Genomic DNA, 56,987 nt, shown 5'->3' on the forward strand with positions numbered 1-56,987 from the left:
GTTCTACGGCCCCTACTTCTGCCAGGTCCAGGACAAGGCGTTCTACGAGTACGCCGAGCGGATCCCGGACGGCCCGACCGTCCGGCGCTTCCAGTCCCTCGCCCGCGAGCTGGGCATCGTCCTGGTACTGCCCATGTACGAGGAGGAGCAGCCCGGCGTCCTGTACAACACCGCCGCCGTGATCGACGCGGACGGCTCCTACCTGGGCAAGTACCGCAAGACCCACATCCCGCAGGTGCAGGGGTTCTGGGAGAAGTTCTACTTCCGGCCCGGCAACAGCGGCTGGCCCGTCTTCGACACCGCCGCCGGCCGGATCGGGGTCTACATCTGCTACGACCGCCACTTCCCGGAGGGCTGGCGGGCGCTCGGCCTCGCCGGAGCCGAGATCGTCTTCAACCCGTCGGCCACCTCGCGCGGCCTGTCCCGCTACCTCTGGCAGCTGGAGCAGCCCGCCGCTGCCGTCGCCAACGAGTACTTCGTCGGCGCGATCAACCGGGTCGGCGTGGAGGACCTCGGCGACAACGACTTCTACGGCACCACGTACTTCGTGGACCCGGAGGCCCAGTTCGTCGGCGAGCCGGCGAGCGACAAGGAGACCGAACTCGTCGTCCGCGACCTGGACCTGGCCACACTCCGCGAGGTCCGCGACCGCTGGCAGTTCTACCGCGACCGGGCGCCGGGGGCGTACACGCCGCTGACCGCGCCCTGACCGCGGCGACCGCACCGCCCACCCTGGGAGGAGAGGGATCATGAGCAGCCGTACCGTCATCCGCGGTGGTCTCGTCATCACGGCGTCCGACGAGATCCACGCCGACGTGCTGATCGAGGACGGCCGCATCGCCGCCCTCGCCGCCTCCGGCACCCCCGCCGCCGAGGCGTTCACCGCCGACCGGGTCATCGACGCCGCCGGGAAGTACGTCATCCCGGGCGGCGTCGACGCCCACACCCACATGGAGCTGCCGTTCGGCGGCACCTTCGCCTCCGACACCTTCGAGACCGGTACCCGGGCCGCCGCCTGGGGCGGTACGACGACCATCGTCGACTTCGCGGTGCAGAGCGTCGGCCACACCCTGCGCGAGGGCCTGGACGCCTGGCACGCCAAGGCCGAGGGCAACTGCGCCATCGACTACGCCTTCCACATGATCGTCTCCGATGTGAACCAGGAGACGCTCAAGGAACTCGACCTCTTGGTCGAGGAAGGAGTGACCAGCTTCAAGCAGTTCATGGCCTACCCCGGGGTCTTCTACTCCGACGACGGCCAGATCCTGCGCGCCATGCAGCGCTCCGCCGAGAACGGCGGCCTGATCATGATGCACGCCGAGAACGGCATCGCCATCGACGTGCTGGTCGAGCAGGCGCTCGCCCGGGGCGAGACCGACCCGCGCTACCACGGCGAGGTCCGCAAGGCCCTGCTGGAGGCCGAGGCCACCCACCGCGCCATCAAGCTCGCCCAGGTCGCCGGCGCCCCGCTGTACGTCGTGCACGTCTCCGCGCAGCAGGCCGTCGCGGAGCTGGCGCGCGCCCGCGACGAGGGACTGAACGTCTTCGGCGAGACCTGTCCCCAGTATCTGTTCCTGTCCACCGACAACCTCGCGGAGCCCGGCTTCGAGGGCGCCAAGTACGTGTGCAGCACACCCCTGCGCCCCAGGGAGCACCAGGCGGCGCTCTGGAAGGGCCTGCGCACCAACGACCTTCAGGTGGTCTCCACCGACCACTGCCCCTTCTGCTTCACCGGCCAGAAGGAACTGGGCCGCGGCGACTTCTCCAAGATCCCCAACGGTCTGCCGGGCGTCGAGAACCGTATGGACCTGCTCCACCAGGCCGTCGTCGACGGGCACATCTCGCGCCGCCGCTGGATCGAGATCGCCTGCGCGGCCCCGGCCCGGATGTTCGGCATGTACCCGAAGAAGGGCACCATCGCCCCCGGTGCCGACGCGGACGTCGTCATCTACGACCCGCACGCCGAGCAGGTGATGTCCGCCGGGACCCACCACATGAACGTCGACTACTCGGCGTACGAGGGCAAGCGGGTCACCGGCCGCGTCGAGACGGTCCTGTCGCGCGGCGAACCCGTCATCGAACGGCGGGAGTACACCGGACGCGCCGGGCACGGCGTCTACACCCCGCGCTCCACCTGTCAGTACCTCAACTAGGAGTGGTGCCGATGGACTTCGGACTCGTCCTGCAGACCGACCCGCCCGCCTCCCGCGTCGTCAGCCTCATGAAGCGGGCCGAGCGCAACGGCTTCACCTACGGCTGGACCTTCGACTCCGCCGTGCTCTGGCAGGAGCCGTTCGTCATCTACAGCCAGATCCTCGAACACACCCGGAACCTGACGGTCGGCCCGATGGTCACCAACCCGGGCACCCGTACCTGGGAGGTCACCGCCTCCACCTTCGCCACCCTCAACGACATGTTCGGCAACCGCACCGTCTGCGGCATCGGCCGCGGCGACTCCGCGATGCGCGTCGCCGGCCGCAAGCCCAACACCCTCGCCCGCATAAGCGAGTCCATGAAGGTCATCCGCGCGCTGGCCCGGGGCGAGGAGGCCGACCTCGGCGGTACGGTGCTCCGGTTCCCCTGGATCAAGCCGGGCGCCGAACTCCCCGTGTGGATGGCCGCGTACGGCCCCAAGGCGCTGAAGATGACCGGCGAGGAGGCCGACGGGTTCATCCTCCAGCTGTCCGACCCGTATCTGACCGAGTACATGGTCAAGGCCGTCAAGGACGCGGCGGCCGCCGCCGGACGGGACCCCTCCGAGGTGACCATCTGCGTCGCCGCCCCGGCGTACGTCACCGCGGACGACTCGCCCGAGGCCCTCGCCCACGCCCGCGACCAGTGCCGCTGGTTCGGCGGCATGGTCGGCAACCACGTGGCCGACCTGGTCGCCAAGTACGGCGAGCACTCCGGCCGGATCCCCGACGAACTCACCGACTACATCAAGGCCCGCCAGGGCTACGACTACGCCCACCACGGGCGCAGCGGCAACCCCGACACCGAGTTCGTGCCCGACGAGATCGTCGACCGGTTCTGCGTCATCGGTCCGGCCGCCGCGCACATCGAGAAGCTGAACGCGCTGCGCGACCTGGGCGTCGACCAGTTCGCCCTGTACGACATGCACGACGCCCAGGAAGCCACCATCGACGCCTACGGCACGACGGTGATCCCGGCCGTCAACGGCTGACCGCACTCCGTCCCCCGCTCACCCCCCACCTCCTGGTCACCCCTCCCCGCCGTCCCGGGGAGGGGCCGGTGCCCGCACGGCCTTTCCCGTCCCGCCCTTCTTCGATTGGCCTGCCCATGACCGACACCGCTCCCACGGCCATACCGCCGACCGCTCAAGTCACCCTGCCCGACGGCCGGGTGGAGATCGCCCCCGGTTCACCGCAGCCCAGCGGCCCCTACGCCAACGCGGACCTGCTCCCCGTCCCCACGGCACAGCGCACCTGGACGATGTACAACTTCTCCGCGCTGTGGGTGGGCATGGCCCACAACACGGCCTCCTGGACCCTGGCGTCCGGGCTGATCGCGGTGGGCATGGACTGGAAGCAGGCGGTGTTCACCATCGCCCTCGCCAATCTGGTCGTGCTGGCGCCGATGCTGCTGACCGGACACGCCGGTCCCAAGTACGGCATCCCCTTCCCGGTCTTCGCCCGCGCGTCCTTCGGGGTGCGCGGCGCCAATCTCCCCGCCGTGGTCCGGGCGTTGGTGGCGTGCGGCTGGTTCGGCATCCAGACCTGGATCGGCGGCGAGGCGATCTACTTCCTCGCCGGGAAACTGATCGGCGGCAGCTGGGCAAACGCCTCGCACATCGGCGGCTACGCCTGGACCATGTGGCTGTCGTTCGCGGTCTTCTGGGGCATCCAGGTCGCGATCATCCACCGGGGCATGGAGACCATCCGCCGGTTCGAGAACTGGGCCGCGCCCTTCGTCCTCGTCGGCGCCTTCGTGATGCTCGGGTGGATGAGCGGCAAGGCCGGCGGTGTCGGCCCGCTCTTCGACCAGCCCTCCACGCTGGGCTGGGGCGCCGACTTCTGGAAGCTGTTCTGGCCCTCCCTCATGGGCATGATCGGCTTCTGGTCCACGCTGTCCCTGAACATCCCCGACTTCACCCGCTACGGCAGGAGCCAGCGTGCGCAGACCTGGGGGCAGGCGCTCGGTCTTCCCACCACCATGACGCTCTTCGCGTTCCTCTCCGTGCTGGTCACCTCCGGCTCGCAGGCGGTGTACGGCAAGCCGGTCTGGGACCCCGTACAGCTGGCGGCGAAGACGGACAACGTGGTCGGCCTGCTCTACGCCCTGGTCACGGTGCTGGTGGCCACGCTCTCGGTGAACATCGCCGCCAACCTGGTCTCCCCGGCCTTCGACTTCTCCAACGTGGCGCCCAGGAAGGTGAGTTTCCGCGCCGGTGCGCTGATCACCGCGGTCCTCGCCGTGCTGATCTTCCCGTGGAAGCTGTACTCCGACCCGCAGGGCTACATCTTCACCTGGCTCGGCCTGGTCGGCGGACTGCTCGGCACGGTCGCGGGCATCCTGATCGCCGACTACTGGCTGCTGCGCCGCACCCGCCTCGACCTCGCCGACCTCTACCGCGCGGGCGGCCGCTACTGGTACGACGGCGGCTGGAACTGGCGGGCGGTCGCGGCCTTCCTCGCGGGCGGTGTCCTCGCGGTCGGCGGCGCCGGCCTCAAGCCCCTGATCGACGGCCGCCCGATCCCCGCGCTGGCCCCGCTCGCCGACTACGGCTGGGCGGTGGGACTGGGCACCTCCCTGGTGCTCTACACGGCCCTGACCCTGGCCACGGGCCGGGACCGGCGAACCGGCTGACCCCGCCCTCACCCCGCGGGAGCGGCGCCCGGGCAGTCGTCCACCGCGGCCAGGCCCTCGGCCCTGTCGAGCCGCACCGTGATGTCACCGGCGTCCGTCCTGACCAGAAGGCGGCCCTCCCCGGTCCGTACGGGCTTGCCGCACACGACCCCCGAGGGGGTGCGGACCAGGATCCGGGGGCCGTCCCTCTCGGGGCCGTACCAGGTCAGCGCCACCCCCGTGACCAGCAGCGCACCGCAGGCGAGGGTGAGCGCCACACCGAGGGCGAGCGCCCGTGCCGTGCGCCGGGTCTCCCGGTGGTCGCCCAGGTGCAGCGCCGTGGCCGTGGCGGGCACGCCGGTGGGCAGCCGGACGGCGGTGGGTGCGCCGTGCGCCGCCCGGAGCAGCGACAGCGCGCCGAGGGTGCCGCACACCAGACAGAGCAGCAGCGCGAGGCCCACCAGGGCGCCGTACGGAGCGGCCAGCTTCCCGACATCCGTGCGGCCCTTGATCAGGCCGAAGCCGAGCAGCCCGGCGAAGAGGGCCGCGAGTCCGTTGCGCCAGGCGAGCGCCGCCTCCCGGGCCCGGGTCAGCTCGCCGGCGCGCAACTCCCGGGTCAGCCGGGCCGCCTGACGGTCGGCCGGGGACCCGGGCGGACCCGGGCGGACCTGCCAGCGCGCGGTCACGCCCGCTCCACGAGCACGTTCCAGTAGGCGCCGCAGCCCGACTCCCCGGGCGGGCGCCCGGGGTGCCCGGCCTCGCACGCGCACAGCACCGGCACCCGGGCCGGCCGGGGCCCGCGGCGCGGGGAGCGGAAGACCCGGTCCGTGTGCGTGTACAGGAACGCGCAGCCGCACCGGGGACACCGGCCGTACAGGACGACGGCACCGGTGTCCGCGGCCTCGATCCGCAGGCCCGCCGTGTAGCGCGCCGCGTAGTCGTCGTGCGTCGTCTCCAGGTACGGCGCGGGAGCGCCGGGCACCGGTCCGGAGTCCGTCACCGCGCCCCTCCTTCCGGTCCGGGTGCGGCCGGCCGCACCGGGCTGTCCAGCATGCCCGCCTCGGCGTGCCCGTGCCATGCCCGATCGGGCGGAATCCGGCCGGGAGCCGGGCGTTGTCCGGCAGGATGCCGCAGAGGTGCGCCGGACCCGGCTGCCGGACCGCGGGAACGGGCACCATGAGCGGCGGAGGGGATGACGCATGAGTGATGCCGGGATGGCGCCCGCGGCCGGCCGGGCCGCCGCCGCACTCGCCCGCACGGACGGGTTCGCCGTACCCGTCGAACCGGAGAAGTACGAGGGGGTGCGCGGCGCGGAGCTGGACGCGCTGACCGACGAACTGGAGCTGATATCCGGCGAGTTGCGGGGCGTGGGCGAAGGCGGCGCCACCGCGGCGGCGGTGGCGGCGCGGCTCGGCCGGTGCCGCGCGGTGCGGTTCGTCCTGGCGGGCGACCCCGCCGACCGGGAGCGGGCGCTGACCCTGCTGGCGGAGTCCCGTACGTCTCCGCTGCTCGGCGAAGCGGACCGGGAGGCCGCGCGCAAGGATCTGGTGGCCCTCGTCGGGTCACGGCTGGTGCGGCTCCAGCACGAGTTCCCGGCAGACCCCTCGGGCCGGTGGAGCCTGGACCGGCTCATGTCCGCGGTCTCGGTCGGGACCCCCCTCGCCCAGGGGGGTTCGGGCACGGTGGAGGACACCGCGCTGCTCGTCCGGCTGCTGCTCGAACGCGCAGACCCGCGGATGACGCCCGAAGTCCGGGACCGCATGGTGATGCTCGGCGAGATGAGCGACGCGCTGCTGGCCGGTGACACCGACACGCTCCTGCGCGGGGGACGGCGGTTCGTGGACACCGCGTCGGCCGAGCCGACGCCGGCACCGGTGGCCAACTTGATGACGTTCCTGTTCGGCATGGCGGAGTCCCTCGCCGCGCGCCCGTCGCAGCCCGAGGAGACCGCCGAGGCGCCGGCCGACGACGTCGACTCGGACGCCGCGGTCCGGGAGACCCTCGCCCAGTACGTCGCCCTGGCCGAGGTGATGTCTCCCGGGACCCTGGTGCCGCAGGACGTGTCCGCGCTGCTGGCCGAACTGACCGGGGAGCGGCTCGCGGACGGGGAGGGCCGCACGCCCCTGTCGTCCAGGATGGTCGCCGCCCTCGTGCACGTCGCCCTCGCCACCCGCACCGGTGACATGCAGGGGTTCCGGGAGGCGCTCCGGCTGATGCACGAGGCGTGGGCCGCCGGGGAACTCGACAGCCGCACCCACGGAGAGTGGCTGCGGGTCGTCGTCCCCGGCCTGCTCCTCGGTGCCGCCCTCACCGGCGGCAGCCTGCAGGACGAGGACATGGCCCGGGACCTGTTCGAGGCACAGCACTGGGACGGCGACCCGGCCGCCGCCACCCTGCGGCTCTGCGGTGAGATCGTCCGGCTCCACGTACGGCTGACGGCCGCCCTGGACCGGGGCGACGCCGGGGCGGTCGAGGACGTCGTCGACGCCCTGTGCGAACTGGAACTGGACGAGGCCTACGACGGCGCCGAGGAGTGGGTCGGCGCCCTGAGCCGCTTCGTCCTCGGCACCGCCTACCTGGGCCTGGTCGTGCTCGTGCCGTCGGCGGACGACCGGACCGCACAGCTGCGATCGGCCGTGCACCACCTCCAGCGGGCCGTGGAGACATCGGTCGACATGCCCGTCATGCGCAGCCTCCTCGACATCACGTGGGCCCCGCTGCTCACCCTGACGGCCATCGCCGAGTCGGACCCGACCCGTATCGCCGAGGGGGTCCGGCGGGCCCGGGCCGCACTGGAGAACCCCGGATTCACCTCCGACTTCCGGCCCAGGGCGCGGTCCGGGATCGCCGTCGCCCTGGACACCCTGTACGTGTTCACCGGGGACGCCGGGGCGTTGGACGAGGCGATCGCCGAGCTGACGCGGGCGCTGGCCGAACTGCCCGACGGCGGGCCGGGCGGCGCGGGTCTCACCTGGGACCTGGCCGCGCTGCGCGCCAAACGCGCCACCCTCCGGTCGGGCGCGGAGGGCGCGGTCGACGCGGGGGACGCGGTGAGCGCGAAAGGTGGGGCGGACGCGCCGGGCGCGGTGGACGCGGCGGGCCAGGCAGGTGGTGCGGGTGCGTCGGCGGCCTCCGGCGGTGACGACGATCTGCGGGCGGCCGTCGGGCTCGCCCGCGCCTCGCTGCGGCTCTCGGCCGATGACGTCCTGCTCCAGCAGGGCGTCGGCCACGGCCTGCGCATCGCGCGCGCGTCGGCCGACCGGGGCCGCAGGGCGGCCTTCTGGGCGCTCGGCGCCGGACTCACCGAGGAGGCGATCGGCTGTCTGGAGGCGGGCCGTTCCCTGGTGCTGGGCGCCGCGGCCGTCTCCGCGGGCGTGGCCGACCGGCTCGCGGCGCTGGGCGAGAACGCACTGGCCGAACGCTGGCGCGGCGCCGCCGACCCCGACCGCGAGTGGGGCGCGGACCGCTCCCCGCTGGAACTCTCCGCCCGCCCCGGCACCCTCGGCGGCCCGCGGGACCGCTCCCTGCTCGACGTGCTCACCGCCGCGGGCACCGGCGCTCCCGACCTGCCCGGCGATCTGCGGCGCCGCTCGCTCGACGTCCTGCGGGCACAGGGCGGGGCGGCCGACACGCATCCGGTGCTCGCCTCCGTGGACGACCTGCGCGCCGGGCTGCGCGCGTCGGGGGCGGACGCGCTGCTGTACCTGGTCCCCGGCGTCGACGACCCGGACGGCGCCGTGCTGGTCGTCACCGGCGAGGGGCCGGTCACGGTGCTGCCGCTGCCCGGCCTCGCACCCGGCGGCCGTGCCCCCGTCGCGGAGTACCTGGCGGCCGGCGCGGACCGGCAGCGCCTTGAGGCCGCGGACGAGGGCGGCGTCAACGAGCGCGAGCGGAACCGCGCCGAGCGGCGCTGGCTGCGCGCCCTCGACGGGATGTGCGCGTGGGCCGGCGAGGTGCTCGGCCCCGCGCTGCACCACCTGGACCTGTGGGACCGCGCCCTCGCCGAGGCCGGCCTGCCGTACGCTCTCGCCGACGCGGCCGGGGGCGGCGCGGGGAGCGTCCCGGCCGGCGCCGGCCGCCCCGACGCCGTACGGCTCGTGCTCGTGCCCTGCGGTGAACTCGGGGTCGTGCCCTGGCAGGCGGCCGTTCTGGAGCCGCCCGCCGGTCATGGCGTACCGCGGTCCGTACGGGCCTGCGAGGTCGCCGTCCTCACGCATGCCGCCTCCGGCCGGGAGTTCCTGCGCGCCGCCGGCCGCCGGCGCATGGCACCGGCCGAGCGGCCGGCCCTGGTGTTCCACGCGGCGGACGACCTGGAGTGGGCCGAGGAGGAGATCGAGACGCTGGCCGCCGTCCACTACCGGGGGGCCGTGGTCCACCGGCCCGACGAGGACCCGGCCACCCCGGAGCGGGTCCTGGCCCTGCTCGGCGGCCGGGCCGTCGAGCCGGTCTCCCTGGTGCACCTCGCCTGTCACGGGCTCGCAGGGCCCGACCCCACCCGCTCGGCCCTCTGGCTGGCCGCGCCGGACGAGGCCGGCGGGCCGTCCGGCACCGGCGGCCGGCTCACGCTGAGCGCCCTGCTGGGCACGCCCGTCGAGAGCGAGGCCCTGGGCCAGGCCGGGCCCCTGGTCGTGTGCGGCGGCTGCGAGACGGACCTCACCACCCGCGACCACGACGAGGCCCTGACCCTCACCTCGGTCCTGGTGCACCGGCTGGCCGCCGACGCCATCGGCTCCCGGTGGAAGGTCGACGACATGCGGTCCGAGCTGCTCATGCTCGTGCTGCACGACGCCCTGGCCCGGGGCCTCGCCCCGCCGGACGCGCTGCGCGCCGCCCAGCGCTGGATGCTCGCCCCGCCCGACCTGCGCCCGCCCGTCGCCGCGCTGCGGCGCGTCTCGGCCGCCTGGCGGCTCGCCGAGGACCTCCACGACCGCCCCGACACCTGGGCGGCCTTCGTCCACCACGGCAACCCGGCAGCGGCGGCACCCGCCCGGCGGCAGGAAGGAGAGCGCGGATGACGTCGGAGGAGCTGCTGCGACTCCTGGAGAGTCACTGGACCACCGTCATCACCGGTCTCGACGAGGACGACCTCGGCCGCATGGCCGGCGCACTACGGGAGATCCGCGAGGAGACCGCCGCCGGGAACCCGACGGCCGTCGCCCGTGCCGTACGCAGGCTGAAGCGCACGCTGTCCGCGCTGCCGCCCGGCCATCCGGTGACCGAGGCCCTCGGCGGCCACCGCTACGCCGGCGCCCCGGGCGAACTGCCCCGCCTCACCACGGTCGACGCGGTGATCGACGTCCTCGGCACCCCGCCGCCCGACCCCGCCGACCTGCTCAGGAGGGCCCGCGAACGGCTCCTCGCCGCACCCGCGCTGACCGAGGCCGAGCACACCGCGCTGACCGGGGCCGAGCACACCGCGCTGACCGGGGACGAGCACACTTCGCGCAGCGGAGCCGGCCCCGGCGGACCTCAGGCGGGCGGGCGGACCGCGTCCGGCGGAACCGGGCGCACCGCGCTCCCGTCCGACGGCCTGATCCGGCTGCGCGACCCGGAGCGCGGCATCCGCTACCCGCGCTTCCAGTTCAGGCCCGGCACGGCCGAACCCCTGCCCGTCGTCCGCCGGATCAACGTCCTGCTCCGCGCGGACCGCGACCCCTGGGGTGCCGCCGACTGGTGGCTCGGCGGCAACCGGTGGCTGGGCGGCGTCCCCGCCGACCTGCTCGGGGTCCTCCCGGACGAGGCGCTGGAACGGGCCGCCGCCGAGCTGGCGGGGGCGTTCTGATGGCCGGCCAGCTGCCGCCGAAGGGGGTGGCCATGAAGCCGCGGCGCCATGTCCTCCCGGCGGGCACCGTGCTGTGGCGGTGCCACGAGGAGCAGTACGCGGCCGGCGAGTTCAATCCGAACGTGGCCCACGAGATCTTCAAGGGCAGCCGCTTCGACCCCACCGAGAAGGACCCCTACCCCTACCTGTACGCCGCCCTCGACCCGGTCACCGCGCTCTGTGAGGTCCTGCTGAGGTCCGTCGAGTTCGGTGACGACGGAGTGCGCCAGATCCCCTGGGCGGAGGCGTCCCGGTACGTCCTCTCGTCGGTCCGCACCACGGCGCCCGTCTCCCTGGTGGACCTCACGACCGCCGAGGGCCTCGCCGCCGTCTGGCAGGACGACTGGCTGATCGACACCGAGGAGTACGCGGGCACCCGGTACTGGGTGCGGGTGATCCGGGAACGCTGCGCCGACGCGCAGGGTCTGTGGTGGACGTCCAAGCGGTGCAGGCCGCGCAAGGCGCTCCAGCTGTTCCAGGACCGCTGCCCGGACGCGCCGGTCGACCCCCGTCCGCTGGAGTGCCTGCGGCTGGCGTCGGAGGACGACGTGCGCAAGGTCAACCGGCTGCTGGCACCGCTCCACGCGGTCGTCTCCGCGCCGGTGGACTGCCCGGAGGAGTGAGCGAACAGGACGAGCCGGGGAGCCGGACGAGCCGGGGGGCCGGACGAGTGGGGGGAGCCAGGGAGTCGTACGAGTGGGGGAGCCGGCGGGGCGGTGGGGAGGTGTCGCCGCCTGGACCCTGCTGGGACCCCCGCCGGGACATGCGAGCGCCCCGGCCCCTGGGAGAGGGGCCGGGGCGGTGCCGGTCCGGCGTCGCGCGGGCCCCTACGCGGTCCGCGCGGCGGCCGGCAGCACGGGCCACTTGCTGGACAGGCGCATCACCGACTCGGTGACGGCGGGGTCCTTCGACGCCTCCATCACCCCGCCGAGATACTCCTGCGCCGCGGCCTCGTACAGCTGGCGGGTCGCGGCGATCCGCGCGTCGGTGGCCTCCCTGCGGTCCTGCTGCCGGGCCTCGGCGGTGCTCTGCGCGGCCCGCGCCCGCTCGGTGGCGGCGAGGTTCTCCTCGCGGCGCCGCTGCAACTCCGCACGCCGTTCGAGCGCCGTGCGGTAGGAGTCGAGGAACGGGTGCTCACGGAACAGGCCGAGCAGGAAGCCGACACCGCCGGAGAGCAGCAGCAGCGCGGTGAACATCCAGGTGACCGTCTGGGTCGTCAGATGCAGCCGGTCGACCAGGGTCGAGGTGTCGGCGGACGAGCCGCCGAGCCCCCGGAAGCCGGTGGCGCCCCCGGAGCCGGCCGCCGGAGTGTCGTGCTGCATCACGAACCGGGCGCGCAGCGTGCCGAGCAGCCAGGTCAGGCCGCCCCACACGCCGAGCAGCGACAGGGCCGGGAGCCATCCGCCGCGCGGCGAGCCGGTCGCCGAGCGCCACCGCAGCATGTTCCCCGCCAGGTGCGGCAGGATCAGCATGATCACGGCGGAGGAGACGGCGAGCGTGCCGGACATGAGGTCCCCGCCCGTGCTGCCGACCCCGTGGAAGGGCTGGTAGGCGACCCAGTAGACCGGCACTTCGACGGCCATGATGACGCCCAGCAGGGTCAGGCTCAGCCACCGGGGCAGACCGGGGCGGACCTGGAGTCCCTCCCAGCCCACGCCCGACGCCGCGTCGCGGGTGTCGCGCCGTGCGGCGAGGAACTCCTCGCGCACGGCGGCGGCCGAGGTGCCGCCCGCCGCGGTGTCCGGGGCGGACACCGACTGCCACTCCTCGCCCGGATCCACGCCCTCCTCCGCGTCGGCCGCCCGGCCGGCCCCGTCCGCGAGTGCGGGGTCCGCCTGCTCCGGGGTGCGGCCGGCCGGCCGGTCGGGCGGGTCCGGGAAGCGGGCGCGCAGCCAGCGGTCCTCCACCCGTTCGCGCAGCCGGTCCCGGAAGCGCAGCCAGCGCGAGGAGCGGATCGCGAGGATGTTCAGCTGCTCCCTGGCCGCCCGGATGTTCTCCTCGGCCTCCCGCAGCCGTTCGTCCAGGAGCTTGCCCTCGGCCACGCCCGCGGTCACCTCGGAGCCCGCCCGCGCCTCCTGGAGCCGGGCCGTCTCCTCCTGCCGGCTCAGGTCCTCCTCGATCCGCTGGATCACGGCGTCGCGGAGGGAGGCCAGCTCGGCGAAGTAGGGCAGCCGGTCGCCGCTGTGCAGCACCCACGGGTCCAGCGTCTTCTTCTTGCCGGCCGTCAGGCCCCTGTTCCTGGCGTCGTCCAGCAGCCCGCCCTTGTCCCTGGCGTCGAGGACGAGAGGGCGGCGGCCGGCGAGAGTGCCGGAACCGGGCCCGGGCCGGGCGGTGCGCTGGTCGCTCCGCCCGGGCAGCGGCAGGGCGCGCGCCAGCCGCCGGCGGAGCGGCCGGGGCTCGTCAGCGCCGGTAGTGGTTGTCGACATGTGCCTTGGCCCTCCCTTCGAGCGCCTGCACCCAGAAGGACTCGAAGTCGTCGGCCTCGCTGGGTTTCGCCCCGTACTGCATGCCGAGCCCGACGGGGAAGACGTCCATCCCCTTGATGCCGGGCAGCCCCCGCTTCTCCACGAGGGTGTCGATGACCTTGGTCCGCGCGGCCTCGGTGCCGATCTCCTGGTGGGAGAGCTGGAACTCCGGGTCGGCCTGCGCGAAGTCGCTGACGACGAGCAGCTTCGGCGTGCCGCCCTCGCGCGGGACGGCCTCCCCGATGCGGTCCAGCGCGCCCCACACGTCCGAACCGTTCTGCGTGCGCGCGCACGTGAGTTCGGCGAGCGCCGCGACGGCCGCGTCCCGCTGGGCATCGGCCCGCTGGACCTTCTGGTCGGTGTTCGCGTCGTGCGGCGGATCCAGGTCCACCTGGCGCTGCCGGCAGGACGAGCTGCGCGAGGAGCGGGTGATGGGGGCGTAGTCGACGGTCCCGCACTTCTGGTCGGCGAGGAACTCGACGAGGCTGTCCTTGAGTTTGGCCTCCGAGTCGAACCCCTCCTTCACCGCGGCGGCCGATCCCGAACCGTCGACGACGACCCCGCAGGGCGTGGTGAGGGACTCCTCCTGCTTGCTGCAGGACACGAGGGCGGAGAGCGCGCACACCAGGGGGACGACGACGGCGAACCGGCGGGCGGCGCGGACGGTGGACCGGTGACCGGTCAGGGCCGAGTGATGCACGATGACGTTCCTTGGCCTTCCTGGGAGACGGGCGGCGGCGGTACGGCGGGCCGGGCGCGGAACGGGGAGGTCATCGCCTGCCGCCGCGCACCGGCCCGGAACGGCCGGGCGCCGCCTGGTGGTCGAGGATGTGCAGCGCCTGCGCGACGGCCGGCAGGTCGCCGTCGTGCCCGGTGTGCTCCGGGCCGTACCAGCGGTCGCTGAGCAGGCTGTCGTCGAGCCGGGCCCAGGTGCGGTCCAGGGTGATCCTCCCCGGCACCCAGCCCGCCGGCCGCGGCTCGCCGAGCTCTCCGTCGCGCTGGGCGACGCTCCAGGCGCCGTCCCAGTAGCAGGCGATCAACTGGTTGGCCTCGTCGGCGAGTTGCTGGGCCTGCTGGCGGCAGACGGAGGCGGTCGAACGCCACTCGCCGACCATCTGCCCGAACCGGGCGAGCGCCGCCGGGGCCGGGTTCTCCCGCTGGGTGTACTGGGTCACCACCCGCACCGACTCGGCCTGGATCCGGGTGTGCAGCGCGCGGTGCGCCGCGAAGGTGCGCGAGCGCAGCCGCGCCGTGCCGCGCCCCACCTGTGCGCGCAGACCCAGGATGTACGGCGGCAGGCTCTCGTCGGGCCAAGTGCCGCCGACCGCCGCGCCGTGCAGGAATTCCCGGAGACCGGCCGCGTCCCGCCGGCCGTGGAACCGGGCCCGTGCCGATGAGAGGCGCCCGGCTTTCAGCCGTCGAATCCGGACGTTTATTCGACCTTTGTTGATCATTTTCGAAGTGCCCCCATTCGTCGCGGGCAGTCCGGGTGGGAAGGCGCCGCGATGGGGAGAGAGTAGCGGAGCAAATCCCCTTGCGGGACGGGTGTTCCGAGGGGAACCGATCATTCTTCGCGGGGTTCCGGAAAACAACCGGATGGCGCCCGGCGGAGAGCCGGAATTAGGTCTTCCGGCAATTGCGGACCTTCGTCCGGGCACTGGATACTCCAAGCCGGCACGAGGAGGGGGAGTCGTGGAATTACGCCTCGACGGGACGCACTACCCACTGGAATCGCTGGGCCCCGGAAAACGGCTCGGCGTCTGGTTCCAGGGCTGCACGCTGGCCTGTGCGGGATGCATGTCCCGGCACACCTGGGACCCGGAGGCGGGCAGCCGCACCACGGTGGCCGAGGTGCTCGCGCTGTGGCGGCGGGCACTCGCCGACGGCGCGGACGGCCTCACGGTCAGCGGAGGCGAGCCCCTGCAGCAGGCGGCGGCGCTCGCGGAACTCCTCGCCGGTGCGGCACGCCTGCGGGACGGGGCCCGGCGGCACGAGGGGACCGCCGGGCCCCGCCCCGCCGACCTGCTGGTGTACACGGGGTACGAGCCCGGGGAGCTGACCCCCGGGCTGCGCACCGCCCTCGGCGGCGCCGACGCCCTGATCACCGGCCGCTTCCGGGTGGCGGAGCCCACCCCGCTCGTCTGGCGCGGCTCGGCCAACCAGCGGATCGTCCCGCTGACAGCGCTCGGCACCGCCCGCTACACCCCCTACCTGGACCGGGAGTCGGTGGAACCGCGCCTGCAGATCGGCCCCGGCGCGGACGGCCGCCTGCGGCTCTACGGCGTCCCGCTGCGCGGTGAACTCCTCGCGCTGGAACGGCGGCTGAGGCAGCGCGGGGTCGCCCTCAGGGAGCGGAGCTGGCGGCCATGACCAGACGGGCGTGGCTCTCCTCAGGCGTGACCAGCAGCACCGACCAGGACGGGTCCCGGCGCAGCTCGTCCCGCAGGGCGCCGAGCAGCCGCCGGGCCACCGTCTCGACGGGCAGGCCGCCCCGCCCGGAGCCCAGCAGCGGAAAGCAGATCGAGGACATCGGCAGGGAGAGGAACTCGCTCTCGTGGCGGCCCAGTTCGAAGGACATGCGCACCGCCTCGCCCAGCACGGCGAGGGACACGTGATAGCGGTCGCCGTCCCCGACCGGGGTGGCGATCGCCGCGTGGTGGATGCGCCGTACCCCCTGCGCGGCCAGCGCGCCGGAGGAGGTGGCGACGACCGTGCCGGGGCGTACGGGCATCCCCGTCCTGCCGTGCGTGCGCTGCCACACGCCCAGTTCGCGGGAGAGGACGTCGTCCACGATCTCGCCCGCGGAGTCCCGGAGGGCGGCGGCCCGGCGCAGGGCGCCGGAGACCGTGGGGCGGAAGGTCTTGGACATCTCCAGATAGGTGTTCTCCGAGGAGACCAGGATGTCGACGTCCCGGACCTCCTCGATCGGGCACACCCGGACGGTGATCCGGCCCGCCGGGACGGCCGTCCGGGCCCCCGGCCGCGGCCGGGGCCGGGGCGGGGCTCCGGAGGTGACCGGCGCCGCGTGCCCCGGGGGTGCCGCCGGAGCCGAGGCCGCCGCCAACTCCCGTATTCCGTCCGGACGCTGGTCGGCGGACTCGCCGGTGCCGGCCTCCCGGGTCACGGCCAGCACCGCCGAGGCGAGTTCGGCGATGACGACGCGTTCCTGGCTCTTGCGGAAGCGCTCGGTGGTCACGCCGTAGACACCGGCGGCGGCCTTGCGCCGGTCGGTGCCCGGCACCCCGCGGCGCCCGGGGAAGAGCCCGAAGGAGTGGGCGGCGGCGCGGGCCAGCGGATCGCAGGAGTCGTCGTCGCGCACCGGGCGCCCGCCGGCCAGCCGCAGCACCGCCGCGTCGAGCAGTTCCTCGATGCCGGTCAGTTCGTCGTCGGGTCCGGCGCACAGGCCGGCCGCGACGGCGGCCTGGCGCAGCGCCTCCCTGGTGCAGTGGCGCAACTCGGGCAGGCCGCGCGGCCGCAGATCCCTGAGTTCGGCGACGAGGCTTTCGTGCGAGGGCAGGGGGTGCATGATGCGCATCGTAGCCCCGGCGGCGATTCCCCTGAAGATCCGGGAAACTCCCCGTCGCCCGTGGGGAATCGGGATATCTTTTTTCTTCCGCGGCCCGTGTTCCGCACCGTTTCGCCCCGCCCGGAGGCCCCCCGGTTCACCCAGCGCGTTTCCCGGAAGGCCGCACGATGACGACCACGCCGCCCACCCGATTCGTCGATCACGAGGACGGGGGATTCACCAATGCCCGCCTCGTCGAGACACGTCCGGTCCGCTCCGATGTGCCCCCCGGCCTTGCCGACCGCTTTCTCCTGATCACCGTGCTCTCCGCGGCGCGGCGGCCCGCCGAGGCCGTCGTCCTGCGCGTCCGCGACCTGACCGGCCGTCATGGTCCGGCCGGAATACCCCTGGTCCTCAAGTGGTACCACCGGCTGCACGCCCCGGCCCCGGACGTGGAGCGCGAACTGCGCGCACTCGGCGAGCTTCCCGCGCCCCACCTGGAACGGCTCCTGGAGACCGGCGAGGCGCACGGACACCCCTGGCACCTGTGTGCCTCGCACGGCGAGGAGACCCTGGAGAAGTACCACGAGGAGCACCCCGACGGCCTGCCCCCCGACGCCGTCGCAGCGGTGGTGAGCCAGCTCTGCGACGCCGTCGCCGCCCTGCACGAACGGGGCGTCGTGCACCGGGACATCACCCCGGACAACATCATGGTGCAGTCCCGCCGGGGCGACACGGCCGACCTGGTCCTCGTCGACTTCGGCGCCGCCGTCCACCGGCCCGACGAGGCGGTGGAGCCCCGGACCGACTGGCGCGGCAAGCCCCTCTACCTGCCCCCGGAGGCCGGGTTGCTCCGGCAGACCGTCTCCGAGGCCGGCGACTGGTGGTCGCTCGGCATGGTCGTCGCCCAGCTGGCCCTCGGGCGGCACCCCATCGAGTTCCGCCGCGACGAGGACGTCCTCGCCGAGGTCGCCACGCACGACCCCGATGTCACGGGCATCACGCACCGCAGGACCCGCGCGCTCTGCGAGGGCCTGCTCACCCGGGCCCCGGAGCACCGCTGGCAGGCGGCGCAGGTGCGGGACTGGCTGGACGGCGAGGACCCCGACGTCGCCCCGCGCAGCGACGCGCGGATCTTCCCCGACGACCCCACCCGCCCCGCGATCCAGCCCTTCCCGTTCCTGGGCCAGGAGTTCACCGGCACCGAGCGGCTCGCCGTCCATCTGGACCAGAACCACGTCTCGGCGGCGCGGATGCTCGCCCACGACGACGACCGGGCCCGGCTCGTCGTCTGGCTCGGCCAGTTCGAGACCGTCGGCAACCGCAGCGGAGCGGACCGGGCCCGGCTCGCGGAACTGCGGACCGATCTGGAGCGGCCCCCCGCCCCCGGGACGGTCGCACGGCTGCTGAACTGGCTCGGCCCGGGTCTCGACGTCTCCTGGCACGGCGCCGGCCTGGACGCGCAGAGCATGCGGCGGCTGTGCCAAGGGGCGAGGGACGGGCACGCCGACGCCGTCGCCCTGCTGCGGCACCTGGCGGACCACCCCCAAGTCCTCACCGAACTCGCGCAGCGCCCCGGCGGCCACGGCCTGGACACGGCGGACCGCGACTGGCGCGTGCTGAGCGCCCGGTGGGGGCCCACCGTCCGGGAACTGAGCCGCGACCGCCGGGACCGGGCGGAACTCAGGCACACCGTCGCGGTGGACGCCTGGCTGCTCCAGCTGGCGCGCGAGCCGGAACGCACCAGGAACGGGCTCACCCAGGCGCTGCTGCGGGTCCGCGCGGAGCTGCCGGGACCGGTGCCCTGGTTCGACGCGCTGCTCTTCGCCCGGGACGACGACGTGCGCCTCGTCGCGGCCGTGCTGCTCAGCGGCCGTGCGCGGGAGGAGGCCGAGGCGTTCGCCAGACAGCGTGCCGCCGAGGAACGCGACCGGCTGCTCGCGGCCGACCAGGACGGACTCATCGCCCTGCTGCGCCGGATGGACCGGCTGCCCACGCTGGGCTGGGCGCTGTTCGGCGCCGTCGTCGTCACCGCCCCCTGGACCTTCGTCATCGGCCTCGCGGACGTGCTGGGCCGCGCCACCCAGGACGCGGTCGTCACGGCCTGGCTGGAGGCGCTGCCCGCCGCCGCGTTCGTCTTCGTGGTGGAGATGTGGACCGCCGTGTACATCGGGCCGCCCTTCTACCACCCCGCCAGATCGCTGGCCGGCCTCCTGATCCGCAGCGCGGAGCGTCCTGGCCGGCTGGCCCGCACCCGGGCCGGCCGGCTGATCGGAGCGGCGCTCCTCGTGCTCGCCGGCCTGATCGGCTTCTACGCGATCGCCGTCGCGCCCTGGCTGTGGCCGCTCGCCTCGGCCGCGGCCGTCGCCCTGTGGAGCGTGGTCCGCTGCTGGGCCTGGCGGCGCCTGCGGCGCGACCTCCGGGCCCGGCGAACGGCCCTGCACCGCGGCCGGGAGTGGCGGCGCCCGAGGAGCGGTACGGACCGCCCCGCCCGGGACGTGCGCCGCGTGTGGCGGGCGGCGCGGGAGCGGTGGGCGGGCCTGCGCCGCGGTGCCGGGGCCGGTGCCGGGGCGCGTCAGCGGCGGCGTGAGCGCGAGGCGGAGCAGGGGGCGGACGGCGCGGCGGAGCCGGGAAGGCATCGCCGGAGCGGCACGTGGTGGCGGCGGGGCCGGGCGTGGTGGCGGGGCCGGGCATGGTGGCGGGGCCGGACTTGGTGGCGCCGGCGGGGCCGGGCGTGGTGGCGCCGGCGGGCGGACGGCGCCCCGCGCGCGGACCGGAGCCGGGGCCCGCGGCGGCTGTGGCGCGAGTACCGGGCACGGCGTGCGGTGCGCCGGGCGTCCGGGACGAAGGACGACACGACAGGAGAGCAAGTATGAGTTCCGGACTCGCCTACCCCATGATCCAGACGGTGGACCCCGCCGTGTACTTCACCGCGCCCCCGCCGCCGCTCGACGCCGGCGCGCTGCCGCACACCGGGATGCTGCACCTGCATGACGCGGCCGGGCAGGCCTCCGCCCACCTCGCCGACGCGGCCGGGCAGGCCGTCCACCACGCGGCGGACGCGGCGCTCCAGGTGCTCGGCTCGCTCAGCGGCGTCCTGCTCGCCGGGCGGGCGGCCCTGCTCGGCACCCGGCTGCTCGCCGCCGCGGCGGTGCGCGCAGCGGACGAACAGCGGTGCCTGGAGCTGCGACAGCGGCTGGCGGCCACGGCCGCCGAACAGTGGGAGGCCGCCGCCTTCGCCGCCGTCCGGGTCAACGCCCGCAGGAGCGCCCTGCTGGCACGGGCGGCCCGGGCCGGGGCCCGCGGCGGGCCGCCCGGACCCCCGCCGGTCCCCGACGTGCCGCCGCCGCTGGCCCCGGCCGGAAAATGCCTGGGCGATCTGCGGCAGGAGACGGTCCGCGCCGACGAAGCCCTGCGCCGCGCGGAGGAACGCCACGCCGCCTGGGAACAGCGGCGGACCGCCGCCCTGCTGCGGCTGGACGAGGACCAGGACGACGACTGGCAGCGCGCCCTGCGCGAGAGCCGGGACAGGGCGCTGCTCCGGTTCGCCGCCGGGCGCACCGCCGACGCCGAGGCACGGCAGGTGCCCCGGCAGCCGTCCGGCCCCGCCACGCCCGTCGCGCTCGACCCGGACGAGATCCGCCGCATCGGTGCCGAGATCCTCGGCTCCCTCGACCCCTACGCCGCCGCCGAGACCGCCGAACTCGCCGCGCAGGCCGTCCGGCACGCCGTACGCCGCGCCGCCGGCGACCCCCGCCGGACCCGCATCCACCTCACCGAGGCGCGCAAGTTCGTCCGGGACGCCAACCAGCGGGCGCAGCGGGACCGGGAGGCCCAGGAGCGCGCGGCACAGCACCTCGACTTCCTCGTGTACGAGACCCCGGAGGGCGCCGAGGACCTTCCCGCGGCACCCGACGCCGTGGCCCTGCTGCGGCGGACCCTGGACGAGGGCACCGCGCTCACCACGGCCGAACGGGAGCTGGTGGAGGGCCGGGTGGAGGAACGGGTGCACGCCCTGGAGGCGGTCTACGTGCAGCAGCAGTGCGTTCGCGCCTTCGCGGACCTGGCCGGCAGGTTCGGCGGCCGCGCCGGGGCGGGGCGGCCCGCCGGGCAGGACATCCGCCTCGACTGGACGCCGACGGGCTGGGACCCCGGGCACTGGCTCAGGGCAACCCTGGTCGACGGCCGGTTCCGGGTGGCCACCCTGTACCGGGGCGGCCCGGGGGAACGGACACCCGAGCAGCGCGCCCTTGACGACACGCGCTGCGCCGAGACCCGTGCACTGCTCGCCGAGTTCGAGGCGGTCACCGGCGCGCAGGGCCTGGGGCTCCAGTTCACGCTCGAACGCACCGAAGGGGCCGTGCCGGGAGTGCTGGGGGACAACGCCCTGGTGATCGACGAGTTGGCGGACGCGGCTGCCCGGACGGCCGGCCGGCGCCAGGACGCGCCCCCGCGGGAAGGGCCCCGGCACCGTACCGCCGACGGCGACGGCCGCCGCTGAACACGGCGGCCGGCCGCCGCCGAGAACGACGCTGTGATCCCCGCTGGGAACCCTGCTGAGATCCGCTGAGATCCGCCGAGAACACCGCCCCACCCATGGCCGGCGCGCGGCCCGCGACAGCGCGCACCGGGGAGGAACGATGGACCTGACCAAGGAAGACCGGCTCCCGCCCTTCGTGGAGGAGCTGACCGGAACGCTGGGGGTGCACGCGCAGTACGTCCTGCACGGCAACATCCGTGATCTGCATCTGGTGCGCAGGCGCGGCCGGGACGAGTTCCACCCGCTGCTCGACGTGCTGTGGAACCCGCTGCGCAAGAAGGGCTACGACGCCCTGGTGCTCTGCGACCAGGTGAGCGGCTTCCGGGTGGCGGAGGTCGGCGCGGGCGAGGCCCGGGCGGTCGTGGCGGAACTGCTCCAGGGGCCCGGCGAGTTCCCCGGCCAGACGGCGGCGCAGCGCCAGGCGGTGCTCGACCGGATCCGGAACATCACCAAGGGGTGGGCGGAGCAGCGGAACGAGATGGTGCGCGACGGCCGCCGGCTCCGGCCGCTGCGGGTCGCCCTGGTGGTCGACCACGCCTCCCGGCTGCTCACCGACCCGTCCCGGCCGACCCCCGACGAACGGGACTTCTTCCTCGCCTGCCTCAAACTCGCCGACGAGGCGGAGCCGTTGCCGCCCCGGACCGGTCCCGGCGTCGTCCCCCTGAAGCCGGGCGCGTTCAACCCCGTCATCTGGCTCGCCGACGGGGACCGGGACGTGCCCGGATGGCTGCTCGCGGGCAGCGAGCGGATCCGCGCGGTCGCGGTCCCGGAGGCCGACGCCGACGAGCGCGGCACGATGGCCGGCCTCCTCCACCGGAACTACGAGAAGTACCCGGGCCACGGCAGCCGGGACGGCGCCGCCGCGCCCGCCGGCGCGGACGCCGCGGAGACGGCCCGGGCGGTCGGCGCCTTCGCCCGGGCGGCCTCCGGCCTGAGCCTGCGGGCCATGGAGGAGAGCGTGAAGCTGGCCCGCTCCCGGGGCCTGCCGTTCGCCGCGATGCCGGACGCCGTACGGATCTACCGGCTCGGAGTGGAGAAGAACCCGTGGAGCCGCGGCGAGATCCGCCGACGCATCATCAACGGCGAGGACCCCGAGCGCGAAGGGTCCATCCCCAACCGGGTGCGGGGGCAGGAGGCGGCCGTGGCGATGACCCTGGACATCCTCAAGCGCGCCGCGCTGGGGCTGTCCGGGGCACAGGCCACCAGCCCCGGACACCGGCCGCGCGGTGTGCTGTTCTTCGCCGGGCCGACCGGAACCGGCAAGACGGAGCTGGCGAAGGCCGTGGCCTCGGTGCTCTTCGACAGCGACCAGGCCTACCTCCGCTTCGACATGAGCGAGTTCTCCGCCTCGCACTCCGCCGACCGGCTCGTCGGCGCCCCGCCCGGCTATGTCGGCTACGAGGCGGGCGGCGAACTGACCTCCGCCGTACGGGAGAACCCCTTCCGCGTCATCCTCTTCGACGAGATCGAGAAGGCGGACAAGGGCATCCTCGACAAGTTCCTCCAGGTGCTGGAGGACGGCAGGCTCACCGACGGGCAGGGCGTCACCACCTACTTCAGCGAGTGCGTGCTCATCTTCACCTCCAACCTCGGCGTGCAGCGCACGGACCCGGAGACCGGGGAGCGCGAGTGGATCGTGAAGCCCGGCACGCCGTACAAGAAGGTGGAGGCCACCGTCCGGGACAACGTCAAGAAGCACTTCGAGCAGGTCATCGGGCGGCCGGAGCTGATGAACCGGATCGGCGGCAACGTCGTCGTCTTCGACTTCATCTCCGAGGAGGTCGCCCAGCAGATCTTCGAGCTGCAGGTCCGCAACATCCAGCGCCAGCTGGCCCAGGGCCACCAACTCCTCCTGCACATCGAGGACACGGCCCGCAGCGCGCTGCTGGAGCACTGCACCCGGGACAAGTGGAACGGCGGTCGCGGCATCGGCATGGTGCTGGAGACGCATCTGATCAACCCGCTGGCCCGGCAGCTGTTCGCCGCGTCCGACCTCGGTCCCGGCACCACGGTCGTGGTGACGGACGTACGGGAGGCCGACAACGGCCGGGTCGACACGACGGTCGTCCTGAAGAAGGGAGACGGGGTTGCCGGAGGTACGCGACTGGGATGACGAGGACGACGCGTACGAGGAGTGGGACGGGGGTGAGCGGGAGGACGGCGACGGGTCGTCCGGCGGGCCGGACGCCGAGGAGTGGCACGCCGAGGTCTGGGACAGCCATGACCCGGACGACGGGCCGGACGGCGACGGGTCGGACAGCGGGTCGGCGGACGACGACTGGGAGCCCGTCGGCGTCGTCGTGGACCCCGTCGGCCCGGCGGCCGGCACGGCCGCGCCGCTCGTCGGCGAGCGGTGCCCGGAGTGCTCCGCCGTCGTTCCCGCCGGTATGCCCGGGTGCCCGTCCTGCCTGGCCCCGGCCGGGGCGTCCCGGCGCTCGGAGCCGCCGGCGGGGACGGTGCTGCGGCTGGTCTTCCGCACCGGCGGCCGGCACCTCGACGTGCCGCGCGGCGCGGAACTGCGGCTGGGGCGCAGCAGCAGCTGGGCGCCCGAGTCGTCGGGGGTGCTGGCCGGCGAGGAGTCGGTCTCGGGCCGGCACGCGACCGTCGTGCACGGCGCGGACGGCGCGGCCTGGGTGACCGAGGTCGCGCAGGGCGCCACCAACGGCACGCGCGTCAACGGCCATGTCCTGGTGCCGGACCGGGCCGTCCGGCTGCGCGACGGCGACCGGGTCGAACTCGGCCCCCGGGCGGCCTTCGTGGTCCGCGGCATCGTGGCGGACCCCGCCGAGCCCCCGGACCGGCCGCCGGCGAACGGCTGACCGAGGCGCCGCGGCGTACGGACCCACCCGGGCCGCCGCACCGCCGCATCGCGGGCGTACGGGCTCAGCCCTGGCCGCCGCCCAGCGCCGCGACCGCGGACCTGGCCGCCTTGATGGCCCCCTTGTTGATCTCGTCCGTGCCGGGGGCCTTCTTGGTCTCGAAGTCGCTGCCGCTGTACGTGACGACGACGAGGGCGTTGGCGACGCGGGCCATCACCACGCCCTCCCGGGTCTGCTGTCCGTCCTCGGAGGTGAGGTTCACGACGGAGTAGGCGCTCGCCCCGAGCCCGGGGACGGGCCCGCCGCCGCTCCTCTCCTTGACCCGCTCCTCGTACTCCTTCCCCGCCTCCTGGTCGGACTCCCTGATCTCGAACGACACGTCGAGCCAGCGGTAGTCGAATCCCTTGAGGGCGTTCCAGGAACAGGTGCGGCGCAGGGTGGTGTCCGTCGAGGGGATCTCCTTGCCGGCCTTCTTCGCCCCCGGCACCAGGGCGGTGACGGTGGCCGAGGGCACGCCGGAGCAGGGGGCGGGCGCGGTGGTGTAGGTCTTCGCGGCGGTGCCGGCGGACGGGGCGGCGGAGGACGAGCCGGCGGGGGTGTTCTGGGTCGTTCCGTGGCCGGCGGCGGCCGGGGGTGCCGCCGGTCCTGAGGTCAGCGCCCAGCCGGCGCAGGCGAGCACCGCGACCGGCGACAGACGCGCGGTGAGAGCGAGCGGCAGAGGAAGAGAAAGCACAGCGCACTTCTCGTGGGGGAGGGGGTGCGGAGGGGGTCCGCAGGGTGGACGGGGACGACAGTGTCACACGACTGCCTGTGGGGCGGAAGTGTCAACTCGCTGCGTACCCGGGCGGTCACGAAAGCGCGTTCACGACGTACGGGTCTGCCCGTTATGCGCTTTCGGCCGCGCCCCCTCGGCCGGCGGTCACGGCACCCGCGCCGTCCACCGCGACGACGAGAACTTGGTGCGCGCGAGCTCCCGGGCCCGGGCCAGCTCCTCGTCGGTGACCTCGCCCGCCGTCAGCCCGTAGCGCGAGCGGAAGGAAGCGACCATCCGGTCGATGACGGCCTCGCGCGCCAGCCCCGTCTGCCGCCGCAGCGGATCGACCCGCTTCTTCGCGCTCGCCGTCCCCTTGTCGGACAGCTTCTCCCGGCCGATCCGCAGCACCTCGGACATCTTGTCGGCGTCGATGTCGTACGCCATCGTCACGTGGTGGAGTACGGCACCCGGGCCGCCGTCCGGTCCGACGATGCGCTTCTGCGCGGCGCCCGCGATCTTGCCCTGGTCCGTGGCGATGTCGTTCAGCGGCTGGTACCAGGCCCGGATGCCCATGTCGGCGAGGGCGGCCAGCACCCAGTCGTCCAGATAGGCGTAGCTGTCCTGGAAGGTCAGGCCCTGGACGAGGGACTCGGGCACCGACAGCGAGTAGGTGATGGTGTTGCCGGGCTCCACGAACATCGCGCCGCCGCCGGAGATCCGCCGCACCACCTCGATGCCGTGCCGGGCGGCGCCCTCCGGGTCCACCTCGTTGCGCAGCGACTGGAAGCTGCCGATGATCACCGCCGGGGCTCCCCACTCCCACACTCTGAGCGTCGGCGCCCTGCGGCCCGCCGCCACCTCGGCGGTCAGCACCTCGTCCAGCGCCATGTGCAGGGCCGGCGGCTGCGGGGCCTCGTGGATCAGCTGCCAGGCGTAGTCCGTCCAGTCCGTGGCGTGCGCGAGCGCGCGGCGCACCGCGACGCCGACGCCCTCCGCCGTCAGCCCGTACAGGACCGTCCCCGGCGGCAGCGCCCCCTCGATCCGCGCGGCCAGCGCCGCCGCGCCGGCGTCCGCCGGGGCGCCCTCCAGCGCGCCGTTCATCGCGTCCAGCGCCTCGTCCGGCTCCAGGAAGAAGTCGCCCGCCACGCGCACGTGCCGCAGCACGCCGTCCTCGACGTCCACGTCCACGACGACGAGCTTGCCGCCGGGCACCTTGTACTCACCGTGCACTGCCATGGCCTCCGTTCCTGTCGTACGGGACACCTCGGGCATCCGACCCGGCAGGCTCCGTTCCGTCAGCTGTCCTTCGACGGTACGTCCGCCGAGGCGATCGGCCGGCCGCGCGGCCGGCGCGTCAGCGGCTCACCGTGATCCCAGAGCCCCCGCGGCCGTCGCGAACGGGCGGTGCGCGAGCACTTCGACGACGAGGCCGGTGCGCCGGTCCGCGCGGTCGCCCTGCTCAACGCGGCGACCCGGATGAAGGTGATCGTGCACAACCCCGGGGGGCTCGTACGAGCCCGGCGTGTTCGCCGGCACGTCCGACTGGCCGTCAGGCGAGACGCGGCCCGGCCCGGACTCGCTGGTTCCGGGCCGGGTCCGCGCTCTCCACGGAGGGCTCCGCGACCAGGCGGACGTGGTGTTCCCGGGCGGCGATCACGTCCGTACGATCGGCCGGGAGACGTACCCGAGCCGAGGAGCGCCCTGTTGTTCACCACCCGGCCCACCCTCCAGGGCACCTTCGGCATGGTCTCCTCCACCCACTGGCTGGCCTCGCAGTCGGCGATGGCGGTCCTCGAGGACGGCGGCAACGCCTTCGACGCGGCCGTGGCCGGCGCGTTCGTGCTGCACGTGGTGGAGCCGCACCTCAACGGGCCGGCCGGCGAGGTGCCGATCCTGCTCGCCCCTTCGGGCGGCGCCGTGCGCGTGCTGTGCGGCCAGGGCGTGGCCCCGGCGGGCGCCACCCCGGCCCGCTACCGGGCGCTCGGCCTCGACCTGGTGCCCGGTACCGGACCGCTCGCCGCCGCCGTGCCCGGCGCCTTCGACGCCTGGCTGCTGCTCCTGCGCGACCACGGCACCAAGTCCCTGGACGACGTGCTGAAGTACGCCATCGGCTACGCCGGACACGGGCACGCGCCCGTGGAGAACGTCGGCGCGACCGTCGAGAGCGTACGGCGGCTGTTCGAGACGGAGTGGACCTCGTCGGCCGAGCTGTACCTGCCCGGCGGCCGGGCGCCCCGGACCGGCGCGCTGCTGCGCAACCCCGCGCTCGCCGCCACCTGGCGGCGGCTGCTGGCCGAGACCGCCCACGCGGGCGGCCGGGAGTCCAGGATCGACGCCGCGCGCGAGGTGTGGCGCTCCGGATTCATCGCCGAGGCCCTGGTACGGCAGTCCCGGCGGCCCACCATGGACACCAGCGGCGAGCGGCACACCGGCACGCTCACCGAGGCCGACCTGGCCGGCTGGTCGGCGTCCTACGAGACCCCGGTGACGTACGACTGGAACGGCTGGACGGTGTGCAAGGCCGGCCCCTGGAGCCAGGGCCCCGTCCTGCTCCAGCAGCTCGCCCTGCTCCCGCCCGAACTGCCCGCGTACGGCTCCGCCGACTACGTCCACCTGCTGATCGAGGGCTGCAAGCTCGCCATGGCCGACCGCGAGGCCTGGTACGGGGACGCCGCCGATGTGCCCCTCGCGGACCTGCTGTCGGACGACTACAACACCGCGCGGCGGGCCCTCGTCGGCGACCGGGCCGTGCACGAGCTGCGCCCCGGCAGCCCGGGCGGACGCACCCCGCGGCTGCCCGCGCAGGCGCACGCGCGCGTGCCGGCCGGCCCGCAGCCCGGCTTCGACCCCATGGGCGCCGGCGAGCCGACCGTCGCCCGGCTGCCCGGCGAGCCCGAGGTGGCCGCCGACGGGGCGACCCGCGGCGACACCTGCCACCTGGACGTCGTCGACCGCTGGGGCAACATGATCGCGGCCACGCCGAGCGGCGGCTGGCTCCAGTCCAACCCCGTCGTCCCCGAACTCGGCTTCCCGCTCGGTACCCGCCTGCAGATGACCTGGCTGGAGGAGGGACTGCCGGGCTCCCTCACCCCGGGCCGCCGCCCCCGCACCACCCTCACCCCGTCCCTCGCGCTGCGCGACGGGGTGCCGGTCATGGCCTTCGGCACGCCCGGCGGCGACCAGCAGGACCAGTGGCAGCTGCACTTCTTCCTCGCCGCCGCCCTGCGCGCCCCCGTCCGCGGCGGCCTCGACCTCCAGGGCGCCATCGACGCCCCCAACTGGCACAACGACAGCTTCCCCAGCTCGTTCCACCCGCGCGGCCGGCGCCCCGGCAGCGTGACCGTGGAATCCCGCACGGACCCCGGGGTGATCGGGGAACTGCGCCGGCGCGGCCATGACGTGACCGTCGGCCCCGCCTGGTCCGAGGGGCGGCTGTGCGCGGTGGCCCGGGACCCGGAATCCGGCATCCTGTCGGCGGCGGCGAACCCGCGCGGGATGCAGGGCTACGCCGTAGGCCGCTGACCGCCCGCCCCGGCACCCCCGCTCTTCGACCCGATTCCACCTCGCGTACACCCGCGGTGCGAGGAATGTCAGTGGAACATGCTCTTATAGGACACATGATCGAACAGACGGAAACCATCGAAGAGTTTCTCGCCCGCCGCTCGGCCGACGTCGAAGAAGCGGTCCGCGAGGCCGCGGCGGCCGAGATCCTGCCCCGCTTCCGCCGCCTCGCCGCACACGAGGTGGACCAGAAGAGCGGCCCGCACGACCTGGTGACGGACGCCGACCGCCTCGCGGAGCTGCGGCTCACCGAGGCCCTCGCCGCCCTGCTGCCCGGGTCGCTGGTGGTCGGCGAGGAAGCGGTGCACGCCGATCCGGCGGTGTACGAGGCGCTCCAGGGCGACGCACCGGTCTGGATCATCGACCCGGTCGACGGCACCCGCCAGTTCGTCAACGGCGACGACGGCTTCTGCACCCTGGTGGCGCTCGCCCACCGCGGGGTCGTGATCGCCTCCTGGACCTATGCCGCGGCGCGCGACCAGTTCGCCACCGCCGTCCGCGGCCAGGGCGCCTTCCTCGACGGGGAGCGGCTGTTCGCGGGTCCGCCCGCGCCCGGCCGGGACCTCGTCGTCGCCACCTCCCACCCGGACTACACCACCGACGGGCAGAAGCGCGCGCTGCGCGCCCTGTGGACCGACGGGCTCGCCCCGCGCCCGTGCGGCTCCGCCGGCCTGGAGTATCTCGCCGTCGCCCGCGGCGAGTTGGACGCCGTCGCCTTCTCCTGGGAGGCCGCCTGGGACCACGCGGCCGGCCTGCTCCTGGTCGAGGAGGCGGGCGGCACCCACCTCACCTCGGCCGGCGAGCCGTTCCGCGTCACCGGCGGCAACGCCCTGCCGTTCACCGCCGCCCGGGACGCCGCCACCGCCCGCCGGGTGGTCGGCCTGCTGCGCACCGCCTCCTGAATCCCGCGGCCCCCGGGCCCGGGGAGTGTCGGTGCCCCGGCATATCCTGACCCCGAATGGCCATCGGCTGACGAATGGGGTCCGAAGGTGCCGTCGATGCTCGATGCGGTTGTGGTGGGTGCGGGACCGAACGGACTGACCGCTGCCGTGGAGCTGGCCCGCCGCGGCTTCTCCGTGGCCCTGTTCGAGGCGAAGTCCACGGTGGGCGGCGGCGCCCGCACCGAGGAACTGACCCTCCCCGGCTTCCGGCACGATCCGTGCTCGGCCGCCCACCCCCTCGGCGTCAACTCCCCGGCGTTCCGCGCCATGCCGCTCGACCGGTACGGCCTCGAATGGCTGCACGCCCCGCTGCCCATGGCCCACCCGTTCCCGGACGGCACCGCGGCCGTGCTGGCCCGCTCGGTGGCCGAGACCGCCGCCTCCTTCGGACCGCGCGACGCGGGCTCGTACCGCAGACTGGTCGAGCCGCTCCTCGCCCACTGGGACACCCTGGTACGGGACTTCATGTCCCTGCCGCTGACCGCCCTACCGCGCGACCCGGTCACCCTGGCCCGCTTCGGCCTCGCCGGACTCCCGCCGTCCACCTGGCTGATGCGCCGGTTCCGGGACGAGCGGGCCAAGGCCCTCTTCGCCGGAATGGTCGCCCATGTGATCGCGCCGCTGGGCGGCCTGGCCACCAGTGCCGTGGGACTGGTCTTCGCCCTCTCCGCCCACGCCCGCGGCTGGCCGGTGCCCCGCGGCGGCTCCCAGGCCGTCTCCGACGCCCTGGCGGCCTACCTGACCGACCTCGGCGGCGCGGTGCACACCGACTACGAGGTCAAGCGCCTCGACGACCTGCCGCCCGCGCGCGCGTACGTCTTCGACACCTCGCCCACCGCGCTCGCCCGGATCGCCGGCTTCGGCGACCACTACGCGAACTACCGCTACGGCCCCGGCGTCTTCAAGATCGACTACGCGCTGGACGGCCCGGTGCCCTGGACCGCGCCCCAGGCCCGCGTCGCCGGCACCGTCCAGATCGGCGCGAGCCGTGCCGAGATCGGCACCGCCCTGCGCGCCGCCTCCCGCGAGGGCCGCGCCCCCGACAAGCCGTTCCTCATCACCGTGCAGCCCAGCGTGGCCGACCCCACCCGCGCCCCCGCGGGCAAGCACGTCTTCTGGGCCTACGGCCATGTGCCCAACGGCTGGTCCGGAGACCTCACCGAGGCCATAGAACGCCAGCTGGAGCGCTTCGCCCCCGGCTTTCGCGACCGGGTGCTGGCCCGTGCCACCGCGGGACCCGCCGAGCTGGCCGCCCGCAACGCCAACTACATCGGCGGTGACATCGCCTGCGGCGCGGCCTCCGGACTCCAGCTGCTGCTGCGCCCCAGACTGTCCCTGTTCCCGTACCACACGCCCCACCCGGCCGTCTTCATCTGCTCCTCGGCCACCCCGCCGGGGCCCGGTGTCCACGGCATGTCGGGACACAACGCGGCCAAGGCCGTCTGGCGGAGACTGAGGCAGCGATGACCGGCATCACGTTCGTCCAGGGCGACATCACCCGGCAGCACGCCGACGCGATCGTCAACGCCGCCAACTCCTCCCTGCTCGGCGGCGGAGGCGTGGACGGCGCGATCCACCGCCGGGGCGGCCCCGCCGTCCTGGCCGACTGCCGCGCCCTGCGCGCCTCCCGGTACGGCAAGGGCCTGCCCACCGGCCAGGCGGTCGCCACCACGGCCGGCGAACTGGACGCCCGATGGGTGATCCACACCGTGGGCCCGGTCTGGTCCGCCACCGAGGACCGTTCGGACCTGCTCGCCTCCTGCTACCGCGAGTCGCTGCGCGTCGCCGACGAGCTGGGCGCCCGTACCGTCGCGTTCCCCGCCGTCTCCACCGGTGTCTACCGCTGGCCGATGGACGATGCGGCCCGGATCGCGGTGGAGGCGGTGCGCGCCACGCCGACGGCCGTCGAAGAGGTGCGCTTCGTGCTCTTCGACGAGCGGGCCTACGAGGCGTTCGCCCGGCAGGCCGACTGAGCCCGCCCGCCGGCCGGCGGCCCGAACGTCACCCGAACGGCGTCATCCACCGTGCGCCGGTGAGCGGCCCGGCCGACGCTCGGAGGGCCGGTGCGCCCGCGAGAGCGGCGCGCACCGCGGACTCGGGGAGGCAGAAAGGAACGCTCATGAGCCAGGCAGCGCAACCCACCGGACCGAACGCCTCCGGCGACTCGTGGCCGCCGCGCCGGGCCGCGGCCCACGGCGGCGGCTGGGTGACCGGAGGCGTCGCCTTCGCCGGCGTGCTGATGCTGTGCGGTGGCGTCCTCGCCATCTTCCAGGGCATCGCCGCCGTCGCCGACGACATCGTCTACGCCCGCGTCGACACCTACGTCTACCGGCTGGACCTCACCGGCTGGGGCGTGATCCACATCATCCTCGGCGCCCTGGTCCTGATGACCGGCATCGGTCTGCTCATGGACATGGCCTGGGCCCGGATCGCCGGTCTGTTCCTCGCCGCGCTCAGCCTCATCGCGCAGTTCCTGTTCCTGCCGTACCAGCCGATCTGGTCGCTGGTCGTGATGGCGATCGACGTCTTCGTGATCTGGGCCCTGGCGTCCCGTCAGGAAGCGGCGAGCTGAGGCCCCGGCAGGCCGGTCAGCCCAGGGCGCGCAAGGCCCTGCCGAGCACCGCCACCCCTTCGGCGACGACCCCCGGAGGGGTGGCCGCATAGCCGAGGACCAGGCCGGGCACGCCGGGTGACTGCCGGTGCCAGGAGAGCGGCTGGCACTTCACGCCGTGGGCGAGCGCCGCCGCGGCGAACTCGGTGTCGGGCACGTCCGAGGTGTAGGTGACGGTCAGGTGCAGGCCGGCGGCGGCGCCGTGCACCCGCGCACCCGGCAGGTGCTCGGCCAGCGCGGCGATCATCGCGTCCCGGCGCCTGCGGTGGCGCCCGCGCGTCAGCCGCAGATGCCGCTCCAGCTCTCCGGACTCCATCAGCCGGGCCAGCACCAGCTGCGGCAGCACCGCGTTCCCCAGGTCGTTGAAGCGCTTCGCGTCGACCAGCGCGGCGTGCTGCCGGGCGGGCGCCACCAGCCAGCCGATGCGCAGCGCCGGCGCGAGCAGCTTCGAGACGCTGCCGAGATAGCAGACCCGGTCGGCCAGCAGGCCGCGCAGCGCGGGGACCGGCGGCCGGTCGTAGCGGTGCTCGGCGTCATAGTCGTCCTCCAGGATCAGACCGCCGTCCCGCGCCCACGCCAGCAGCTCCCGCCGGCGCTCACCGCTGGTCACCACGCCGGTGGGGAACTGATGGGCGGGTGTGAGCAGGACGGCCCCGGCACCGGTCGCCCGCAGCGCGTCGACCCGTACGCCCTGCTCGTCCACCGGCACCGGCGGGGTCGCGAGCCCTCCGTTCGCCAGGTGCCGGCGGGCCCCGAGCGAGCCGGGATCCTCCACCGCGACCGCGTCGACACCGTCCGCCCGCAGGACCGGGTGCAGCAGCGTGAGCGCCTGGGCGGTGCCCGCGACGATCAGCACCGCGTCCGGTGCCACCCGTACGCCGCGCATCCGCGCGAGCCAGTCGGCGACGGCCCGCCGCAGCCGGGGCGCACCGCGCGGGTCGCCGTAGCCGAGGTGGTCGGCGGACAGCTCGGCGAGCACGGCCCGCTCGGCCCGCAGCCAGGCCGCCCGCGGAAAGGTGCTGAGGTCGGGACGGCCGGGGGTGAAGTCGACGGCGGCCGGCGCGGCCCGCAGGGCGTCGAAGACCTCCGCACCGGGGTCCGCGACGAAGAGCGCCGCCCCGGTGCCCCCGGCACGCTGCTCGCCCACGAGCGCCCCGCCCCCGGCCTCACCCCCGCCCCCTTCCCGCACCGACCGCCTCCGGCCCGCACGCCCGCCCCCGCCGGCGCGCTCCGGACCGGACCTGTCCCCGGTGCCGCTCGGACGCCCCGCGCCACCCCCGCACGCCGTGCCGCATCCGGGCCCAGCGGGGCCCTCGCACTGCGTGCCCCCCGGGCATCCGATGCCTGACCGGTGTCCTACGGGGTTCGCGCACTCCGTGCTCCTCGGGTGCCGGGTACGCCCCGTGCTCCCAGCGCCCCCCGCTTCCCCGGCGCCGCCCGCGTCCCCGGTGCCGTTCGTGCCATCGGAACCGCCCGAGTGCCCTGCGCAGCATCCGGGCCCAGCGGGGCCCTCGCACTCCGTGCTCCTGGGGTGTCGGGTACTGCCCGTGCTCCCAGCGCCTCCCGCGTCCCTGGCGCCCCCCGCACCCCCGGGACCACCCGAGTGCCCTGTGCCACCCGGGCGCTCCGGGCCGCTCACCTGCCACGACCGGCCGCTGCATCGCCCGCCGTTGCCCGTGCCACCAGCGACGCCCGCGTCTCCACCACCGCCCGTGCCCCCAGCGCCCCCGCCACCGCCCGACTGCCCCGTGTCACCCGGACGCCCCGTGCCGCTCATCTGCCAAGGGCCCCCGCCCCTTCGCCCACCGCCGCCGGACCCCCCGGCGCCCCGCGCGTAGCCCGAGCCGCCCCCGCCAGGCTCCGGAGCCGCCTCCGGACCCCGCTCCAGACACGCCTCCGGCAGTCCGTCCCCCGGAACCGGCACCGCAGGTGCCGTGCCGTCGGCGAACGGGGTCGCGACCACCACCGTGCCGCCGCGCCGGCGGCCCGCCACCTGGCCGTCCTCGGCGAGCCGCCGGTACGCCTCGGTCACCACGCCCCGGGAGACGCACAGCTCCGCCGCGAGCACCCGGGTCGGCGGCAGCCTGCTGCCCACCGCGAGCCGGCCGTCGGCCATCGCCTGCCGCAGCCGCGCGGTCAGCCACTCCGCCTTCCCGGCGGCGGGCACGTCACCCACCGCCAGCTGGAGGAAATCGGAACCAGCAACCGCCGCGCCCCCCACCGTCCCCGTCCCCGCCCCCGCTGCCGCCGTATCCGCCGTGCCCCGCACCTCGTCCACCCGGCAGATGCTGTCACGCACCCCCGCCCACCCCGCCGTACGCGTCCTCCGCCCATCCTGCCCCGGCCCGTCCTGTCGTCCGGTGCGTTCGCCCGCACGCCCGCACGACCGGTCAGTCGGTCAGTAGGCGAAGGGGAATTCCGGTGCTTCCGGGGTGAGCGAGGCCGTCGCCGTGGTGGCGTCCCAGTGCGCCGTCACCTCCTCCGCGATCGTCTTCAGCACCTCGGCCACCACGTCCGCGCCGCCGTCGTGCATCGCCTCGGCCACCACCAGCACCCGGCCGGTGTGCGTGCCGACCGCCGAGTGCCCGCTCTGCCGGTGGGTCCAGCGGCGGGCGTGCGCCCGGCCGGCGGAGTCGACGAAGGTCATCTCGCCGGGCGCGGGATGCTCGACGGCTCCGCCGAACGCCGTGTACGTCTCGTCCCCGCGGGCCGGGCGGACCTCCAGCAGCGGCCCGCTGATCCGGTCGACGTCGAGGGCGGCCACCGGAACCGCGTACGCCACCGAGATCGCGTTGCACAGGTCCACCAGCGGATGGATGCGCGGCAGCTCGCCCTCCTTGCGCAGCCGCCGCAGCAGCGACTCCGATGCGGACCGGTACTGCGTCGGCCTCAGCCCCATCCGGCTGAAGGCCCGCCGCCAGGCCAGCACCTCGGGGAACTCGCCCTCGGTCGTCCGCACCAGCCGGGCCAGGGCGCGGGCGGTGTACACGGCGGCGCGCTGCCGGGTGTCGGCGGGGGCGCCGACGCCGGCGGCGTACAGCACGCCCGCCGACAGTTCGGGATACGCGGCCCGGACCGGGTCCGCGTGCCGGAACAGCACGGTCACGCCACCCCCGCCCGTGCGCCGGGGTTCGACGAAGTGCTCAACAGGACCTCCTGGGTGATCGGGAACACCCCCACCCTGTCCCGCCCTTGGTCCGGTGAACAGGGCCAAACAAGGTGCAGTCGGCAGGTCCATAAACGGGCGACGGCGCCCTGGCGGCCGGCCCCCGCGGCCCGCGTGACATCATCGGCCGGGGTCAGGACCCCAGCCGTACGGCCTGTACAAGAGGTACGAGCCGTACGTGCGGCACGAGCGTACGAGGAGCGCGATGAACCCCGCCCTGCTGGACGACTTCTCCCTGGAGATGACCGGCAAGGACGTGTCCAGGCTGGAGGAGGCGCACGACAGCATCCCGCCCGGCACCCGGATCAACATCACCTTCCTGGCCGGCGAGGACACCGGGACGCGGCTGACGGCCGCCCGCGCGGTGAAACGGCTCGGCTTCGTCCCCGTACCGCACATCTCCGCGCGCCGCCTGCCCTCCCGGCCCGCCCTGGAGGAGTTCCTCGCCGGTCTCGCGGCCGACGGCACCGCCGAGAACGTGTTCGTCGTCGGCGGCGACCCGGCCCGGCCCGAGGGGCCCTACGAGGACGCCCTCGCCGTCCTGCGCACCGGGCTGCTGCGCCACCACGGCGTCCGGCACGTCGGTATCACCGGCTACCCCGACGGCCATCCCGGCATAGCCGACGGGACCCTGTGGTCGTCGCTCACGGACAAGGCGGCGGCCATCGGGGCCGACCGGTTCGGCGGGGACGTCATCACCCAGTTCGGCTTCGACGTCGACCCGGTCCTCACCTGGCTGGAGGCGGTCCGCGCCCACGGCGTGCACCTGCCCGTCCGCATCGGCGTGCCCGGACCGGCCGGTGTGCGCCGGCTGCTGGGCTACGCCACCCGGTTCGGCGTCGGCACCAGTGCCTCCGTCGCCCGCAAGTACGGGTTCTCGCTGACCAACCTGATGGGCACGACGGGTCCTGACCGCTTCCTGCACGCGCTGGCCGACCGGTACGACCCCGCCCGGCACGGAACGGTGAAGGTGCACTTCTACACCTTCGGCGGGCTGCGGACCACCGCCGAGTGGATCAGCCGGTTCCGGCAGCAGAGCGCCCCCGCACCGCACCCGGTCTGAGCCGATCAGGTCCGATCGCTTCCCATCGGGTTCGGTCACGTCCCAGGCCAGACCCACGTACGTGTCGGATTTCCGCCAGCGTCCGGGGTGGGCGCCGGTCGATGCTGGACACATGCAGACAGCGATGCAGTTCGACCGTGAGCACTGTATGCGGGCCGTGCGGTCGAAGGACGCGCGGTTCGACGGCTGGTTCTTCACCGCCGTCCTGACCACCCGGATCTACTGCCGGCCGAGCTGCCCCGTGGTGCCGCCCAAGCCGGAGAACATGACGTTCTACCCGAGCGCCGCCGCCTGCCAGCAGGCCGGGTTCCGGGCGTGCAAGCGCTGCCGCCCGGACACCAGCCCCGGCTCCCCGGAGTGGAACCAGCGCGCCGACCTGGTGGCCCGCGCGATGCGGCTGATCGCCGACGGAGTCGTGGACCGCGAGGGCGTACCCGGACTCGCCGCCCGCCTCGGCTACAGCACCCGGCAGGTCGAGCGGCAACTGCTCGCCGAACTGGGCGCCGGACCCCTCGCGCTCGCCCGCGCCCAGCGCGCCCAGACCGCGCGGATGCTCGTCGAGACCACCGCGCTGCCCATGGCGGAGATCGCCTTCGCGGCCGGCTTCTCCTCCATCCGCGCCTTCAACGACACCGTCCGCGAGGTCTTCGCCCTGTCCCCGAGCGAGCTGCGCTCCCGGGCGCCGAGGAGCGGCGCGGGCACCCCCGGCGTGCTGAGTCTGCGGCTGCCGTTCCGGGCCCCGCTCAACCCGTCCAACCTCTTCGGCCACCTCGCCGCCACCGCCGTGCCCGGCGTGGAGGAATGGAGCGACGGCGCCTACCGCCGCACCCTGCGGCTGCCGTACGGGCACGGCATCGTCGCCCTCGCGCCCCGCCCCGACCACATCGCCTGCCGGCTCACCCTGAGCGATCTGCGCGATCTGACCGTGGCGATCAGCCGCTGCCGCCGGCTGCTCGACCTCGACGCCGACCCGGTCGCCGTCGACGACCACCTGCGCACGGACCTGCTCCTCGCGCCCCTGGTCGACAAGGCGCCGGGACGCCGGGTGCCGCGCACGGTCGACGAGGCCGAGTTCGCCGTCCGGGCCGTACTCGGCCAGCAGGTGTCCACGGCCGCCGCCCGCACCCACGCGGCCCGCCTGGTCACCGCGCACGGCAAGCCCCTTGACGACGCCGAGGGCGGCCTCACCCACCTCTTCCCGTCCCCCGAGGCGCTGGCCGACGTCGACCCCGAGACGCTGGCCATGCCCCGCACCCGGCGCACCACCTTCACCACCCTCGTCCGCCACCTCGCCGAGGGCAGCCTGCACCTGGGGGTGGACGCCGACTGGGCGGAGGCCCGCGCCCGGCTGCTCGCGCTGCCCGGCTTCGGGCCCTGGACGGTGGACGTCATCGCCATGCGCGCCCTGGGCGACCCGGACGCCTTCCTCCCCACCGACCTGGGCATCCGGCGAGCGGCCGAGGACCTCGGCCTGCCGTCCACCCCGGCCGCGCTCACCGCCCGCGCGGCGGCCTGGCGCCCCTGGCGGGCGTACGCCGTGCAGTACCTGTGGGCGACCGACAGCCACCCGATCAACTTCCTGCCCGTCTGAGGACGTACGACATGAAGCAGCACACCGTCATCGAGAGCCCCTACGGCCCGCTCACGCTCGTCGCCGAGGACGGCGTACTGTGCGGCCTGTACATGACCGACCAGCGCCACCGCCCGCCGGAGGAGACGTTCGGCGCACCCGACGACACGCCCTTCGCGGCGGCCCGGGAGCAGCTGTCGGCCTACTTCACCGGCGAGTTGCAGGAGTTCACCCTCGAACTCCGGCTGAACGGCACACCGTTCCAGCGCGAGGTCTGGGACCAGCTGACCCGGATCCCGTACGGCGAGACCCGCTCCTACGGCCAGCTCGCCGACGCGTTGGGCAACCCCAAGGCGTCCCGCGCGGTCGGCCTCGCCAACGGCAAGAACCCGATCGGCATCATCGTGCCCTGCCACCGGGTGATCGGCGCGGGCGGCGCCCTCACCGGCTACGGCGGCGGCCTGCCCCGCAAGCGCCGCCTGCTGGACTTCGAACGCGGCACGGCCCTGTTCTGACCGCCCGGCCGCTACGCCCCGTACTGCGCGGCCAGCCGGCCCAGCAGCGCGGGCAGCGCGGTGCCGATGGGCTCCCGTACGACCTCGTGGGCGACGTCGTCGTAAGGCGTCGGCTCGGCGTTGACGATGGTCAGCCGGGCGCCGTTCTCGGCGGCGACCCCCACAAGACCGGCGGCCGGCTGCACCTGAAGGCTGCTGCCCACGGCGAGGAACACCGTGCACGCCTTGCTGATCGCCAGTGCCTGGCCGAGGACCTCCGGATCCAGCGGCTGGCCGAACATCACGGTCGCCGGCTTCAGGATGCCCCCGCACACCAGACACGGCGGGTCCCCCTCGCCGGCCTCGACCCGGGCCAGCGCGTCCTCCATCGGCCCGCGCGCCCCGCACCCGGTGCACACCACGCCGCGCGCGCTGCCGTGCAGTTCGAGCACCTTGCGACCGGGGAGCCCGGCCAGCTGGTGCAGCCCGTCCACGTTCTGCGTGAGGACCCGCACCGGGACACCGGACTTCTCCAGCTCGGCGACGGCCCGGTGCGCCGGGTTCGGCTCGGCCCGCAGCGCGTGGTTCTCGCACCGCATCCGCCAGGACCGCAGCCGGATCTCCGGATCGCGCATGTAGTACTCGTACGTCACGAGCTTCTCGGCCTCGGGGTCCCGCCGCCACAGCCCGTTCGGCCCGCGGTAATCAGGGATTCCGGAATCGGTCGAGATACCCGCGCCACTGAGCACGGCCACCAGCGGCTTGTCCATGGGCCGAGAATAGGACGGCCGTTCAGGGCCGCCAAACCCTTTACGTACGCTCCGGGAACGTCCATCCGAGGGCACAGGACTGCCGAGCGCCCGGACTCGGCGTCAGGGCCCCGCCCAGGCTGCTCGCGGGGGGGGGCGGGCCCTGAGTCGTCAGGCCACGCGGTGGCCGTTCTCCAGTTCGGCCGTGCCCGAGCCGTCCGCGAGGACGTCCAGGGCGGTCAGCACCCGGTGGCCGAGCGCGCCCGGCAGGTGGGCCGTGATCTCCTCGCGCGGGACCAGGCGCCAGGACAGCAGCTCCTCCTCCTGGAGGCGGATGGACTTCAGCTCGGCATCGGTGAGGACACCGCCGTCGTACAGGTACGCCACCAGCGGCGGCCGGCCCGTGCCGCGCACCCAGTCGACGGCCAGCAGCCGGCCGAGTTCCCGGTCGAGCCCGATCTCCTCCAGCGTCTCCCGGCGGGCGCCCTGGCGCGGCGTCTCCCCGTCGTCGGACTCGATGGTCCCGCCCGGAAGCGCCCAGCCCTCACGGTAGTTGGGCTCGACGAGCAGCACCCGCCCCCCGGCGTCCCGGAAGAGCGCGGCGGCACCGGCGAGGACACGGGGCAGGCTCGCGATGTACGCGGCGAAGTCTGGCGTCGTGGTCATTCTGGAAGGGTAACCAGCCGCCCCGCCGCTACGTCCCGCCGGCCGCCAGGCGCAGGGTGCGTTCGGCCAGCGCACTGATCCGTACGCCGTCGAAGCCGAACACCGCGCTGCGGACCGTGTCCTCCAGCGGGTCCCGCCAGTGGGCCGGCAGGGCGTCCGCCCCGGTGCGGACCCCGGCCACCGAGCCGGCCGTGGCCCCGTTGGAGTCGGTGTCCAGGCCGCCGCGCACGGTCAGGGCGATGGTCCGGGTGAAGTCGCCGTCGCCGTACAGCAGCCCGGCGGTGAGGACGGCGGCGTTCGGGACGGTGTGGATCCAGCCCAGCCCGGCGGTCTCCTCCGCCACCGTGGCCAGGGTCTCCTCCCAGGGCAGCCGGGCCTCGTGCAGGCTCGCGACCCGCCGCACGGTACGGGCCAGGCGGCTGCTCGCCGGGACGACGGTCAGCGCGGTCTCCAGGGCGGCCCGGACGGTCGGGGCGGTGAAGGCGGCCGAGATCAGCGCGGCGGCCCACATGGCGCCGTAGACACCGTTGCCGGTGTGCGAGAGCACCGCGTCCCGGCGGGCCAGACCGGCGGCCCGGACGGGCTCGCCCGGGCAGGTCCAGCCGTAGACGTCGGCGCGGATCAGCGCGCCGATCCACTCCTGGTACGGATTGTCGTACGTCGCCGTCAGCGGCGGCTTCATCCCGTTCGCCAGGTTCCGGTACGCCGCCCGCTCCGCCGTGAACGTCTGCAGGAACGGCAGCCTGAGCAGCCACAGGTCGCCGACCTGCTCGGTGCTGAAGCCGAAGCCGTGGGTCTCCAGCAGGTGCAGGCCCAGGATCGCGTAGTCGATGTCGTCGTCCCGGCAGCTGCCGTGGATCCGGCCGCGCACACATCGGCGCCACTCCGGGCGCAGCACGGCGCCGTCGGCCGCGTCGGCCGGCTCGGGCAGGTAGTCGGTGAGCGGCAGGGCGGCGGCCCGCCGCAGATAGCGGTCGATGCGCTCGCGCGTCCACACCTCGCCCTGTTCGACCGGCTTGCCGAGCATGTTGCCCGCGATCCGGCCGAGCCAGCCGCCGTGGACGCGGTCGGCGAGGCCGGTCTGTGTGCCCTGGATGCCCATGGCAGGGGGGTACCCGTTCTGCCCGCGGGCTCCCCGCCTGTTCCCAGGGTTCGGTCGGGGCATGACGGCGGGGGTGTCCTGCGGTTATCGTCACAGCGGCGCGACTGGCCCCGCCATGCGCGGGGCCCGGAGAGCAAGGGGAAGACAAGGTGGCGGACGCTGCAGTGAACGAGACCCGTCGGGTGCTCATCGCCGCGGACAAGTTCAAGGGCTCGCTGACGGCCGTGCAGGTCGCCGAGCGGGTGACGGCCGGGCTGCGCCGGGTCGTGCCGGATCTCGATGTCGAGGCGCTTCCCGTGGCCGACGGCGGTGACGGGACCGTGGACGCGGCGGTCGCGGCCGGTTTCGAACGGCGTGAGGTCCGGGTCGCCGGACCGCTCGGCCAGGAGGTGACGGCCGCGTTCGCGCTGCGCGACGGCACCGCGGTGGTGGAGATGGCCGAGGCGAGTGGCCTGCAGCGGCTGCCGGCCGGTGTCTTCGCCCCGCTCACGGCCTCGACGTACGGGTCCGGTGAGCTGCTGCGGGCCGCGCTGGACGCGGGCGCGCGGACGATCGTGTTCGGCGTCGGCGGCAGCGCCACGACGGACGGCGGCGCGGGCATGCTGGCCGCGCTGGGCGCCCGGTTCCTGACCGAGGAGGGGGAACCGGTGCCTCCGGGCGGCGGCGGTCTGGCCGGCCTGGCCCGCGCCGACCTCTCCGGCCTCGATCCCCGGCTCTCCTCGGTCGAGCTGGTGCTGGCCAGCGACGTCGACAATCCGCTGACCGGCCCGAAGGGCGCCCCGGCGGTGTACGGCCCGCAGAAGGGGGCCACGCCGGACGACGTGGCGGCCCTCGACGCGGCGCTGGCCCACTTCGCGAAGGTCCTGGAGGCCGCGGCCGGCCCACGGGCCGCCGAGTACGCGGCGTCTCCCGGCGCGGGCGCGGCCGGCGGCATCGGCTACGGCGCCCTCCTGCTGGGCGCCCGCTTCCGCCCCGGCATCGAGGTCATGCTGGACGTCCTGGGCTTCGCGCCCGCCCTGGCACGGGCCTCCCTCGTCATCACCGGCGAGGGCTCGCTGGACGAGCAGACGCTGCACGGGAAGGCACCGGCGGGAGTGGCGGCGGCGGCGCGGGCCGCGGGCCGGACCGTGGTGGCGGTGTGCGGGCGGCTGGCGCTGCCCGCGGAGGCGCTGGAGCGGGCCGGGATCTCCCGGGCCTACCCGCTGACCTCGATCGAGCCGGACGTCGCCAAGTGCATCGCGGACGCCGGCCCCATCCTGGAACGCCTCGCGTCCCAGCTCGCCGAGAACCACCTCGTCTGACCCCGCAGGAACGACGCCCCTCCGACTCGACCGGCCGAGAGCCGAGCGGCAGACCTCGGCGGTCGGGCGGCGGGCGTGCCGAGCGCTGCCCGGCTCGGTGGCGGCTGGCCTCGGATGCCTGATGGACCGGGCGCCGACAGCCCGCGAACGTCCGCCCGGCTCCGTGCCGGCCATACCGCGCCATGGCGAACCGATCGGTCGCGCGACGGCGCCCCGAGGCCCTGCGGTCGCGGTGCCCATGGGAATCCGAGCGGTCGGCCGGACGGCGCCGACCCCGCTCGGCCGCCCGGCCGGGGCAGCTATGGAGCCCAGAAGGTCGGCCCAGGGCGCCCCGATCGCCCGCCCGGCCCCACGCCACGGACAGCCGAGCGGCTGGACACCGGCGGCCCGAGCGCCGAACGGCGTCCCGGCCGCCGGCTACCCGGGCCGAGCGGCTGGGCACCGGCGGCCTGAGCGCCGGGCGGGCGAGCGGCGGCTGTCCGGCTGCCTGCCTGACCCCTGGGTCGCCTGTCGGACGGGCCGGCGGCAACCCTGCCGGGGCCGGCTGGGCGGCGGTTGCCTGAGCGCCGGACGGCGCCCCGGCTGCCGGCTACCGGGCGAGCGGCGATGGTCCGGCTGCCTGCCTGACCCCTGAGTCGGCTGTCGGACGGGCCGGCGGCAACACCCTGCCGGGGCCGCCCGGTATCCGGGCTGAGCGGCTGGGCGGGGGTTGCCTGAGCGCCGGGCGGCGTTCCGGCTGTCGGCTACTCGGGCCGAGCGGCGGTTGTCCGGCTGCCTGCCTGACCCCTGGGTCGGCTGTCGGACGGGCCGGTGGCAACCTTGCCGGGCCCGCCCGGTATCTGGGGCCGAGCGGCTGGGCACCGGCGGCCTGAGCGCCGGACGGTGTCCCGGCTGCCGGCAACCCGGACCGAGCGGCGGCTGTCTGGCTGCCTGCCCGACCTCTGAGTCGGCTGTCGGACGGGCCGGTGGCAACACCCTGCCGGGCCCGCCCGGTATCCGGTCCTCACTGTCTCCCGGTCTCCCGGCCCCTGGGTCTCCCGGCCCCCCAGGTCTCTCGGGGTCTCCCGGTCCCCGGGTCTCCCAGTCCCCCCTCGGGTCTCCCGCCCCCCCGGTTTCCCGGTCCCCGGTTTCCCGGCCCCTCGGCCTGCCCCGGTCTCCCGGCCCCCCGGTCTCCCGGCCCCCCGGTCTCCCGGCCCCGGTGTCCCCGGCCCCCCCGGTCCCCGGGTCGCCCCCCCCGGGTCGCCCGCCCCCCCCGGGTCCCCCGGTCTCCCGGCCCCCGGGTCCCCCGGACCCCAGGCCCCCGGCCCGCCGGCTCCGTAGGCAGCCGGCGGGCGTGTCCAGGCCGTTGTCCGGGGCGGCGGTGCGCCTCGTGGGGTGCGGGGCCGGGGACGGTGCCGTGTCAGCCGACCGAGACGGGTGGGCGGGTGGGCGGAACTCAGCGGAACCGAGCGGAGCGGAACGGTGCCGGACGCGCATACGGCGAAGGGCCCCGGACCATTCAGGTCCGGGGCCCTTCGCTGAACGCCGCGCTACGGGAGCTGCGCCGCCCGCGCCTCACGGCGGTTGTCACGGAAGTTGTTCACCCGTCGAGCCGTGGCGAACAGCGGAATCACCGCGCCCATGACCAGCTGCAGCGCGCAGCCCGTCTGGAGCAGCAGCTGACCGCTCGGCGCGTCGAAGGCCCACGCCGCCAGCAGCCCCATGGACAGCACGATCCAGCAGAGCATCGCGCCGGCCAGCCGTCCCCGCGGCTTCGGGTACTCGACCCGGCTCACCATCAGCCACGCGGTGCCCAGGATCGCCAGCAGCGTCGCCACGAACGGCAGCTCCAGCAGCACGATCGACACCACGGTCAGCGCACCGAACGGCGAGGGCATGCCCTGGAACATGCCGTCCTTCAACGTCACGCAGCTGAACCGGGCCAGCCGCAGCACCACGGCGAGCAGCACCACGATGGCTCCCAGCGCCGCCATCCGCTGGTGCGCGTCGTCCGCGACCATGCCGTAGACGAGGACGAAGTACGCGGGGGCCAGGCCGAAGCTGATCAGGTCCGACAGGTTGTCCAGCTCGGCGCCCATGGGGGAGGAGCGCAGTTTGCGCGCCACGAGTCCGTCGAACAGGTCGAACACGGCCGCGCAGAGCATCAGGATGACCGCCGTGGCCGCGCTGTGGCGGGCCATGCCGGACTCCTGGCTGCCGGTGAGGTGCGGGATCAGGATGCCGGTGGTGGTGAAGTACACCGCCATGAAGCCGCACGTGGCGTTGCCCAGCGTCAGGGTGTCCGCTATCGACAGGCGGAGCGAGAGAGGCATCTCCTCCTCGTCGTCCACCTCGTCGGCCTCGGGCACCCAGCCTGCCTGGGTCTCCGGATCAATCACGGTCAATGCGAGTCACCCCAGCCACGGTCTTCTGGCCGACCTCGACCGCGACCTCCACGCCCTCGGGCAGGTAGAGGTCGACACGCGAGCCGAAGCGGATCAGACCGATTCGGTCGCCCTGCTCGACCTTCGTACCCTCCGGGAGGTAGGGGACGATGCGGCGGGCCACCGCGCCGGCGATCTGGATCATCTCGATGTCGCCGAGTTCGGTGTCGAAATGCCAGACTACGCGCTCGTTGTTCTCGCTTTCCTTGTTGAAAGCCGGAACAAAGCCGCCGGGGATGTGCTCGACGGACGTCACCGTGCCCGCGAGGGGCGCGCGGTTGACGTGCACGTTCAGCGGGCTCATGAAGATCGCGACGCGGGTGCGTCCGTCCTTCCACGGCATGATGCTCTGCACCACACCGTCGGCCGGGGAGATGACCCGGCCCGCGGCGATCTCGCGCTCGGGGTCGCGGAAGAACCACAGCATGCCCGCCGCGAGCGCGGTGGCGGGCACGGCGACGGCCTTCGCCACGCCGGAGCGGCGGGCGCGGGCCAGGCTGAGGGCTGCGGTGGCGACGGTCGGGAGAAGCCACGGCGATGCTCCGCGCGCGAGGCGTACGCCGGCTCGGCTGTCGCGAGGTGCAGAGGTTTGGCTGTGGGGCATGGATGACCTTCGTAGCGGATGATGCCGCGCTCTGATCGGGGGACGGCGGCTTTCCCGGGATCGTACCGGTCGGTGGCTGCAACTGGGCAAGCCAGGCAGCCGAGTCGGCGGCTGAACACCGCCTACGGGGTGTGATCTTCTTCTCGAAGAAAACACCCCGTATCCGGACAATCAGCCCTGGAATCGATACTCTTCGAGCAGTCTGCGCCCGATGATCATTTTCTGGATCTCGGCGGTACCTTCACCGATGAGCAGCATCGGGGCCTCCCGGTAGAGGCGCTCGATCTCGTACTCCTTGGAGAACCCGTAGCCGCCGTGGATCCGGAAAGCATCCTCCACGACCTCCTTGCAGTACTCCGAGGCGAGGTACTTCGCCATCCCGGCCTCCAGGTCGTTTCGCTCCCCGGAGTCCTTTTTGCGTGCAGCGTTGACCATCATTGCATGCGCGGCCTCGACCTTGGTGGCCATCTCCGCCAGCTTGAACTGGATGGCCTGGTGCTGGGCGATCGGCTTGCCGAAGGTGTGCCGCTGCTGGGCGTACCGGACGCCCAGCTCGAAGGCGCGCTGGGCGACGCCGCAGCCGCGTGCCGCCACATTGACGCGGCCGACCTCCACGCCGTCCATCATTTGGTAAAAACCTCGGCCGGTGACGCCGCCGAGCACCCGGTCGGCCGGAATCCGCAGGCCGTCCATGATCAGCTCGGTGGTGTCGACGCCCTTGTAGCCCATCTTGTCGATCTTGCCGGGGATGGTGAGGCCCGGGCGGACCTCGCCGAAGCCCGGCTCCTTCTCGACGAGGAAGGTGGTCATCGACTTGTGCGGCGCCGTGCCCTCGGGGTGTCCTTCGTCACTCTTGACCAGGACGGCCACGAGCGAGGACGTGCCACCGTTGGTCAGCCACATCTTCTGGCCGTTCAGGACGTACTCGTCGCCGTCCTTGACCGCCTTCGACGTGATCGCCGACACATCGGAGCCGAGGCCCGGCTCCGACATCGAGAAGGCGCCGCGGATGTCGCCGGCCGCCATCCTCGGCAGGAAGTGGTCCTTCTGCTCCTGCGTGCCGTGCTGCTTGAGCATGTACGCGACGATGAAGTGCGTGTTGATGATGCCGGACACCGACATCCAGCCGCGGGCGATCTCCTCCACGCACAGCGCGTAGGTGAGCAGCGACTCGCCCAGCCCCCCGTACTCCTCGGGGATCATCAGGCCGAACAGCCCCAGCTCCTTCAGGCCGTCCACGATCTGCTGCGGGTACTCGTCGCGGTGCTCCAGCTCGGTCGCGACCGGAATGATCTCCTTGTCGACAAAGTCCCGGACGGTGGAGAGGATCTCCTGCTGGACGTCCGTGAGACCGGCGGTCTGGGCGAGACGGGCCATGGCTTACTTCTCCGACTTCTTCTCCGCGGGAGCGGACAGCTCCGGGCGGCCGGGCTGCTCGCCGCCGCGCTCCTTGATGTACGTCTCGGTCGGCACCATCACCTTGCGGCGGAAGACGCACACCAGCGTGCCGTCCTGCTTGTAGCCCTTGGTCTCGACGTGGACGATGCCGCGGTCGTTCTTCGACTTCGAGGGCCACTTGTCGAGCACGGTCGTCTCGCCGTAGATCGTGTCGCCGTGGAAGGTCGGCGCCACGTGCTTGAGCGACTCGATCTCCAGGTTGGCGATCGCCTTGCCGGAGACGTCCGGGACGGACATGCCGAGCAGCAGCGAGTAGATGTAGTTCCCGACCACCACGTTCTTGCCGAAGTCCGTGGTCTTCCCGGCGTAGTTGGCGTCCATGTGGAGCGGGTGGTGATTCATGGTGAGGAGGCAGAACAGGTGGTCGTCGTACTCCGTGACCGTCTTGCCGGGCCAGTGCTTGTACACCGCACCGACCTCGAACTCCTCGTACGTGCGTCCGAACTGCATCGCTCAGGCCTCCGGGATCTCGAACTTGGACGTCCGCTGCATGCCGGCGGCCCGGCCCTTGCCGGAGATGACCAGGGCCATCTTGCGGCTGGCCTCGTCGATCATCTCGTCGCCGAGCATCGCGGAGCCCTTCTTGCCGCCCGCCTCGGACGTGTAGTAGTCGTACGCGTCCAGGATCAGCTCGGCGTGGTCGTAGTCCTCCTGGGACGGCGAGAAGATCTCGTTGGACGCCTCGACCTGGCCCGGGTGCAGTACCCACTTGCCGTCGAAGCCGAGCGCCGCGGCGCGCTGCGCCACCGCGCGGTAGCCCTCCACGTTGCGGATCTGGAGGTAGGGGCCGTCGATCGCCTGGAGGTTGTTGGCGCGGGCGGCCATCAGGATCTTCATCAGGATGTAGTGGTAGGCGTCCGCCGGGTAGCCGGGCGGCTGCTCGCCCACGACCAGCGACTTCATGTTGATCGACGCCATGAAGTCGGCCGGGCCGAAGATGATCGTCTCGACGCGCGGGGAGGCCTGCGCGATCGCGTTGACGTTGTTCAGGCCCTGCGCGTTCTCGATCTGCGCCTCGATGCCGATCTTGCCGACCTCGAAGCCCATGGTCTTCTCGATCTGCGTCAGCAGCAGGTCGAGAGCGACGATCTGCTCGGCGTTCTGGACCTTCGGCAGCATGATGCAGTCGAGGTTGTGGCCCGCGCCCTCGACGACGGTCACGACGTCCCGGTACGTCCACTCGGTCGTCCAGTCGTTGACCCGCACGACGCGCGTCTTGCCCGTCCAGTCGCCCTCGTTGAGGAACTCGACGATGGTGTGCCGCGCCCCGGGCTTGGCGAGCGGCGCGCACGCGTCCTCCAGGTCCAGGAAGACCTGGTCCGCCGGGAGGCCCTGCGCCTTCTCCAGGAAGCGCGGATTGCTTCCGGGCACGGCGAGGCAGGAGCGCCGCGGACGAAGACGGTTGACGGTCATGCGGGGACCTCCAGGGGGTCGAGCTTGTTCGCTTTGCGGATCTCGTCGACGATACGGCCGATGATCCCGGTGATGTCGAAGTCCTTCGGGGTGAAGACCGCGGCCACACCGGCGGCCTTCAGCTGCTCGGCGTCGGCGTTCGGGATGATGCCGCCCGCGATGACCGGGATGTCGTTCGCGCCGGCCTCACGCAGCCGCTCCAGCACGTCCGGCACCAGCTGGGCGTGCGAGCCGGACAGGATCGACAGGCCGACCGCGTGCACGTCCTCCGCGAGGGCCGCGTCCACGATCTGCTCAGGGGTGAGCCGGATGCCCTGGTAGACCACCTCGAAGCCGGCGTCCCGCGCGCGGACGGCGATCTGCTCGGCGCCGTTGGAGTGCCCGTCGAGGCCCGGCTTGCCGACCAGGAAGCGCAGCTTGCCGACGCCGAGGTCGCGGGCGGTGTCCTCCACCTTGGTGCGGACCTCGGCGAGGGCCGAGCCGGCCTCGGCGGGCACGGCGACCGGCGCCGAGGAGACCCCGGTGGGCGCCCGGTACTCGCCGAACACCTCGCGCAGGGCGCCGGCCCACTCGCCGGTCGTGACCCCGGCGCGGGCGCACTCCAGGGTGGCCTCCATGAGGTTGCCGGTGCCCTTGGCGGCCTCCTTGAGGCGGTCGACGGCCTGCCGCACGGTCGGGAAGTGGAACGGGTCGCCCGTGCCCTGCCGGTCGGAGGACTCCTGGCGGGTGATGCGCCACTGCTCGACGGCCGTGACGACGCGGGCCTCGACCTGCGGGTCGACCGTCATGATCGCGGTGTCCAGATCGGCGGTCAGCGGGTTCGGCTCGGTGCCCTCGAAGGCGTTGACACCGATGATCTTCTCCTCGCCGGACTCGATCCGGGCCCGGCGCTCGGCGTGCGAGGCGACCAGCTGCGACTTGAGGTAGCCGGACTCGACGGCCGCCATCGCACCGCCCATCTCCTCGATCCGGTCCATCTCCGCGAAGGACTCCTCGACCAGCCGGCTCACCTTCGCCTCGATGACGTGCGAGCCCTCGAAGATGTCCTCGTACTCCAGCAGGTCGCTCTCGTAGGCGAGGACCTGCTGGATGCGCAGCGACCACTGCTGGTCCCAGGGCCGGGGCAGGCCCAGCGCCTCGTTCCAGGCGGGCAGCTGCACGGCACGCGCGCGTGCGTCCTTCGACAGCGTCACCGCCAGCATCTCCAGCACGATCCGCTGGACGTTGTTCTCCGGCTGCGCCTCGGTCAGGCCGAGCGAGTTGACCTGGACGCCGTAGCGGAACCGGCGCTGCTTGGGGTTCTCGATGCCGTACCGCTCGCGCGTGACCTTGTCCCAGATGCGGCCGAACGCCCGCATCTTGCACATCTCCTCGACGAAGCGGACGCCCGCGTTCACGAAGAAGGAGATCCGCGCGACCACGTCACCCATGCGCTCCTGCGGCACCTGGCCGCTGTCGCGCACGGCGTCGAGGACGGCGATCGCGGTGGACATCGCGTACGCGATCTCCTGCACCGGCGTGGCCCCGGCCTCCTGCAGGTGGTAGCTGCAGATGTTGATCGGGTTCCACTTCGGGATGTGGGAGACCGTGTACGCGATCATGTCCGTCGTCAGGCGGAGCGAGGGACCCGGCGGGAAGACGTGCGTCCCGCGGGACAGGTACTCCTTGACGATGTCGTTCTGGGTCGTGCCCTGGAGCTGGGTGATGTCCACACCCTGCTCCTCGGCGACGACCTGATAGAGCGCCAGCAGCCACATGGCGGTGGCGTTGATCGTCATCGACGTGTTCATCTGCTCCAGGGGGATGTCCTGGAACAGCCGGCGCATGTCACCGAGGTGCGAGACGGGCACGCCGACCCGGCCGACCTCGCCGCGGGCGAGGATGTGGTCGGGGTCGTAGCCGGTCTGCGTCGGCAGGTCGAACGCCACCGACAGACCGGTCTGGCCCTTGGCGAGGTTGCGCCGGTACAACTCGTTGGACGCCTCGGCCGTGGAGTGGCCGGCGTACGTCCGCATGAGCCACGGACGGTCCTTCTGACGCTCTGTCATCTAAGGCCCTCAGACGTTCCGGAAACGGTTGATGGCGTCGACGTGCCGGGCGCGCATCTCCTGGTCGCGCACGCCCAGGCCCTCCTCGGGCGCCATGCACAGCACGCCGACCTTGCCCTGGTGCAGATTGCGGTGGACGTCGTAGGCGGCCTGTCCGGTGTCCTGAAGGGAGTAGACCTTCGACAGCGTGGGGTGGATCTTGCCCTTGGCGATGAGGCGATTGGCCTCCCACGCCTCGCGGTAGTTGGCGAAGTGCGAGCCGATGATCCGCTTCAGCGACATCCACAGGTAGCGGTTGTCGTACTCGTGGTTGTAGCCCGAGGTCGAGGCGCAGGTGACGATGGTGCCGCCCTTGCGGGTGACGTAGACCGAGGCGCCGAAGGTCTCGCGGCCCGGGTGCTCGAAGACGATGTCGACGTCCTCGCCGCCGGTGAGTTCGCGGATGCGCTTGCCGAAGCGCTTCCACTCCTTGGGGTCCTGGGTGTTGTCGTCCTTCCAGAACCTGTAGCCCTCGGCGCTGCGGTCGATGATCAGCTCGGCGCCCATCTTCCGGGCGATCTCGGCCTTCTGCTCGCTGGAGACGACACAGATCGGGGTGGCGCCGCCGGCGAGCGCGAACTGCGTGGCGTACGAGCCGAGTCCGCCGCTCGCACCCCAGATCAGGACGTTGTCGCCCTGCTTCATCTGGGCGCCGTTGCGGGAGACCAGCTGCCGGTAGGCGGTGGAGTTGACCAGGCCCGGGGCGGCGGCCTCCTCCCAGCTGAGGTGGGCCGGCTTCGGCATCAGCTGGTTGGACTTGACCAGCGCGATCTCCGCCAGGCCGCCGAAGTTGGTCTCGAAGCCCCAGATCCGCTGCTCGGGGTCGAGCATCGTGTCGTTGTGGCCGTCGGAGGACTCCAGCTCGACGGAGAGGCAGTGGGCGACGACCTCGTCGCCGGGCTTCCAGGAGTTCACGCCCGGCCCGGTGCGCAGCACGACGCCCGCGAGGTCGGAGCCGATGATGTGGTAGGGCAGGTCGTGGCGCTTGGTCAGCTCGCTGACCTTGCCGTAGCGCTCCAGGAAGCCGAACGTCGACAGCGGCTCGAAGATCGAGGTCCAGACCGAGTTGTAGTTGACCGAGGAGGCCATGACGGCCACCAGAGCCTCGCCCGGGCCCAGTTCGGGCACCGGCACCTCGTCCAGGTGGGTCGACTTGCGCGGGTCCTTGTCGCGGGTCTCCAGGCCCGCGAACATCTCCGTCTCGTCCTTGTGCACGGTGATCGCACGGTACGACTCGGGGAGCGGCAGGGCGGCGAAGTCTGCTGACGTGGCGTCCTGCGACTGGATCGCGTCCAGGATGTCCTTCACGGTCACGGTGTTGCCTCCGGCGGTGAGCGCCCTGAGGGAGGGGCGCTGAGGGATCGTCGGTGCTGCGATGAGTGCTGCTGAGGGTGTGGTGGAACGTGCCGTCGGTTCGGCTCGGTGGTGCTTCGGCAGCGCTTTGTGGCGCGGGAGGTTGCCTGTGACGCAGGCGTCCGGGCGCGCAGGCCATGAGCTTGCGGGGACAGCCGGCGAACGATCGGTCTCTGCTCGCCGGCCGCCCGGACCTCTTCAACGTATGACACCGCGTGTCAGGTGGCAAGGCACTGAGTGCCAGAAGTCGCTCTCAGATGAAATCTTTACGTAACAAATGAGCGATGATCGATCGAACGGCCGCCGAAATCTCCCCGAAAAGGGCCCCTGACATGCCAAAACGGCCACCCGGGCGGGTGGCCGTCGTCACAGCGGGAGGGCGCCGGTCAGCGCTCCTTCAGCGCCTCCTCGATGGTCCGCATGACCTCGTCCAGCGGGGCGTCCGTGCGGGCCACCGTCACCAGCACCTCGCCGTGCGCGGAAGCCGTCGCCGCGGTCGTGGCGGCCGGCCGGGCGCCGGCCTGGGTGCTCCGGCCGGCCCCGATGCCGTTGCCGAAGGTCTTGCGCACGATCGCGAAGGCGTGGTCCAGCTGGGTCTCCACGTCCCCCTGGCCGCCGGCCCGCAGCCAGCGCCGCAGGACGTGGTTGTGGGCGGTGACCACGGCGGAGGCGGCGACCTCCGCCAGCAGCGGGTCGTCGTTGGCGTCGTCGGCGTGCGCGTGCTCGTCGAAGTGGCCGAGCAGGTAGCGGGTGAACAGACGCTCGTAGCGGGCCACGGAGGCGATCTCGGCCTCGCGCAGCGTGGGCACCTCGCGGGTCAGCTTGTAGCGGGCGACCGAGATCTCCGGCCGGGCCGCGTACATCTTCATGACTTCCTTGATGCCGCGGCACACGGTGTCGAGCGGGTGCTCGTGCGCCGGGGCGGCGTTGAGGACCGCCTCCGCGCGGATCAGCGTGTCGTCGTGGTCGGGGAAGATCGCCTCTTCCTTGGAGCGGAAGTGGCGGAAGAAGGTGCGCCGGGCGACCCCCGCGGCGGCGGCGATCTCGTCGACGGTGGTGCCCTCGTACCCCTTCGTCGCGAACAGCTCCATGGCTGCCGCCGCCAGTTCTCGGCGCATTTTGAGCCGCTGAGCGGCCGCGCGGCTGCCGGCGGCACTTTCCGGCGCGTCGGGCGTAGCTGGTGTACGGGAGGACTTGGCGGGCTGGGACATGACCTGAACGTACTGCATGTGCGCAGCTCGATGCGCAGGTCCGGGGTGTCCCCCGCCCGCGGCGGGCGGGGGAGGGCCGGTCCGGCCGGGCGGGGGAAAGCCGCCCGGGTCGAGCAGCCCGCCCCAGTCCGTCTCCGTCCGGAACCCGTCGCCGACCCCGTCAGCGGCGGGCATACTCGCGGAAGCCGCGGCCCGTCTTGCGGCCGAGGCAGCCCGCGGCCACCAGGTGCTCCAGGAGCGGCGCCGGGGCGAGGCCCGGGTCGCGGAACTCGCGGTGCAGCACCTTCTCGATGGCCAGTGAGACATCGAGGCCGACCACGTCCAGCAGCTCGAACGGGCCCATCGGGTAGCCGCCGCCCAGCCGCATCGCCGCGTCGATGTCGTCCAGCGACGCGTAGTGCTCCTGCACCATCTTGATCGCGTTGTTCAGGTACGGGAACAGCAGCGCGTTGACGATGAAGCCGGCGCGGTCCCCGCAGTCGACGGCGTGCTTCCTGATCCGCCCGCAGACCTCGCGGACCGTGGCGTGCGCCTCGTCGTCGGTCAGCACCGTGCGGACCACCTCGACCAGCTTCATCGCCGGGGCCGGGTTGAAGAAGTGCATGCCGATCACGTCCTGGGGACGCGAGGTGGCGCGGGCGCAGGCGACGACGGGCAGCGACGAGGTGGTGGTGGCCAGGACCGCGCCCGGCTTGCACACCTTGTCGAGCGTGGCGAACAGCTGCCGCTTGACCTCCAGGTCCTCCGCGACCGCCTCCACGGCGAGGTCCACCTCGGCGAAGGCGTCGTAGGAGCCCGCCGGGACGACGCGCTCCAGGGTCTCGGCGGCGGCCTCGGCGGTCAGCCGGCCCTTGTCCACGGACCGGGCGAGGGACTTGCCGATCCGCGCCCGGGCCGCCAGGGCCTTCTCCTCGCTGCGGGCGGCCAGCACCACCTGGTAGCCGGCCTTGGCGAACACCTCGGCGATACCGGAGGCCATGGTGCCGGAGCCGGCCACGCCGACCGAGCGGACCTCGCGGCCCGCGGCGGACGCGCCGCCCGCCGAAGGCGTCAGCGCGTCCGGCACCACGACGGCGCTGCCCGGCGCCTCGTACGTGTAGAAGCCGCGCCCGGACTTGCGGCCGGTCAGGCCCGCCTCGCTGAGCTGCTTGAGGATCGGGGCGGGGGCGTGCAGCCGGTCACGGGACTCGGCGTACATGGCGTCGAGGACCGTGCGCGCGGTGTCGACGCCGATCAGGTCGAGCAGGGCGAGCGGGCCCATCGGCAGGCCGCAGCCGAGCCGCATGGCGGCGTCGATGTCCTCCCGGGAGGCGTACTTCGCCTCGTACATCGCGGCGGCCTGGTTCAGATAGCCGAAGAGCAGCCCGTCCGCGACGAAGCCGGGGCGGTCGCCGACCGCGACCGGCTCCTTGCCCAGTTCGATCGCGAGGTCGGTGACGGCGGCGACGGCCTGCGGCGCGGTCAGCACCGAGGAGACGACCTCCACCAGCTTCATCGCCGGCGCCGGGTTGAAGAAGTGCAGGCCGAGCACGCGCTCGGGGCGGGCCGAGTCGGCGGCCAGCCGGGTCACGGACAGCGCGTTGGTGCCCGTCGCGATGATCGTCTCCGGGCGGACGACGCCGTCGAGCTCCCGGAAGACCTGCTGCTTGATCTCGTACGACTCGGGGACCACCTCGATGACGAGGTCGGCGTCGGCCGCCGCGGCGAGGTCGGTGGCGGTGCGCACCCGGGCCAGCGCCCCGGCGCGCTCCTCCTCGGTGAGCCGGCCGCGCGCCACGGCGTGGGCGGTGGCGCCCTCCAGGGCGGCGAGCGCCTGGGCGGTCCTGGCCTCGTCGAGATCGATGCCGATCACCTCCCGGCCGGCCTTCGCGAGGACCTCGGCGATGCCGGTGCCCATCGTGCCGAGGCCGACGACGGCGATCGTCTTGAGCGGGGACAGCGGGGACAGAGCGGTGTCGGACAGGGGAGTGGCCATCGCGGGACTCCAGGAATGAGGGTGACGACGAGGAGCGCGCCGGGTGCGCCGAGGGGCGCACCGCGGTGCGAAGAGGGATGCGGGTGTTTCCGGGCTGCGAGCGCACACGCCCGGTGCTGCCGGTGCCACGGGCGTGCACACGCCCGGGAGCGGCGGAAGGTCCGACCGGCTCTGTCCCGGAGCCGGGCCGTACTGCGGTACACACGGTGCACCGAACCGACTTGCCTGCCTCCCACGGCCCTTGGGGCCCGGGAGGCGTCCCCGGCGGCGGCTGCGTCACCAAACCGTCGCCAGTGGAGTGCGCGAGGGTTACTCGCTCGTATGAGCTTAACCGGCGGGTAACGAGCGCGCCAGTCCCTGGTGGACCCGACTTTGTGATGTACCTCCCCCTGCCGTCGCGACCCGCCTACGCTGGACCTCGTGGACGAAGAGTTGCGATCGCTCACGGAACGCTTACGGCAGGAGTCCGGCGGCTCGGCGGCCTTCGACCGCCTGCTGGCCACCGAGGACCACGCCGAACTGGCGGAGGTGCTCACCGCGCCCGGACAGCCGCTGTGGGCCAGGGAACTGGCCGCGTTCCGGCTCGGCCGCGCGGGCGACCGGCGCGCGTTCGAGGCCCTGGTACTGCTGCTCAACCACCGCGACCCGCCGCGCTGCGCCTCCGCCGCGCACGCCCTCGCCCGCCTCGGCGACCCGCGCACGGCCCGCGCCGCCGCCGCCCTGGCCACCAACGAACTCCGCGTCGCCTACGCCCTGCACCCGGTGCGGCTCCTGGCCGCCCTGGGCGCCCCGGAGTCCGTGCCCGCGCTCATCACCACTCTGGAGCGGCGGTTGCGACCGCACGACCCCTACCGGCGGGTCGCCCTCGCCTGTGTGGAGGGCCTGGGCACGCTCGGCGACGCCCGCGCCCGCCGGGTGCTGAGCGAGGCCCTCGCGCACCCCGCGCTCGCGGAGGCCGCGGTGCACGCGCTGGCGCGGATCCCGCAGCAGCAGTCGAGGTGACGCCGGGTCAGCCGCGCAGACCCCGCGCGTACCGCACCTCGGGCACCGGTACGCCGTCCGTCTCGAAGGGCTCCTCGGCCCCGTCGGCCCGGAACCCGGCGCGCTCGTAGAACCGCCGGGCCGGCGCGTTCTCCTTCAGGACCCAGAGCAGCATGCGCCCACGCGCCCCGCACCGCTCGACCGGCGCGGCGAGCAGCGCCCGCCCGATCCCGCCGCCGACGTGCGCCGGGTCGACGTAGATCGCGTACAGCTCGGCGTCGTCGGTGAGCGTGTCGCCGTCCCGGTACGGCCCGTGCGCCGCCCAGCCGAGCACCACGCCGTCCCGCTCGGCGACCAGGTTCACCACCTGGCCGTCGCCCTGCGCGAACCGGGCTCTGCGCCGCTCGGCGTCCGCCGCGACGCTGAGCCGGTCGAGGTACGGCTGCGGCATGAGCCCCCGGTAGGCGTGCTGCCAGCCGCGGACGCGGATCTCGGAGACGCGGTCGCAGTCGGCGAACGCCATCTCCCGGACCGTCAGGGGGCTCATGGGGCCACCACGGCGAGCGCCTCGACCTCCAGCAGGAACTCCGGCGCCACCAGGGCGGCGACCTGCACGGCGGAGGCGGCGGGCAGCCGGTCGTCGGGTATGTGGGCGGCGCGGGCCGCGCGGATCGCCGGCATGTGGGCCATGTCCGTGACGAAGTACGTCAGCTTCACGACGTCCTCGAAACCGGCCCCGGCGGCGGCCAGGCAGCGGCGCAGGTTCTCGAACACCTGCCGGGCCTGGGCCGCCGGGTCGCCCGCCCCGACCAGTGTCCCGTCCGCGTCCAGGGCGAGCTGGCCGGAGACCGCGACCAGACGGCCGGTCGCGGTCACCACATGGGTGTACTGGGCGGCGGGGGCGACCCCGTCGGGGGCGGGGATGCGGATCGGTGTGCTCATGGTCCCATCGTGGACCACGCCACTGACAACGCCCCCGCCGCCCCTGGCGAGTTGCGGTGCCTGCCGGTGCCTTTCGATGCCCGCCGGCATCCGCGCGGGCACCCCCCGGGTGACTACCGGCGGAAGCCCAGCAGGCCGTGCAGGGTCGCGCCGCGGGAGGCCGTCCTCGCCGTCTTCGCCGTCAGCGGCTTCGGATCCGGCGTCTTGGCGCAGACCGCGTCCACCGCACCGGTGCCGCGCGGCACCGAGCCGTCGGTGAGATACGCGGACAGATACGTGTCCAGGCACCTGTTGCCGCTCAGCGTGATCCCGTGGTTGCCGCCGCCGTCCTCGACCACCAGGCTGGAGCGGGCCAGCAGCCGGTGGGCCCTGGCACCGCCGGCGTAGGGCGTGGCCGCGTCCTCGGTGGCCTGGAAGAGCAGCGCCGCGGGCAGGGCGCGGTTGGTGATGTCCACCGGCTTCAGCGGAGCCGTCGGCCAGAACGCGCAGGGCGCGTTGTACCAGGTGTTGTTCCAGGCCATCAGGGGCGCCTTCGCGTACACCCGCCAGGTGTCCGCGCGCCACCGGTTCCAGGCGCGCGGCCAGGCGGCGTCCCGGCACTGGACC

Annotated in this window: 46 protein-coding genes and 2 pseudogenes (2 of these 48 running past the window's edge); 22 read left to right on the top strand and 26 right to left on the bottom strand. The window is 73.8% G+C overall.

Going from position 1 to position 56,987, the window contains the following annotated elements:
- The 4 genes from ACF073_RS07550 to ACF073_RS07565 all read left to right on the top strand — a co-directional run.
- Positions 1-709, top strand: partial view of a nitrilase-related carbon-nitrogen hydrolase gene (locus ACF073_RS07550; protein ID WP_392067486.1) — the 3' portion only. The gene continues 134 nt to the left of window position 1, outside the view; only the last 709 of its 843 coding nucleotides appear in the window; its start codon lies beyond the left edge, outside the window; its stop codon occupies positions 707-709.
- A 40-nt stretch (positions 710-749) separates the two neighbouring features.
- Complete coding sequence (gene hydA, locus ACF073_RS07555) at positions 750-2,153, top strand: dihydropyrimidinase (protein WP_392067487.1); 1,404 nt, start codon at positions 750-752, stop codon at positions 2,151-2,153.
- 11 nt (positions 2,154-2,164) lie between these two features.
- Entirely contained in the window at positions 2,165-3,184 is a 1,020-nt protein-coding gene (locus ACF073_RS07560) for a TIGR03842 family LLM class F420-dependent oxidoreductase (protein ID WP_392067489.1), read from the top strand.
- A gap of 116 nt (positions 3,185-3,300) precedes the next feature.
- On the top strand, positions 3,301-4,827 hold the full coding sequence (locus tag ACF073_RS07565) for an NCS1 family nucleobase:cation symporter-1 (protein WP_392067490.1): 1,527 nt from the start codon (positions 3,301-3,303) through the stop codon (positions 4,825-4,827).
- A gap of 8 nt (positions 4,828-4,835) precedes the next feature.
- Here the strand turns inward: ACF073_RS07565 and ACF073_RS07570 are convergent, their stop codons facing one another.
- Positions 4,836-5,492 (bottom strand): hypothetical protein, encoded by a 657-nt coding sequence (locus tag ACF073_RS07570; RefSeq protein WP_392067491.1) that lies wholly within the window; start codon positions 5,490-5,492, stop codon positions 4,836-4,838.
- Positions 5,489-5,806 carry a hypothetical protein gene (locus ACF073_RS07575; protein ID WP_392067493.1) on the bottom strand — a complete coding sequence of 106 codons (318 nt, stop codon included), beginning with the start codon at positions 5,804-5,806 and terminating at the stop codon, positions 5,489-5,491. The genes ACF073_RS07570 and ACF073_RS07575 overlap by 4 nt, the downstream gene beginning before the upstream one ends.
- 199 nt (positions 5,807-6,005) lie before the next feature.
- Between ACF073_RS07575 and ACF073_RS07580 the strand changes: the two genes are divergently transcribed.
- Genes ACF073_RS07580 through ACF073_RS07590 form a run of 3 tightly spaced genes read left to right on the top strand, consistent with a single transcriptional unit; the run spans position 6,006 to position 11,250 of the window.
- Entirely contained in the window at positions 6,006-9,821 is a 3,816-nt protein-coding gene (locus ACF073_RS07580) for a CHAT domain-containing protein (RefSeq protein WP_392067494.1), read from the top strand.
- The gene (locus ACF073_RS07585) at positions 9,818-10,588 is read left to right on the top strand and encodes a hypothetical protein (RefSeq protein WP_392067496.1); all 771 of its coding nucleotides are present in this window, start codon (positions 9,818-9,820) and stop codon (positions 10,586-10,588) included. The genes ACF073_RS07580 and ACF073_RS07585 overlap by 4 nt, the downstream gene beginning before the upstream one ends.
- Complete coding sequence (locus ACF073_RS07590; RefSeq protein ID WP_392067497.1) at positions 10,588-11,250, top strand: RES family NAD+ phosphorylase; 663 nt, start codon at positions 10,588-10,590, stop codon at positions 11,248-11,250. Before ACF073_RS07585 ends, ACF073_RS07590 begins: the two co-directional genes overlap by 1 nt.
- 204 nt (positions 11,251-11,454) lie before the next feature.
- On the opposite strand, the gene ACF073_RS07595 is transcribed toward ACF073_RS07590, so the two are convergent.
- From ACF073_RS07595 to ACF073_RS07605, 3 genes are all read right to left on the bottom strand, one after another.
- On the bottom strand, positions 11,455-13,053 hold the full coding sequence (locus ACF073_RS07595; RefSeq protein ID WP_392067498.1) for a hypothetical protein: 1,599 nt from the start codon (positions 13,051-13,053) through the stop codon (positions 11,455-11,457).
- Complete coding sequence (locus ACF073_RS07600; RefSeq protein WP_392067499.1) at positions 13,028-13,792, bottom strand: hypothetical protein; 765 nt, start codon at positions 13,790-13,792, stop codon at positions 13,028-13,030. Before ACF073_RS07600 ends, ACF073_RS07595 begins: the two co-directional genes overlap by 26 nt.
- Before the next feature lie 70 nt (positions 13,793-13,862).
- Positions 13,863-14,546, bottom strand: a complete 684-nt coding sequence (locus ACF073_RS07605; RefSeq protein WP_392067501.1) for a hypothetical protein — start codon at positions 14,544-14,546, stop codon at positions 13,863-13,865.
- 238 nt (positions 14,547-14,784) lie between these two features.
- Between ACF073_RS07605 and ACF073_RS07610 the strand changes: the two genes are divergently transcribed.
- Positions 14,785-15,462, top strand: coding sequence for a 4Fe-4S single cluster domain-containing protein (locus ACF073_RS07610; protein WP_392067502.1), 678 nt, complete (start codon positions 14,785-14,787; stop codon positions 15,460-15,462).
- Here the strand turns inward: ACF073_RS07610 and ACF073_RS07615 are convergent.
- A complete protein-coding gene (locus ACF073_RS07615) occupies positions 15,437-16,618 on the bottom strand; it encodes a macro domain-containing protein (protein WP_392067503.1) in 1,182 nt (393 codons plus the stop codon). The two genes, ACF073_RS07610 and ACF073_RS07615, sit on opposite strands and share 26 nt — an antisense overlap.
- Positions 16,619-16,785: 167 nt before the next feature.
- Here ACF073_RS07615 and ACF073_RS07620 point away from each other — a divergent pair, with 167 nt between their 5' ends.
- The 4 genes from ACF073_RS07620 to ACF073_RS07635 all read left to right on the top strand — a co-directional run bounded on the left by ACF073_RS07620 (position 16,786) and on the right by ACF073_RS07635 (position 23,956).
- A complete protein-coding gene (locus tag ACF073_RS07620) occupies positions 16,786-19,473 on the top strand; it encodes a protein kinase (protein WP_392067505.1) in 2,688 nt (895 codons plus the stop codon).
- The gene (locus tag ACF073_RS07625) at positions 19,470-21,098 is read left to right on the top strand and encodes a hypothetical protein (protein WP_392067506.1); all 1,629 of its coding nucleotides are present in this window, start codon (positions 19,470-19,472) and stop codon (positions 21,096-21,098) included. The genes ACF073_RS07620 and ACF073_RS07625 overlap by 4 nt, the downstream gene beginning before the upstream one ends.
- A gap of 139 nt (positions 21,099-21,237) precedes the next feature.
- Positions 21,238-23,250 carry an AAA family ATPase gene (locus tag ACF073_RS07630; RefSeq protein WP_392067508.1) on the top strand — a complete coding sequence of 671 codons (2,013 nt, stop codon included), beginning with the start codon at positions 21,238-21,240 and terminating at the stop codon, positions 23,248-23,250.
- Complete coding sequence (locus ACF073_RS07635; RefSeq protein ID WP_392067509.1) at positions 23,225-23,956, top strand: FHA domain-containing protein; 732 nt, start codon at positions 23,225-23,227, stop codon at positions 23,954-23,956. The genes ACF073_RS07630 and ACF073_RS07635 overlap by 26 nt, the downstream gene beginning before the upstream one ends.
- Before the next feature lie 64 nt (positions 23,957-24,020).
- On the opposite strand, the gene ACF073_RS07640 is transcribed toward ACF073_RS07635, so the two are convergent.
- Both ACF073_RS07640 and ACF073_RS07645 read right to left on the bottom strand, forming a co-directional pair.
- Entirely contained in the window at positions 24,021-24,689 is a 669-nt protein-coding gene (locus ACF073_RS07640) for a hypothetical protein (RefSeq protein WP_392067511.1), read from the bottom strand.
- Between the two features lie 186 nt (positions 24,690-24,875).
- Complete coding sequence (locus tag ACF073_RS07645; protein ID WP_392067716.1) at positions 24,876-25,940, bottom strand: biotin/lipoate A/B protein ligase family protein; 1,065 nt, start codon at positions 25,938-25,940, stop codon at positions 24,876-24,878.
- A gap of 474 nt (positions 25,941-26,414) precedes the next feature.
- Between ACF073_RS07645 and ACF073_RS07650 the strand changes: the two genes are divergently transcribed.
- From ACF073_RS07650 to ACF073_RS07670, 5 genes are all read left to right on the top strand, one after another.
- Entirely contained in the window at positions 26,415-28,232 is a 1,818-nt protein-coding gene (locus ACF073_RS07650) for a gamma-glutamyltransferase family protein (RefSeq protein WP_392067512.1), read from the top strand.
- Between the two features lie 95 nt (positions 28,233-28,327).
- On the top strand, positions 28,328-29,173 hold the full coding sequence (locus tag ACF073_RS07655) for an inositol monophosphatase family protein (RefSeq protein ID WP_392067513.1): 846 nt from the start codon (positions 28,328-28,330) through the stop codon (positions 29,171-29,173).
- 87 nt (positions 29,174-29,260) lie between these two features.
- Entirely contained in the window at positions 29,261-30,679 is a 1,419-nt protein-coding gene (locus ACF073_RS07660) for a phytoene desaturase family protein (protein ID WP_392067515.1), read from the top strand.
- Positions 30,676-31,185, top strand: a complete 510-nt coding sequence (locus tag ACF073_RS07665; protein WP_392067516.1) for an O-acetyl-ADP-ribose deacetylase — start codon at positions 30,676-30,678, stop codon at positions 31,183-31,185. The genes ACF073_RS07660 and ACF073_RS07665 overlap by 4 nt, the downstream gene beginning before the upstream one ends.
- A gap of 146 nt (positions 31,186-31,331) precedes the next feature.
- Positions 31,332-31,784, top strand: a complete 453-nt coding sequence (locus tag ACF073_RS07670; RefSeq protein WP_392067518.1) for a hypothetical protein — start codon at positions 31,332-31,334, stop codon at positions 31,782-31,784.
- A gap of 16 nt (positions 31,785-31,800) precedes the next feature.
- Here the strand turns inward: ACF073_RS07670 and ACF073_RS07675 are convergent.
- From ACF073_RS07675 to ACF073_RS07685, 3 genes and pseudogenes are all read right to left on the bottom strand, one after another.
- Positions 31,801-32,937 (bottom strand): annotated as a pseudogene (locus tag ACF073_RS07675) (PLP-dependent aminotransferase family protein); the annotation flags it as partial.
- 759 nt (positions 32,938-33,696) lie between these two features.
- A pseudogene (locus tag ACF073_RS07680) lies at positions 33,697-33,990 on the bottom strand (GntR family transcriptional regulator); the annotation flags it as partial.
- A gap of 231 nt (positions 33,991-34,221) precedes the next feature.
- Entirely contained in the window at positions 34,222-34,929 is a 708-nt protein-coding gene (locus ACF073_RS07685; protein WP_392067519.1) for a B3/4 domain-containing protein, read from the bottom strand.
- Positions 34,930-35,194: 265 nt separating this feature from the next.
- On the opposite strand from ACF073_RS07685, the gene ACF073_RS07690 reads away from it, so the two are divergent.
- The 3 genes from ACF073_RS07690 to ACF073_RS07700 all read left to right on the top strand — a co-directional run bounded on the left by ACF073_RS07690 (position 35,195) and on the right by ACF073_RS07700 (position 38,137).
- The gene (locus ACF073_RS07690) at positions 35,195-36,052 is read left to right on the top strand and encodes a methylenetetrahydrofolate reductase (RefSeq protein WP_392067521.1); all 858 of its coding nucleotides are present in this window, start codon (positions 35,195-35,197) and stop codon (positions 36,050-36,052) included.
- A 124-nt stretch (positions 36,053-36,176) separates the two neighbouring features.
- Entirely contained in the window at positions 36,177-37,643 is a 1,467-nt protein-coding gene (locus ACF073_RS07695) for an AlkA N-terminal domain-containing protein (protein WP_392067717.1), read from the top strand.
- A gap of 11 nt (positions 37,644-37,654) precedes the next feature.
- Positions 37,655-38,137 (top strand): methylated-DNA--[protein]-cysteine S-methyltransferase, encoded by a 483-nt coding sequence (locus tag ACF073_RS07700; protein ID WP_392067522.1) that lies wholly within the window; start codon positions 37,655-37,657, stop codon positions 38,135-38,137.
- An 11-nt stretch (positions 38,138-38,148) separates the two neighbouring features.
- Here the strand turns inward: ACF073_RS07700 and ACF073_RS07705 are convergent, their stop codons facing one another.
- The 3 genes from ACF073_RS07705 to ACF073_RS07715 form a co-directional block, all read right to left on the bottom strand.
- Positions 38,149-38,886, bottom strand: a complete 738-nt coding sequence (locus ACF073_RS07705; RefSeq protein ID WP_392067523.1) for an NAD-dependent deacetylase — start codon at positions 38,884-38,886, stop codon at positions 38,149-38,151.
- A 150-nt stretch (positions 38,887-39,036) separates the two neighbouring features.
- Complete coding sequence (locus ACF073_RS07710; protein ID WP_392067525.1) at positions 39,037-39,531, bottom strand: NUDIX domain-containing protein; 495 nt, start codon at positions 39,529-39,531, stop codon at positions 39,037-39,039.
- A gap of 28 nt (positions 39,532-39,559) precedes the next feature.
- Positions 39,560-40,633 carry an ADP-ribosylglycohydrolase family protein gene (locus ACF073_RS07715; RefSeq protein ID WP_392067526.1) on the bottom strand — a complete coding sequence of 358 codons (1,074 nt, stop codon included), beginning with the start codon at positions 40,631-40,633 and terminating at the stop codon, positions 39,560-39,562.
- A gap of 164 nt (positions 40,634-40,797) precedes the next feature.
- Here ACF073_RS07715 and ACF073_RS07720 point away from each other — a divergent pair, with 164 nt between their 5' ends.
- Positions 40,798-41,934, top strand: a complete 1,137-nt coding sequence (locus tag ACF073_RS07720; protein WP_392067528.1) for a glycerate kinase — start codon at positions 40,798-40,800, stop codon at positions 41,932-41,934.
- A gap of 1,529 nt (positions 41,935-43,463) precedes the next feature.
- Here the strand turns inward: ACF073_RS07720 and pssA are convergent.
- The 9 genes from pssA to ACF073_RS07765 all read right to left on the bottom strand — a co-directional run bounded on the left by pssA (position 43,464) and on the right by ACF073_RS07765 (position 54,458).
- Positions 43,464-44,282: a CDP-diacylglycerol--serine O-phosphatidyltransferase gene (gene pssA / locus ACF073_RS07725; protein WP_392067718.1), complete on the bottom strand. Its 819-nt coding sequence runs from the start codon at positions 44,280-44,282 to the stop codon at positions 43,464-43,466.
- Between the two features lie 22 nt (positions 44,283-44,304).
- Complete coding sequence (locus tag ACF073_RS07730) at positions 44,305-44,961, bottom strand: phosphatidylserine decarboxylase (RefSeq protein WP_392067529.1); 657 nt, start codon at positions 44,959-44,961, stop codon at positions 44,305-44,307.
- Positions 44,962-45,132: 171 nt separating this feature from the next.
- Positions 45,133-46,338, bottom strand: coding sequence for an acyl-CoA dehydrogenase family protein (locus ACF073_RS07735; protein WP_392067530.1), 1,206 nt, complete (start codon positions 46,336-46,338; stop codon positions 45,133-45,135).
- A 3-nt stretch (positions 46,339-46,341) separates the two neighbouring features.
- Entirely contained in the window at positions 46,342-46,869 is a 528-nt protein-coding gene (locus tag ACF073_RS07740) for a MaoC family dehydratase (protein ID WP_392067532.1), read from the bottom strand.
- 3 nt (positions 46,870-46,872) lie between these two features.
- On the bottom strand, positions 46,873-47,832 hold the full coding sequence (locus ACF073_RS07745; protein WP_392067533.1) for an HpcH/HpaI aldolase/citrate lyase family protein: 960 nt from the start codon (positions 47,830-47,832) through the stop codon (positions 46,873-46,875).
- Positions 47,829-49,880 (bottom strand): protein meaA, encoded by a 2,052-nt coding sequence (locus tag ACF073_RS07750; RefSeq protein WP_392067535.1) that lies wholly within the window; start codon positions 49,878-49,880, stop codon positions 47,829-47,831. The genes ACF073_RS07745 and ACF073_RS07750 overlap by 4 nt, the downstream gene beginning before the upstream one ends.
- Positions 49,881-49,889: 9 nt before the next feature.
- Positions 49,890-51,227 carry a crotonyl-CoA carboxylase/reductase gene (gene ccrA / locus ACF073_RS07755; RefSeq protein WP_392067720.1) on the bottom strand — a complete coding sequence of 446 codons (1,338 nt, stop codon included), beginning with the start codon at positions 51,225-51,227 and terminating at the stop codon, positions 49,890-49,892.
- A gap of 431 nt (positions 51,228-51,658) precedes the next feature.
- Positions 51,659-52,483, bottom strand: a complete 825-nt coding sequence (locus ACF073_RS07760) for a TetR family transcriptional regulator (RefSeq protein WP_392067536.1) — start codon at positions 52,481-52,483, stop codon at positions 51,659-51,661.
- A 160-nt stretch (positions 52,484-52,643) separates the two neighbouring features.
- Positions 52,644-54,458: a 3-hydroxyacyl-CoA dehydrogenase family protein gene (locus tag ACF073_RS07765; RefSeq protein WP_392067537.1), complete on the bottom strand. Its 1,815-nt coding sequence runs from the start codon at positions 54,456-54,458 to the stop codon at positions 52,644-52,646.
- A 420-nt stretch (positions 54,459-54,878) separates the two neighbouring features.
- On the opposite strand from ACF073_RS07765, the gene ACF073_RS07770 reads away from it, so the two are divergent.
- Positions 54,879-55,460, top strand: coding sequence for an adenylosuccinate lyase (locus ACF073_RS07770; RefSeq protein ID WP_392067538.1), 582 nt, complete (start codon positions 54,879-54,881; stop codon positions 55,458-55,460).
- A 7-nt stretch (positions 55,461-55,467) separates the two neighbouring features.
- Here ACF073_RS07770 and ACF073_RS07775 read toward each other — a convergent pair whose 3' ends face one another.
- The 3 genes from ACF073_RS07775 to ACF073_RS07785 all read right to left on the bottom strand — a co-directional run.
- Complete coding sequence (locus ACF073_RS07775; protein ID WP_392067540.1) at positions 55,468-55,986, bottom strand: GNAT family N-acetyltransferase; 519 nt, start codon at positions 55,984-55,986, stop codon at positions 55,468-55,470.
- A complete protein-coding gene (locus ACF073_RS07780; protein ID WP_392067541.1) occupies positions 55,983-56,381 on the bottom strand; it encodes a RidA family protein in 399 nt (132 codons plus the stop codon). Before ACF073_RS07780 ends, ACF073_RS07775 begins: the two co-directional genes overlap by 4 nt.
- Before the next feature lie 113 nt (positions 56,382-56,494).
- A protein-coding gene (locus ACF073_RS07785) for an alpha/beta hydrolase (protein WP_392067542.1) crosses the window boundary here: on the bottom strand, positions 56,495-56,987 show its end. The gene runs 1,070 nt beyond the window's last position; the window shows 493 of its 1,563 coding nt (coding positions 1,071-1,563); the start codon falls outside the window, past its right edge; it ends in the stop codon at positions 56,495-56,497.

The organism is Streptomyces sp. NPDC015171 (assembly GCF_043079545.1).
Taxonomy (GTDB): domain Bacteria; phylum Actinomycetota; class Actinomycetes; order Streptomycetales; family Streptomycetaceae; genus Streptomyces.

What these genes read in the sequence shown, in the direction of transcription:
- ACF073_RS07585 (WP_392067496.1), top strand. Translation starts at nt 9,818, where the DNA reads ATGACGTCGGAGGAGCTGCTGCGACTCCTGGAGAGTCACTGGACCACC.
- ACF073_RS07565 (WP_392067490.1), top strand. Translation starts at nt 3,301, where the DNA reads ATGACCGACACCGCTCCCACGGCCATACCGCCGACCGCTCAAGTCACC.
- ACF073_RS07580 (WP_392067494.1), top strand. Translation starts at nt 6,006, where the DNA reads ATGAGTGATGCCGGGATGGCGCCCGCGGCCGGCCGGGCCGCCGCCGCA.
- ACF073_RS07715 (WP_392067526.1), bottom strand. Translation starts at nt 40,633, where the DNA reads ATGGGCATCCAGGGCACACAGACCGGCCTCGCCGACCGCGTCCACGGC.
- ACF073_RS07690 (WP_392067521.1), top strand. Translation starts at nt 35,195, where the DNA reads ATGAACCCCGCCCTGCTGGACGACTTCTCCCTGGAGATGACCGGCAAG.
- ACF073_RS07745 (WP_392067533.1), bottom strand. Translation starts at nt 47,832, where the DNA reads ATGACCGTCAACCGTCTTCGTCCGCGGCGCTCCTGCCTCGCCGTGCCC.
- ACF073_RS07750 (WP_392067535.1), bottom strand. Translation starts at nt 49,880, where the DNA reads ATGACAGAGCGTCAGAAGGACCGTCCGTGGCTCATGCGGACGTACGCC.
- ACF073_RS07700 (WP_392067522.1), top strand. Translation starts at nt 37,655, where the DNA reads ATGAAGCAGCACACCGTCATCGAGAGCCCCTACGGCCCGCTCACGCTC.
- ACF073_RS07655 (WP_392067513.1), top strand. Translation starts at nt 28,328, where the DNA reads ATGATCGAACAGACGGAAACCATCGAAGAGTTTCTCGCCCGCCGCTCG.
- ACF073_RS07695 (WP_392067717.1), top strand. Translation starts at nt 36,177, where the DNA reads ATGCAGTTCGACCGTGAGCACTGTATGCGGGCCGTGCGGTCGAAGGAC.
- ACF073_RS07760 (WP_392067536.1), bottom strand. Translation starts at nt 52,483, where the DNA reads ATGTCCCAGCCCGCCAAGTCCTCCCGTACACCAGCTACGCCCGACGCG.
- ACF073_RS07590 (WP_392067497.1), top strand. Translation starts at nt 10,588, where the DNA reads ATGGCCGGCCAGCTGCCGCCGAAGGGGGTGGCCATGAAGCCGCGGCGC.
- ACF073_RS07595 (WP_392067498.1), bottom strand. Translation starts at nt 13,053, where the DNA reads ATGTCGACAACCACTACCGGCGCTGACGAGCCCCGGCCGCTCCGCCGG.
- ACF073_RS07620 (WP_392067505.1), top strand. Translation starts at nt 16,786, where the DNA reads ATGACGACCACGCCGCCCACCCGATTCGTCGATCACGAGGACGGGGGA.
- ACF073_RS07560 (WP_392067489.1), top strand. Translation starts at nt 2,165, where the DNA reads ATGGACTTCGGACTCGTCCTGCAGACCGACCCGCCCGCCTCCCGCGTC.
- ACF073_RS07765 (WP_392067537.1), bottom strand. Translation starts at nt 54,458, where the DNA reads ATGGCCACTCCCCTGTCCGACACCGCTCTGTCCCCGCTGTCCCCGCTC.
- ACF073_RS07630 (WP_392067508.1), top strand. Translation starts at nt 21,238, where the DNA reads ATGGACCTGACCAAGGAAGACCGGCTCCCGCCCTTCGTGGAGGAGCTG.
- ACF073_RS07605 (WP_392067501.1), bottom strand. Translation starts at nt 14,546, where the DNA reads ATGATCAACAAAGGTCGAATAAACGTCCGGATTCGACGGCTGAAAGCC.
- ACF073_RS07625 (WP_392067506.1), top strand. Translation starts at nt 19,470, where the DNA reads ATGAGTTCCGGACTCGCCTACCCCATGATCCAGACGGTGGACCCCGCC.
- ACF073_RS07780 (WP_392067541.1), bottom strand. Translation starts at nt 56,381, where the DNA reads ATGAGCACACCGATCCGCATCCCCGCCCCCGACGGGGTCGCCCCCGCC.
- ACF073_RS07740 (WP_392067532.1), bottom strand. Translation starts at nt 46,869, where the DNA reads ATGCAGTTCGGACGCACGTACGAGGAGTTCGAGGTCGGTGCGGTGTAC.
- ACF073_RS07710 (WP_392067525.1), bottom strand. Translation starts at nt 39,531, where the DNA reads ATGACCACGACGCCAGACTTCGCCGCGTACATCGCGAGCCTGCCCCGT.
- ACF073_RS07665 (WP_392067516.1), top strand. Translation starts at nt 30,676, where the DNA reads ATGACCGGCATCACGTTCGTCCAGGGCGACATCACCCGGCAGCACGCC.
- ACF073_RS07615 (WP_392067503.1), bottom strand. Translation starts at nt 16,618, where the DNA reads ATGCACCCCCTGCCCTCGCACGAAAGCCTCGTCGCCGAACTCAGGGAT.
- ACF073_RS07730 (WP_392067529.1), bottom strand. Translation starts at nt 44,961, where the DNA reads ATGCCCCACAGCCAAACCTCTGCACCTCGCGACAGCCGAGCCGGCGTA.
- hydA (WP_392067487.1), top strand. Translation starts at nt 750, where the DNA reads ATGAGCAGCCGTACCGTCATCCGCGGTGGTCTCGTCATCACGGCGTCC.
- ACF073_RS07775 (WP_392067540.1), bottom strand. Translation starts at nt 55,986, where the DNA reads ATGAGCCCCCTGACGGTCCGGGAGATGGCGTTCGCCGACTGCGACCGC.
- ACF073_RS07735 (WP_392067530.1), bottom strand. Translation starts at nt 46,338, where the DNA reads ATGGCCCGTCTCGCCCAGACCGCCGGTCTCACGGACGTCCAGCAGGAG.
- ACF073_RS07670 (WP_392067518.1), top strand. Translation starts at nt 31,332, where the DNA reads ATGAGCCAGGCAGCGCAACCCACCGGACCGAACGCCTCCGGCGACTCG.
- ACF073_RS07705 (WP_392067523.1), bottom strand. Translation starts at nt 38,886, where the DNA reads ATGGACAAGCCGCTGGTGGCCGTGCTCAGTGGCGCGGGTATCTCGACC.